Annotated in this window: 45 protein-coding genes and 1 pseudogene (1 of these 46 running past the window's edge); 26 read left to right on the top strand and 20 right to left on the bottom strand. The window is 39.7% G+C overall.

Translation table 11 applies throughout. From position 1 onward, the window contains the following. Positions 1-141: the 3' portion of an adenosine deaminase gene (locus RMY00_RS09415; protein ID WP_322647279.1), read on the top strand. Its footprint begins 1,431 nt before the window's first position; the window shows 141 of its 1,572 coding nt (coding positions 1,432-1,572); its start codon lies beyond the left edge, outside the window; its stop codon occupies positions 139-141. Positions 142-283: 142 nt separating this feature from the next. Here the strand turns inward: RMY00_RS09415 and dpdE are convergent, their stop codons facing one another. Further along, complete coding sequence (dpdE, locus tag RMY00_RS09410) at positions 284-3,592, bottom strand: protein DpdE (protein WP_322647278.1); 3,309 nt, start codon at positions 3,590-3,592, stop codon at positions 284-286. Between the two features lie 702 nt (positions 3,593-4,294). Here dpdE and RMY00_RS09405 point away from each other — a divergent pair. From RMY00_RS09405 to RMY00_RS09395, 3 genes are all read left to right on the top strand, one after another. Next, on the top strand, positions 4,295-4,549 hold the full coding sequence (locus RMY00_RS09405) for an RNA-binding S4 domain-containing protein (protein ID WP_322647277.1): 255 nt from the start codon (positions 4,295-4,297) through the stop codon (positions 4,547-4,549). Between the two features lie 47 nt (positions 4,550-4,596). Beyond that, positions 4,597-5,013, top strand: coding sequence for an alternative ribosome rescue aminoacyl-tRNA hydrolase ArfB (gene arfB / locus RMY00_RS09400; RefSeq protein ID WP_322647276.1), 417 nt, complete (start codon positions 4,597-4,599; stop codon positions 5,011-5,013). Positions 5,014-5,283: 270 nt separating this feature from the next. Then, positions 5,284-5,460 carry a hypothetical protein gene (locus RMY00_RS09395; protein WP_322647275.1) on the top strand — a complete coding sequence of 59 codons (177 nt, stop codon included), beginning with the start codon at positions 5,284-5,286 and terminating at the stop codon, positions 5,458-5,460. A 127-nt stretch (positions 5,461-5,587) separates the two neighbouring features. On the opposite strand, the gene RMY00_RS09390 is transcribed toward RMY00_RS09395, so the two are convergent. The 4 genes from RMY00_RS09390 to RMY00_RS09375 form a co-directional block, all read right to left on the bottom strand. After that, positions 5,588-6,094, bottom strand: a complete 507-nt coding sequence (locus tag RMY00_RS09390; protein WP_322647274.1) for a GNAT family N-acetyltransferase — start codon at positions 6,092-6,094, stop codon at positions 5,588-5,590. Positions 6,095-6,126: 32 nt separating this feature from the next. Next, complete coding sequence (locus RMY00_RS09385; RefSeq protein ID WP_322647273.1) at positions 6,127-6,681, bottom strand: pyridoxamine 5'-phosphate oxidase family protein; 555 nt, start codon at positions 6,679-6,681, stop codon at positions 6,127-6,129. Between the two features lie 125 nt (positions 6,682-6,806). Beyond that, on the bottom strand, positions 6,807-7,331 hold the full coding sequence (locus tag RMY00_RS09380; protein ID WP_322647272.1) for a DUF937 domain-containing protein: 525 nt from the start codon (positions 7,329-7,331) through the stop codon (positions 6,807-6,809). A gap of 129 nt (positions 7,332-7,460) precedes the next feature. Further along, the gene (locus RMY00_RS09375) at positions 7,461-9,164 is read right to left on the bottom strand and encodes an ATP-binding protein (RefSeq protein ID WP_322647271.1); all 1,704 of its coding nucleotides are present in this window, start codon (positions 9,162-9,164) and stop codon (positions 7,461-7,463) included. 427 nt (positions 9,165-9,591) lie between these two features. Here RMY00_RS09375 and RMY00_RS09370 point away from each other — a divergent pair, with 427 nt between their 5' ends. Next, positions 9,592-11,145, top strand: a complete 1,554-nt coding sequence (locus RMY00_RS09370; protein ID WP_322647270.1) for a GTP-binding protein — start codon at positions 9,592-9,594, stop codon at positions 11,143-11,145. 82 nt (positions 11,146-11,227) lie between these two features. Here RMY00_RS09370 and RMY00_RS09365 read toward each other — a convergent pair whose 3' ends face one another. Further along, positions 11,228-11,890: a Uma2 family endonuclease gene (locus RMY00_RS09365; RefSeq protein ID WP_322647269.1), complete on the bottom strand. Its 663-nt coding sequence runs from the start codon at positions 11,888-11,890 to the stop codon at positions 11,228-11,230. A 282-nt stretch (positions 11,891-12,172) separates the two neighbouring features. Between RMY00_RS09365 and RMY00_RS09360 the strand changes: the two genes are divergently transcribed. After that, positions 12,173-13,936: a serine/threonine-protein kinase gene (locus RMY00_RS09360; protein ID WP_322647268.1), complete on the top strand. Its 1,764-nt coding sequence runs from the start codon at positions 12,173-12,175 to the stop codon at positions 13,934-13,936. 183 nt (positions 13,937-14,119) lie between these two features. Here the strand turns inward: RMY00_RS09360 and RMY00_RS09355 are convergent, their stop codons facing one another. The 3 genes from RMY00_RS09355 to RMY00_RS09345 form a co-directional block, all read right to left on the bottom strand. Further along, positions 14,120-15,415, bottom strand: a complete 1,296-nt coding sequence (locus RMY00_RS09355) for a response regulator (protein WP_322647267.1) — start codon at positions 15,413-15,415, stop codon at positions 14,120-14,122. Next, the gene (locus RMY00_RS09350) at positions 15,412-17,862 is read right to left on the bottom strand and encodes an ATP-binding protein (RefSeq protein ID WP_416212059.1); all 2,451 of its coding nucleotides are present in this window, start codon (positions 17,860-17,862) and stop codon (positions 15,412-15,414) included. Before RMY00_RS09350 ends, RMY00_RS09355 begins: the two co-directional genes overlap by 4 nt. Positions 17,863-18,281: 419 nt before the next feature. Continuing rightward, on the bottom strand, positions 18,282-20,426 hold the full coding sequence (locus RMY00_RS09345; protein ID WP_322647265.1) for a tetratricopeptide repeat protein: 2,145 nt from the start codon (positions 20,424-20,426) through the stop codon (positions 18,282-18,284). A gap of 131 nt (positions 20,427-20,557) precedes the next feature. Between RMY00_RS09345 and RMY00_RS09340 the strand changes: the two genes are divergently transcribed. The 5 genes from RMY00_RS09340 to RMY00_RS09320 all read left to right on the top strand — a co-directional run bounded on the left by RMY00_RS09340 (position 20,558) and on the right by RMY00_RS09320 (position 27,161). Next, on the top strand, positions 20,558-21,256 hold the full coding sequence (locus RMY00_RS09340; protein WP_322647264.1) for a rhomboid family intramembrane serine protease: 699 nt from the start codon (positions 20,558-20,560) through the stop codon (positions 21,254-21,256). A 412-nt stretch (positions 21,257-21,668) separates the two neighbouring features. Next, complete coding sequence (locus RMY00_RS09335; protein WP_322647263.1) at positions 21,669-24,320, top strand: PAS domain S-box protein; 2,652 nt, start codon at positions 21,669-21,671, stop codon at positions 24,318-24,320. Between the two features lie 338 nt (positions 24,321-24,658). Beyond that, entirely contained in the window at positions 24,659-25,993 is a 1,335-nt protein-coding gene (locus RMY00_RS09330; protein WP_322647262.1) for a 50S ribosome-binding GTPase, read from the top strand. A 300-nt stretch (positions 25,994-26,293) separates the two neighbouring features. Next, the gene (locus tag RMY00_RS09325; protein WP_322647261.1) at positions 26,294-26,812 is read left to right on the top strand and encodes a Panacea domain-containing protein; all 519 of its coding nucleotides are present in this window, start codon (positions 26,294-26,296) and stop codon (positions 26,810-26,812) included. Further along, positions 26,784-27,161, top strand: coding sequence for a hypothetical protein (locus RMY00_RS09320; RefSeq protein ID WP_322647260.1), 378 nt, complete (start codon positions 26,784-26,786; stop codon positions 27,159-27,161). Before RMY00_RS09325 ends, RMY00_RS09320 begins: the two co-directional genes overlap by 29 nt. Before the next feature lie 82 nt (positions 27,162-27,243). Here RMY00_RS09320 and RMY00_RS09315 read toward each other — a convergent pair whose 3' ends face one another. Next, a complete protein-coding gene (locus RMY00_RS09315) occupies positions 27,244-28,476 on the bottom strand; it encodes a DUF4336 domain-containing protein (RefSeq protein ID WP_322647259.1) in 1,233 nt (410 codons plus the stop codon). 152 nt (positions 28,477-28,628) lie between these two features. Between RMY00_RS09315 and RMY00_RS09310 the strand changes: the two genes are divergently transcribed. The 5 genes from RMY00_RS09310 to RMY00_RS09290 all read left to right on the top strand — a co-directional run bounded on the left by RMY00_RS09310 (position 28,629) and on the right by RMY00_RS09290 (position 37,615). Then, the gene (locus RMY00_RS09310) at positions 28,629-29,249 is read left to right on the top strand and encodes a hypothetical protein (protein ID WP_322647258.1); all 621 of its coding nucleotides are present in this window, start codon (positions 28,629-28,631) and stop codon (positions 29,247-29,249) included. A 98-nt stretch (positions 29,250-29,347) separates the two neighbouring features. Then, on the top strand, positions 29,348-29,602 hold the full coding sequence (locus RMY00_RS09305) for a UPF0175 family protein (protein WP_322647257.1): 255 nt from the start codon (positions 29,348-29,350) through the stop codon (positions 29,600-29,602). Beyond that, positions 29,595-30,092, top strand: a complete 498-nt coding sequence (locus tag RMY00_RS09300; protein WP_322647256.1) for a DUF3368 domain-containing protein — start codon at positions 29,595-29,597, stop codon at positions 30,090-30,092. Before RMY00_RS09305 ends, RMY00_RS09300 begins: the two co-directional genes overlap by 8 nt. A 149-nt stretch (positions 30,093-30,241) precedes the next feature. Continuing rightward, a complete protein-coding gene (locus tag RMY00_RS09295; RefSeq protein ID WP_322647255.1) occupies positions 30,242-31,237 on the top strand; it encodes an acetamidase/formamidase family protein in 996 nt (331 codons plus the stop codon). A 372-nt stretch (positions 31,238-31,609) separates the two neighbouring features. Further along, entirely contained in the window at positions 31,610-37,615 is a 6,006-nt protein-coding gene (locus tag RMY00_RS09290) for an AAA family ATPase (protein WP_322647254.1), read from the top strand. Positions 37,616-37,632: 17 nt separating this feature from the next. Here RMY00_RS09290 and RMY00_RS09285 read toward each other — a convergent pair whose 3' ends face one another. Beyond that, on the bottom strand, positions 37,633-38,211 hold the full coding sequence (locus tag RMY00_RS09285; RefSeq protein ID WP_322647253.1) for an NAD(P)H-dependent oxidoreductase: 579 nt from the start codon (positions 38,209-38,211) through the stop codon (positions 37,633-37,635). A gap of 170 nt (positions 38,212-38,381) precedes the next feature. On the opposite strand from RMY00_RS09285, the gene RMY00_RS09280 reads away from it, so the two are divergent. From RMY00_RS09280 to RMY00_RS09270, 3 genes are read left to right on the top strand one after another with little or no spacing between them, the layout of a single operon-like run. Continuing rightward, entirely contained in the window at positions 38,382-38,624 is a 243-nt protein-coding gene (locus tag RMY00_RS09280; protein ID WP_322647252.1) for a hypothetical protein, read from the top strand. Next, positions 38,621-39,010 carry a type II toxin-antitoxin system VapC family toxin gene (locus RMY00_RS09275; RefSeq protein ID WP_322647251.1) on the top strand — a complete coding sequence of 130 codons (390 nt, stop codon included), beginning with the start codon at positions 38,621-38,623 and terminating at the stop codon, positions 39,008-39,010. The genes RMY00_RS09280 and RMY00_RS09275 overlap by 4 nt, the downstream gene beginning before the upstream one ends. A 55-nt stretch (positions 39,011-39,065) precedes the next feature. Continuing rightward, complete coding sequence (locus RMY00_RS09270) at positions 39,066-39,554, top strand: NUDIX hydrolase (RefSeq protein WP_322647250.1); 489 nt, start codon at positions 39,066-39,068, stop codon at positions 39,552-39,554. Here RMY00_RS09270 and RMY00_RS09265 read toward each other — a convergent pair. The 3 genes from RMY00_RS09265 to RMY00_RS09255 all read right to left on the bottom strand — a co-directional run bounded on the left by RMY00_RS09265 (position 39,551) and on the right by RMY00_RS09255 (position 42,472). Beyond that, a complete protein-coding gene (locus RMY00_RS09265; protein WP_322647249.1) occupies positions 39,551-40,285 on the bottom strand; it encodes an amino acid ABC transporter ATP-binding protein in 735 nt (244 codons plus the stop codon). The genes RMY00_RS09270 and RMY00_RS09265 overlap by 4 nt on opposite strands. Continuing rightward, positions 40,278-41,762, bottom strand: a complete 1,485-nt coding sequence (locus RMY00_RS09260) for an ABC transporter permease subunit (RefSeq protein WP_322647248.1) — start codon at positions 41,760-41,762, stop codon at positions 40,278-40,280. Before RMY00_RS09260 ends, RMY00_RS09265 begins: the two co-directional genes overlap by 8 nt. A gap of 119 nt (positions 41,763-41,881) precedes the next feature. Continuing rightward, positions 41,882-42,472 carry a TetR/AcrR family transcriptional regulator gene (locus RMY00_RS09255; RefSeq protein WP_322647247.1) on the bottom strand — a complete coding sequence of 197 codons (591 nt, stop codon included), beginning with the start codon at positions 42,470-42,472 and terminating at the stop codon, positions 41,882-41,884. A 54-nt stretch (positions 42,473-42,526) separates the two neighbouring features. Here RMY00_RS09255 and RMY00_RS09250 point away from each other — a divergent pair, with 54 nt between their 5' ends. Continuing rightward, positions 42,527-43,081 carry a hypothetical protein gene (locus RMY00_RS09250; RefSeq protein WP_322647246.1) on the top strand — a complete coding sequence of 185 codons (555 nt, stop codon included), beginning with the start codon at positions 42,527-42,529 and terminating at the stop codon, positions 43,079-43,081. Here RMY00_RS09250 and RMY00_RS09245 read toward each other — a convergent pair. Both RMY00_RS09245 and RMY00_RS09240 read right to left on the bottom strand, forming a co-directional pair. After that, positions 43,064-44,059 carry a 2-dehydropantoate 2-reductase gene (locus RMY00_RS09245; protein WP_322647245.1) on the bottom strand — a complete coding sequence of 332 codons (996 nt, stop codon included), beginning with the start codon at positions 44,057-44,059 and terminating at the stop codon, positions 43,064-43,066. The genes RMY00_RS09250 and RMY00_RS09245 overlap by 18 nt on opposite strands. Before the next feature lie 23 nt (positions 44,060-44,082). Further along, positions 44,083-44,958: an inositol monophosphatase family protein gene (locus tag RMY00_RS09240; protein ID WP_322647244.1), complete on the bottom strand. Its 876-nt coding sequence runs from the start codon at positions 44,956-44,958 to the stop codon at positions 44,083-44,085. Between the two features lie 855 nt (positions 44,959-45,813). On the opposite strand from RMY00_RS09240, the gene RMY00_RS09235 reads away from it, so the two are divergent. Next, positions 45,814-48,540 carry a calcium-binding protein gene (locus RMY00_RS09235; RefSeq protein ID WP_322647243.1) on the top strand — a complete coding sequence of 909 codons (2,727 nt, stop codon included), beginning with the start codon at positions 45,814-45,816 and terminating at the stop codon, positions 48,538-48,540. A gap of 241 nt (positions 48,541-48,781) precedes the next feature. Here RMY00_RS09235 and RMY00_RS09230 read toward each other — a convergent pair whose 3' ends face one another. After that, the gene (locus RMY00_RS09230) at positions 48,782-49,762 is read right to left on the bottom strand and encodes an aldo/keto reductase (protein ID WP_322647242.1); all 981 of its coding nucleotides are present in this window, start codon (positions 49,760-49,762) and stop codon (positions 48,782-48,784) included. 343 nt (positions 49,763-50,105) lie between these two features. Here RMY00_RS09230 and RMY00_RS09225 point away from each other — a divergent pair, with 343 nt between their 5' ends. Together RMY00_RS09225 and RMY00_RS09220 are read left to right on the top strand one after the other, a co-directional pair. Further along, positions 50,106-50,672 carry an SDR family NAD(P)-dependent oxidoreductase gene (locus tag RMY00_RS09225; RefSeq protein ID WP_322647241.1) on the top strand — a complete coding sequence of 189 codons (567 nt, stop codon included), beginning with the start codon at positions 50,106-50,108 and terminating at the stop codon, positions 50,670-50,672. Between the two features lie 112 nt (positions 50,673-50,784). Further along, positions 50,785-51,570, top strand: coding sequence for a hypothetical protein (locus tag RMY00_RS09220; RefSeq protein ID WP_322647240.1), 786 nt, complete (start codon positions 50,785-50,787; stop codon positions 51,568-51,570). Positions 51,571-51,763: 193 nt separating this feature from the next. Here the strand turns inward: RMY00_RS09220 and RMY00_RS09215 are convergent, their stop codons facing one another. Next, entirely contained in the window at positions 51,764-52,168 is a 405-nt protein-coding gene (locus RMY00_RS09215) for a response regulator (protein WP_322647239.1), read from the bottom strand. A gap of 1,010 nt (positions 52,169-53,178) precedes the next feature. Further along, on the bottom strand, positions 53,179-53,331 hold the full coding sequence (locus RMY00_RS09210; RefSeq protein ID WP_322647238.1) for a CopG family transcriptional regulator: 153 nt from the start codon (positions 53,329-53,331) through the stop codon (positions 53,179-53,181). Between the two features lie 1,266 nt (positions 53,332-54,597). Between RMY00_RS09210 and RMY00_RS09205 the strand changes: the two genes are divergently transcribed. From RMY00_RS09205 to RMY00_RS09195, 3 genes are all read left to right on the top strand, one after another. After that, positions 54,598-54,867 carry a hypothetical protein gene (locus tag RMY00_RS09205; RefSeq protein ID WP_322647237.1) on the top strand — a complete coding sequence of 90 codons (270 nt, stop codon included), beginning with the start codon at positions 54,598-54,600 and terminating at the stop codon, positions 54,865-54,867. A gap of 698 nt (positions 54,868-55,565) precedes the next feature. After that, a complete protein-coding gene (locus RMY00_RS09200; protein ID WP_322647236.1) occupies positions 55,566-56,366 on the top strand; it encodes an RMD1 family protein in 801 nt (266 codons plus the stop codon). Between the two features lie 181 nt (positions 56,367-56,547). After that, a complete protein-coding gene (locus RMY00_RS09195; RefSeq protein WP_322647235.1) occupies positions 56,548-56,886 on the top strand; it encodes a hypothetical protein in 339 nt (112 codons plus the stop codon). Positions 56,887-57,474: 588 nt separating this feature from the next. On the opposite strand, the pseudogene RMY00_RS09190 reads toward RMY00_RS09195, so the two are convergent. Further along, positions 57,475-57,671 (bottom strand): annotated as a pseudogene (locus tag RMY00_RS09190) (hypothetical protein); the annotation flags it as partial.

Below are 57,671 nucleotides of genomic sequence, written 5' to 3'. Positions count from 1 at the left end.
GCTTGTGCAAGCGATACCCCTGGTGAAACCTCTGTTTCTCAAGGGTGCAGTGCTTTTTTGCAAAAGAGCGATCGCGCCCGGATTCAATGGCAGCTAGAGTCGGAATTTGCTCGGTTTGAGTCATTGCAGAACTGGCTTTGATTGACTTTCAGCAAAAATGTAAAGCAATCGATTATATCCCGATTCATCGCGTTTTTACCCAAGGATGTGTTGCTAAAAAACCCCACCCCTAAGATAGGGCGGGGTTGTTACAATGACTAAAGCTATTTAACCGTAGATAATATCACTCAAATTGCACAAGCGATCGCCCCGATACAACAATAAAACCGACAGAATCAAGTCTAATTTGAGGCTGACGAATTCCCTCTAAAATGGCTGCATTTAAAGCAGTTTCTATCTGCAATTCTTCAGCTAATGCATTATCCCAACTTTGCTGATTCAGACGCAGCCGTAATTGTTCTACTCTATTAGCTAATTTCTTTTCGGCGACCTTAGCACAACTTTGGCATAAGTCAATAAAATCGGGACGATTAGAGAGTAATTCTGAAGAAGTATTACGCACTTGATAGCAAAAATTTTGCCATTTACTAGGGTCAACAAAATCGTCAATAATTCCTAAGCGTTCTTTTGCCAGATTGTAGTCTCGTCCTTGATTATTGTTTTTATCTTTATATGGACGTTGCAGAATACTTAAGAGTGCTTTATCTTCAACAGTGCGTATTGGCTCCTTGCGACCATCAACATAGATAGTTTCTATAATTGGCGGAAATAGAGCATCAACACGTCGCTGCAAGTTTTTGAATTGAGAATTATCTAGTTTGTTATCTAGTAAAACTTGTTTGGCAAGTTTTAAATTTGCCTCGACTACATAATTGCATTGGAAACCGAACCATTCCTTCCCTTCTTTAGAGTCCCAAGATGCATCAGTGCGCCACATAGCAAAGGCTTCACCTCGGTCATCCCAGTTTATATAGTTCCAGAGTGCTTCAATAAATCCTTCCCCAACTCGAAAGAGTTTAATACCAGGATTCTGGTTTGCTACCCTGCGATTATAAGTACCAAATTGGTCTAGAGAACTCTCAGCAAAACGGTTTTTTAAGTCATTTATGGGAACCAATGTCCGTGTTGTCGGTTGATAACGTCGCATCTCTGATGAATCTGGATTATTGAGTCCTCTAAATCCCAATGCATCACAAATCCAGCCTTCAATTGCTCGTTTAATTTCTAAATGACAAGCATCGTAATTATCTAGCTCTTGAAAATACTCGGTAGCAATTTCATCGTTAGCATCAATTTCATCTAGAGCATTTTGTTCGCTAATTTTTGCTATTTCAGCTTCAATTTGCTCTTGAATTGCCGGAATCATCTCTAACAGTCCAGCAGCACCTGATTGAAACAAAACTGTTTCTAATTCTGCAAGTTTTTCATCTACATAAAACTGGAGGCTGGCAATTGATTGTTGGAATATACCAAACCCATCTTTTAATACTTTATACCAAGCATTGTGAGGGCTGTCTTCCAAATAGGGGCCAATTAAGGCACTAGATTGGATGCCAATTTTGCTGCCAATGCGGTCAAGTCTGCCAATTCTCTGTTCTAATTGATTAGGCGACCAAGGAAGGTCAAAATGAATTAACCAATCGGCAAACTGGAGGTTACGCCCTTCTTCTCCAGAGCGATCGCATACTAAAATAAAGCAGTTTGGGTTATTCTTGAACCTATTTAAGCCTTCCTCAACTTTATCTGGTGGTTCTCCCAATTGATGGCTGGCTACTGTCTCTGCACCAAAGCTATCAGATAAATACCGGACGATTTCGCCACAAGTTTGCACAAAACTGGTAAATACAATAAATTTGGGCAGAATATCGCCAGTAATTGGTCTTTTAATTCTCTGCTGTATCCTGGTGATGAATTCCTTTTGATTTTTCCGAACGTTTGCAGGAATTTTGAAGTATGTACCTAACTGATTCAGTAGCAATGTTTTCAAACTTTCCGTCCGTTGTCCGTCCTCTTGAGGTTGACGAACAATTTTTAGCAAGGATTGCAGAATCTCTTCTTCGCCTGAAAATTTGGGGGTTGTAGTTAATAGGCGAATATCATCTTCTTTAAACTCGTGGATTAGTTTAGCATGAGGTTTACCAGTTAACCGGGCGGTAATTACCTGCTCTAAAATGCCCAACCAAGTACCAGCAGCTAGGAATAATAACAGAAAAATTCGCTGATACTGCTTTTCACTAGGAGCAACATTACGCCATTGATTGAGTAGTTCGTGGATATCAAGCGATCGCTCGTCTAAATCATACTCTTCTTTCGGCGTAAAATTGCGGTCAAATATCACATCTTCCACCGCAGCGCGACGGTTGCGAAGCATTCGGCGGTGTAGTCGATAGATATCGCTGACATGGACGCGAATCGCTTGCAGGATTTGCTCTTGCTCGGTAGAATTTGCTGGTGAATTTTCTAAATCATCCGCCAGCTTCAGTAAATACTCATCCTCAGCAAAGAGGTTTCGTAGTTGCTGCAAATTGCTTTTGAGGACAGCAGGCTCCGCACCTTCTTTAAAAGAGAGCAGAACTTTACCAATTTGCTGACGGCTGGCAACTTTGGCGCGAAAACCTGCTAAATCACCAATTTTATAGGTTGTTGGGTCGAGCAAGTGCAACATAGCCAGAAAATCTTGCTCGTGATTGAGAACAGGAGTGGCAGATAATAAAAGTAAGCGATCGCTTTTATGAGCAAGTTCTTTGCAAGTCTGAAAACGTTCGCGTACTGCTGCATCCTTAGAGGTTGCCATTGCTGCAATATGATGGGCTTCATCTAAAATTAAGCAGCCTATCTTCGCTTTCAGGTTGATTTTATGAATATCTTCAACCGCCAACACCGCTACCCGTTTGCCAAAATGGGAAATGTAAAACTTATTTTCTAACTCAAGCCGCCATTGTTTGAGCAAATATTGCGGAACTAATACCACCGCATTTTTTTTTGGTTCATCCAGAAGGAATTGACGCAGAATCGCACCTGCTTCGATGGTTTTTCCCAGTCCCACCTCGTCTGCTAGCAAGTAGCGTTGAATTGGGTCTTCCAGTACCCGCCGCACAACTTCAACTTGATGAGGATAAAGATTGATATTTGCCGAAATCAGTCCCGTCATCCCGCGACTGACAGCGCGTTGCTTAATCAAGGATTTGACGAAAGCCAATCTTTTGTCGTGGAAGTAGGGCGTTTCGTGACCCTTCATCGCCAGAGTTTCGATGGGGTCAGTGTTTGGGAGATTACAACGAACGTAAATGTCTTCTTCAGTAGCGATCGCAGTTTTCTTATCTGGTAAATCAATTTGATACATTTCTGTATCTTCATCCCAGATGAAAACTCTGCCAACTATCCATTTATCCTGGGTTTGGGACTTAATATAGCATCTAGCTTGTGGTTCAAGCCTGACTTCAGAGAGAGAACTTAAAGGTAAAGTTTTTTGCAGACGTTGCCCTACAGAGCAGAAATACTCAACGTTCGCATTGGTATCAAATATTTCCGTAACTTTTCCTATACCCAAAGAGTTATTCTGGGACTGTACCAATAAACCGAGCTTAATCATAGATCCAGTCCCCTGAACACACTAAAAGAACCTTCCAGACTTGTTTGTTCGCCTATATCTGGCAGTTTTGTCGATCAACATTATAGATAATAAACTGGCATCACAGTTTTTGTTATAGCGATCGCCATAGCCCAAGGGTAAGGGTTTAAATTCCTCTTTACCCCCTTGCTCTTTAACCTTTTTCCAGACCAAAAGGAAGATTGTTAGGCTTATCCGAAAACTATTACACAACCTCCAATTAGTAAAATCAGCCCAAACGTTGATTTTCGTTCTAAAAGTTTACCTAAGCAGTAGCATTTTTAAATACATCGGGACGCATTGGCATTGCATTACAAGGTATTGCTAAATTCGCTACAAATTAATGAAATACTCTACTTAGGTAATTATGTGGTGCAATATAGGGCAATACGGTTCAGTTAACGCTAAAATCCTTTGTCAAAGTCAGTTTTTTTGAACGTAGACGCTTCTCTACGAGACGCTACGCGAACGGCTTGCCGCAGCCTACCGCCAAGGACGCAAAGAAAAAAAGAAATGTTTAACTGAACTGCATTGCAATATAGAACTCATATTTGATTGCGTGAAAAAGTTCAGTAGAACTCAAACAGGTTTCTTTACTGTTGCCTATTGCCTGACTATGCAAATAATTCACGTTTTGGCTTGATAACGCCACGATACAATTAAGATGAAGTAGTTTTATTTAGTATGAAGAAAATCAGAGACAACACAATTAAGTTAAATCAATATTTAAAGTTGATGGGTATAGTGCCAAGTGGAGGCCAAGCCAAGCTGATGATTCAAGGTGGTGATGTCCAAGTCAACGGTATGCTAGAAACCCGACGAGGGCGGCGACTAGTGCCAGGTGATAAAGTGACAATAGCAGGAAATACTTTAGAGGTGAATTTGGACAACAATGAAGACCAAGACGTAGTAATAGATTCTACCGAAGAAATCGAGTAAATAATTGTTATCTTAAATTTACAAGTTCCTCTTTTCCCTTGTGATTAATGCTGCAAATTTCCAACAAAGTTATTATCCCACAGAGTGAGATTGAAATTAGTGCGATTCGTTCGCAAGGAGCGGGAGGTCAAAATGTGAATAAGGTTTCCACAGCGATTCACTTGCGCTTTGATATTGCGGCTTCATCATTACCCAATTATTATAAAGAACAGCTTTTAAAGCTAAACGATCGCCGCATCACTCAGGACGGAGTTGTTGTAATCAAAGCGCAAGAACACCGAAGCCAAGAAAACAATCGAGAGTCAGCTTTGAAACGACTTCAAGAACTCATTCAAAGCGCAGTTGTAGTGACGATAAAACGCAAACCCACGAAACCAACTCGCAGTTCTCAAAGAAAGCGCCTTGACTACAAAACTAAGCGCGGACAGATTAAGTCTAACAGGGCAGAAGTCACCGATTATTGATTTATAAAATATACCAATTCTCCAAAAAGAGGTAACAGATATAAATCACGAAAGCCTTACTGCATCTAAGTTTCTTAATTGCGTTAGCGTAGCGGGGCGTAGCCCATTATGAATTGCGAATTGCGAATTGCGAATTGACATTAGACTTTGGCAATCAATTTTGTTGCAAAATCTTCCCATAGAACTAAGACTAATTCCTTCTATTGACTGTAGTCAATATCATTACTTAGCTGGTTAGCTTGAGAGTAGTAACTATTAAAGGTGAAAAAGATGAATAAGACATTACTAACAATTTTGATGCTTGCACTCTTACTCTTATTCATCATCTCTCCCTTTGCTGCCCTTGCTAGTTTAATGATAATAGTGTTCGTTTCGGCGTTTTTCTCTATATTAGGAAACTTATTTCAAGTAATAATTGGTGGTGACACCGATCCTAAAGGGTCATAAAAGCAAAATTTCCAATTGAAGATAGAAATTTCACAACTATTGTGATATTACATGAAAAAGCCGCTTGCAAGCTGCGATCGCTTTGGCGGCTTTCTTAGTTTACACTCCCTACAAGCGGCATTTGAGCTTAAAAATCAATTTTCATCTTAAAAGAGATACTACCAACTCGATTGATTATCTCACTGTTAGCAAGAACTTCCCAGCCAAATCGTTTATATAAACCCACGGCTGGATTTGTTGCTCTTGTACTAAGTGATATTGATGGATAAGATGTTTTAGCTGCTGCTAACAAATGTGTGAGTAACTGCGTTCCTATACCTTTATTTCTATGTTGAGGAAGAATAGCAATAGCTAGTTCAGGAATTTCGTCATCAACATAGCCATATCCTTTATTTTCACCTGTCAATAAACGCAGCCATGCCGTTCCTACTGGTTGATTACTACTTTTCAAAATAGCGACAAAGCCGCTATCATCTTTACGTCCCCAATCTTTAACATATTTTGCCAAATCAGGATTATTCATTGCATCCTGCACTGTCAAATTACCTTCTTCTTCCAGATGGGCTGCTTCGTAAAGCATTTGCCAAAGAAAAGGCTCATCTTGCTGTGTGAGTGGACGAATAGAATAATCCATAACTCATCCCCCAAAGTTCGCTTTTGTAAAATTTAAGATAATTTACTCAGTGGTGTGGCTAAACCGTCAATGCTAACGAGATTTTTCTGCTGTTGATATTCTCGAACTCCCTCTTCACCTTTTTTACTAGCCCAGTTTACTAAAGTCTCGCGCTCACCTTGATATTCATAAAGTGGTACGCCAAAACCACAGGAAGTCTGTATTTTTTCAATGTCAGCGACGATAATTTGACGAGTTCCAGGCATCGGTACAAACAAAGAATACAGAGAGTCCCAATCTGGAGAACTCGGTAAAATAGTCTTTCCTTGACCGTAAAGACGTAATATACAGGCGGGTTCCTCAAAGGCGCAAAACATGAAGGTTATTCGCCCATTTTCTTGCAAGTGTGCCGATGTTTCGTTACCACTGCCTGTAAGGTCTAAATAAGCTACTCGGTTGGGAGAGAGGACGCGAAAGCAGCCTAAACCTTTAGGAGACAGGTTAACATGACCTGTAGGACTCAAGGGTGCAGAGCCAACAAAGAATAGGTGTTGGGCTGCAATAAAGCCTTGCTGTTCCTCAGTAATACAGTCAAAAACTTTAGCCATAGACTGTCTGATATATATTTACTAATTTTCTATCTTCTCAGCCTATGCCTTAGCTAAAAATCTAGCAAGGGCTAACTGTTGGTGTTTAAGGGAGTGGGGAGTTAGGAGTGAGGAGTTAAGAAGTGTTACCTTTGCATATACCGACTAGCCATTTGGATGGCGTCAGCGATATCGACATCACCATCGCCATCAGCATCCAAGAAGGAATTCAGTACAGAGTTACCGCCAGCTTGGGGATTTTGAGCATTTGCACCTGATTGCAAAAAATTCAGTACTAAAGGTACTGCTAAAGGCAGCAATTGTTGAACTATACCAGCATCCAATCCAGTGCGCCCGGCAGCAACTTGAGCTACCTGTTGTTGTATCTGAGGAGAAAACAACGAATTGACGGCTTGGGGGTTAGGTGAAGTCCCAGCATATTGATTAACTAGACTTTGTGCAGCTTCATTACCATCTGTGGCTTGCTTTTGTTGTAAAGCAGAACGCACTTGACTACCGACAATTGACAAAACTGATTGGATGGTAGAAGGGTCTGTGCCAGTGCGATCGCTCATCTGTTGTACACTGTTAACGATACTTCCCAATTGACCTAAGCTGCCTTGTTGATTGGGATTAGCAACGGCACCAAGAATTTGATCGAAAAGTCCCATAAGTTTTCTCTCTTTGTTCTGAAAAAGCTTGCCAAAACTGGCGTAAGTCCACTAATAAATTAGAACACGCGAGCTTCATAGTGAACGAATAAAATTTTAAAAGCTACTAGCTTAAGGATGATAAATCGATTAAGCGATACCTGCTCTAGGCAGAGCCAACACAAACTCTGTACCTTGATTTAACTCAGATTGGCAAGTAATTTTACCCTGATGTTTTTCTACCACAATCTGATGTGCGATCGCTAGCCCCAAACCAGTACCAATACCTCGTGGTTTGGTTGTGAAAAATGTATCAAATATCTTTTTCTGATTTTCTGGCGAAATACCAGAGCCGTTGTCTGCAATTCGCACTATCACCAAATCATTCTGCCAACATTCTGTAATAATGGTAATTTCAGGCATAAATTCGAGATTATCAGCCGATTTTTGCTCCAAAGCATCAATGGCATTGCTAAGAATATTCATAAATACCTGATAAAGTAAGCCTGTGTAGCCTGGAATCGGTGGAATTTCTCCATAGCTGCGAACAAGGTTAATACGATTTTTCAGGCGATTGTTCAGAATCAATAGTGTACTATCTATACAAGCATGTAGCTCTACTAACTGCGCTTCCCCGTCATCTAAACGAGAGAAATCTTTTAAACTTCGGACAATTTCTCGTGTGCGGTCAGTACCAATTGTCATAGAGTTGAAGAGTTTCGGCAAATCTACTTCCAGAAACTCCAAATCAATTTCTTCTGTTAAAGTTTGCAAAGCAGTGGAAGGATCAGGAACTTCAGCTTTGTATGTTTGTAGTAGCGATAATAAATCGTCAGTATAGGTTTTCGCGTGTATGAGGTTGCCAGAAATGAAATTTATCGGATTATTAATTTCGTGAGCTACACCAGCCAGCATCCGTCCTAAACTAGACATTTTCTCACTTTGAATTAGTCGGACTTGGGCCTCGGCTTGTTGTTCTTCTAAAAGGTGCTTCACCTGTTGAATTAGCTGGTTAAGGGAGCTAGTTAAGGCCCCTACTTCATCTTCTGTGGTGACAGGCGCTTGCAAGTCAAAATTGGCTTCTTGGGTAACTCTTTGGGCAATCTTTGTCACCGTGTTAATGGGATGGGCGATGATTTTACTTGTGTAGAAAGCCAGAATAGCAGCGATCGCCACTGACAGCAGCATACTACCAATAATAATCTCAGCTTGCATGAGTGCAGCCTTTTCTTTGGCTACATCAGATTCCTCTTGGCGTTCTTGAAGTGTTTTGGTAAAGTTGGTTAACTCATAGGCAAATTGATAATACTTGAGAGCATCCTGACTTTGACTGAATTTCGAGATTAATTGCTCTGCTTTTATAGCCGCCTCTGGCTGTGAACTTAATGGCAAAATTTGTTGAATCAGCGACCTGAGTTGTTTAAAATATACGGCTGTCCGGCTGTGATATTTTTTGAGCAGAGCTTGTAAATCTCCTTGCGAATTAGTTTGACTAAATTCTTGTGCCTGAGAAAGTAATATTTCCGCATTCGCTAGATCGCTTTTAAAATTAGAAATTCCCCTTTGCAACGCTTGCGGTTGTTGTAAAAAAGGCACTATTTGTTGCTGGTGGATCTGTATTTGCAACAGTTCTCCTTGCAAACTACTTAACAAGCTTCCCTCTTCATCTATCAACAGATGATGTTGTCTGGCTTGTTGGAAATAGCGATCGCCTATTATCAACCCCGCCGTTGTTCCCAATACTGCAACTCCCAAAGCCAATCCGTACCCACAAAAAATTTTTTGCCGAATACTAAGCTGGTGGAATTTTTGTTGAACCCAGTTAAAGTATCTAAATTTAGGTGTCGCAGTCATGGCATAACTCGCTGTTGAATGTTTTTAGTAGGCGGTTTTTTATCAAAAACAAGAAATCCAGCCGCAAGTGGAACACAATTTGATACAAAATGCGCTCTCAGTTTATCAAAAAGGACTTTTTCTACCCTGGTCAAAAATACTGAAAGTATGAAGATTAGCAGTATCTCTCTTCTGAACAATATCCCGCTCAGAACTGAAGTTCCAGGCTGATAGCGAAAGTCCACGCTTAGTGGACTTGGGCTATAAGACTCGGAATTCATTCCGAGGCGGGATAGAAACGCAGTGCGAGGTTTAAAATTTTGTTAGTCAAGCAGATGAGCGTTCTTGGTTGAATCAAAAGCTGCTTCTTACTACTCTGGTAAAAAATAGTGAAACTATTAAGATTAAAAGCATCTGCCTACTGAATACCCACTAATCTTTCCCAGCCATGCCCCTGTCACGCATAGTAACGCTGATTGTTGGTCTGATCGTCATTTTGGGGCTAGCCCTATGGCTAATTGATTCCCTATCGCGCCTCTATTGGCAATTGTCTTATTCGCCGTTACTAGGCAATTTGCTGCTGTTGCTGCTGATTGTCCTCATTGGAGCGTTGGTTGCCGCTTTTGTCTATTATGTATTGGTGATTCAAGCTGGAGAAAAGCGATCGCGCCGTAACCCAAAGCGAGTAACTGCGGCGCAAATTCCTGCTGGCAAATCTGATGCTGCTTCTACAACTCTCCAAGCTGTGCGCCAACAGGTAGGGCAAATTCAAGATGAAGTAGCACGCCAAGCTTTATTAAGTAAATCGCGGGAGATTGAAGCAAACTTAGCACGGGGTGAAATTCAAGTAGTGGTATTTGGTACGGGGAGTGCTGGCAAAACTTCCCTAGTTAATGCGATTATGGGACGCATGGTCGGTCAAGTAGATGCACCGATGGGTACAACTCAGGTTGGAGAAACCTATTGTCTACGGTTGAAGGGATTAGAACGCAAGATTTTAATTACCGATACCCCAGGAATTTTAGAAGCAGGGGTGGCGGGAACGGAACGGGAACAAATGGCCCGAGAACTGGCCACAGAAGCCGATTTACTCTTGTTTGTGGTAGATAATGACTTACGGCGCTCAGAATATGAACCACTGCGGGGATTAGCAGAAATTGGCAAGCGATCGCTTTTAGTTCTCAACAAAACTGATTTATATACAGATGAAGATAAAGAATCCATCCTTGCAAGGTTGCGTCAACGGGTACGGGGATTTATTGCTACTAATGATGTGGTAGCGATCGCTGCTAATCCCCAACCTGCACAATTAGAAACTGGCGAAACCTTCCAACCGGAACCCGATATTGTCCCTTTGCTGCGGCGCACGGCTGCTGTTTTACGCGCTGAGGGTGAAGATTTGGTAGCAGATAACATTCTTTTACAATCTCTGCGATTGGGAGACGAAGCCCGAAAACTCATCGATGGCCAGCGTCGCCGTCAAGCTGACAAAATCGTAGAACGCTTTCAGTGGATTGGTGCTGGTGTGGTATCAGTTACGCCGATACCAGTGGTAGATTTGCTGGCGACGGCTGCTGTCAATGCTCAAATGGTTGTGGAAATTGGCAGAGTTTACGGCTGTGAATTAAATATGGAACGGGGACGAGAGTTAGCCCTTTCTTTAGCGAAAACCATCGCTAGTTTGGGCATTGTTAAAGGAGCAATTCAATTATTATCTACAGCTTTGCAACTCAATGTTGCTACCTTTATTATTGGGAGAGCAATTCAAGGCGTGACAGCAGCTTATTTAACGCGAATTGCTGGTAAAAGTTTTATTGAATATTTTCGTCATGACCAAGATTGGGGTGATGGTGGAATGACAGAAGTTGTGCAGCGACAGTTTCAAATTAATCGCAGAGATGAGTTTATTAAGGCTTTTATTCAAGAAGCGATCGCACGGGTAGTGAAGCCATTACAAGATAAAGCTGAATTAGTCGAACATGATGAAGAAATTAATAATTAAACAATTCAAAATTCAAATATTATGCGGGTAAAATTCAAAATTAAAAGATATGAATCAAACAGCAACTATTGAAAACACATATTTAAAGTGTGTTAGGGTCAATTTTTTGCTGTTGTAATTTAGCTAAAATGTTTTGCAATTGTTCTTCTGGCGTTAAATATCTACTATTATTTTCGTCATACCAATATAGCCATTCCCGTGTTTTTTCTTGATAGGTTCCTCTTTCAATTCCAATACCTAAACCAATTTCAGGCATCCAGAGTTTATCTCCTGGTTGTAAAATGTATTTACCCTCAACTAAACGGTAAACTTCTAAACGTTGTCGCTTTCGTCGCAAACGTGTTGGAGCATAAATTACATAATACAAAATACCTAAGTTGGCATCATCTATTTTCTTTTGTTCGTATTCACCGTTGTAAGTTTGAGAAACAACCTCTAAAGCTAAAATTGGCACAATTCCATCTTCTTCCCAAAGAACATAACTAGAACGTCCATTTTCTCCAACAAACCGTTCTACACCCAAGCTGAGAAATCCATCTGGAACAATGGCAGGGTTACTGGGTGTATAATAAATTCCCATGTTAATGCCGAAAAACCAATCATCACGGTTTTGCCAGATTAAAGCTAAAGTAGCTAATAACAAATTAGGAACTAATATTTGCAGTTCGTTATCCACAGGTGTATCATCAGAATCTGGTAATTCTACCGATGAAGGTAGGCAGTCTAGCGGATTGTAGTTGAACATAAGTAGTCCTCAATCCCAAAATCAAAATTTAAACTTATTTGCTCATAACTCAAGGGTAACTCAGGTTGCACATCAGACATTTTTGCTTGAATTTCATCGAAAATAATCAATGAAATAAAAGATACGAATTTTAATAAAAAATTATATTTCATTACGCAAAAATACTTAAAAATTAAACTTATATTCCAGTATCAAAAATTTAGTCATTTATTTCTAAAGTATTCCGGAAACAGGTGGGAATGGCAGGAAAAGTAAATAAAAGAACTACTGAGTAACCAGGCCATGACCTACCACATAATCGGTAAATTACTACAAGGGCGTTACCAAATTATCCAAAGCCTGGGTGCAGGTGTATTTGGACAAACATACATAGCTGTAGACGTAGATTATCCAGAGAATCCCAAATGCGTTGTTAAGCAGATTAAAGTTAATAGTTCCGAATCTGGCTACTTGGAGATGCTGAGGTTACTGTTTCAGGCTGAAACCCAAACCCTCAAGCTTTTGGGAAGCCATCATCAAATTCCTGAATTTATCGCCTGCTTTGAAGAAAACGAGCGATTTTATTTAGTCCAAGAGTGGATTGAAGGACATGCGTTGGCTGCGGAATTGCCCATAGATCAAGAATGGGGGTGTCTGTGGAGTGAAAGAGAAGTTGTAGAATTCCTGATAGATGTCTTAGGTATTCTGGAATTTGTTCACTCTCAAGGGGTGATCCATTGCGACATCAAACCGGAAAACTTGATTAGACGTAATAGTGATGCCGAACGCAAGTTAGTTTTGATTGACTTTGGCTCAATCCAGTCTATCGATTTTGGCATAGGTGCAGAATTGCCCATTCATAGAATTCCTGTCACTTCATTGGGGTATATACCACCAGAGCAATTTATTGGAGAAACACAGCCCAACAGTGATATTTATGCTTTGGGTATGATTGCCATCCAGGCTTTAACTGGCTTAGAACCACTCAAATTAAAAGCTGATCCTTATACTAATGAAATTGCTTGGCGTTCAGAAAACACGCCAGTTAACGATTATCTAGCTGCTGTTCTCAGCCAAATGATCCGCTACAATTACCAAGACCGCTTTCAGTCTGCCAGTGAGGTGCTGCGGGTACTCAAACAAATAATATGGGAACAGCCACTAGAAATATTAGAAGCAGATGATGAATTCCCTATAGAAGCGGCGATTGAAAATAATAATTCTACATCTGGAAATTCATCTCCGTTATTAACAGGAATGAAAGTAGGACTGGCGGCTAATTCTTTAGTAATGGGATTTGGTGTATATTCTTTAATTAATGCTGCACCTGCATACTCAGAAACAGAAACTTTATCTAAAGCTACACAAGAATATCAAGCAGGAGATTTAGAAGAAGCGATCGCACTTGCTAAATCAATTCCCTCCCACAGCAATGTTTATCCAGAAGCGCAAGCCACAATTGAAGAATGGCAAGAGCAATGGCAAGTAGCTGCACAGCAATACCAAATAGCTCAAACAGCTTTCCATGAGAGCAAATGGTCAGATGTTATTCATGCAGTTGCGAAAATTCCAAATATTTCATATTGGCAATCTAAAACAGATAAATTAGTTCAGCAAGCATACATCAACATTGAAGCACAGACGCAAGATTTATTAACAAAAGCTTACGATAGTGCCGATACAAAAGATTTTTCTGCTGCTTTACAATATCTGCGGCAAATTCCTAAAGAAAGTCGTGCGGGTGCTTTAGTTCAAGACAAGTTAGCTGAGTACAATCGAAAGCGCCAAATTAGAGCAGCTTACTTTTTACAGAAAGCCTATAAACAAGCATTTGTTGGTGATTTTGATCAAGCTGTAAAATTTCTCCGAAAAATTCCCAACGATACTCTAGTTTATGCTCAAGCTCAAGTCAAATTGAATGAATATACTCAAAAACAACAACTACTGACTAATTATCAAAGTGTTGCTTCTGTAAAAAGGAAAGATTCATTTTTCTCTAAAAACTCAGCCACTAATATTGAATATATTCAAGGAGGAAATTATTTGCAAGAGGTTAATATTCGCTAGTTACAGCAATTTGTTGATTCATAGACTAGTTAGATATAACATAATACACTTGGGTTAAGGATTTTTGGTATTGATTTTAGGTATGTAGAGATGTTGCTTTTCTTCGTCTCTACAAAACAATTTAAGGCTTAACTGAACTGTTTTAAAATGCGAATAGGGTAACAATATATTGCGCCCCTATGATTATCGGATGGGTAATTCAATGATAAATTCTATGCCTTCACCTGGTTTGGAATCGTATGTGAGCTTCCCGTGATGATTATTCACCACAATTTGGTAAGCAATAGATAGACCAAGCCCTGTTCCTTTTCCGATAGGTTTTGTTGTGTAAAAAGCATCGAATATTTTTGTTTTATTTTTATTATTTATACCTAAGCCATTGTCAGCAACTCTTAAAATAACTTGCTCTCCAATTGCCTCAGTTTTAATTTTAATAACTCCCGGATTTTGATAAGTTTTCTCAATATCTTGATTGTTATATTTTTCTTCAATTGCATCGATCGCATTACAAATTAAATTCATAAAAACCTGATTAATTTCCCCAGGAAAACACTCAACAAGTGGCAAGCTTCCATACTCTTTGACTAATTTGATGCTTGGTTGATGAGCATTATATTTAAACCGATGTCCGAGAATGAGTAATGTACTATCTAACCCTTCATGCAAGTTAGTTAGTTTTTTACCCGTTTCTCTGTGTCGTGAAAAATTGTTTAAATATGACACAATTTCTGTAACACGATCTGTACCAACTTGCATGGATTGAATAATTTTAGATAAATCATTCAACAAAAATTCGAGATCGCTTTTTTGAATCGCGGTTTTAATTTCTTCTGGTGGATTGGGTAGATATTTCTGATAGAGATAGAGTAAACTAACTACCTCCTGTACATACTGTTGAACAAAATTTAAGTTGCCAGCTATAAAATTGATAGGATTATTAACTTCATGAGCAATTCCGGCTGTAATTTGGCCTAAAGCTGCTACCTTTTCTGCTTGAATCAGTTGAGTTTGAGTCTGTTCTAATTCGGTGTTTTTCGCGATTAAGGTTTTCGTCAAGTTTCTCAGCTTTAGATGATTTTCAATCCGTACTAAGACTTCTTCTTGTTGAAAAGGTTTGGTAATGTAGTCTACGGCTCCCAATTGCAAACCTTTGATTTTATCAGCAGTTTCTGAGAGTGCTGTCATAAAAATGACCGGAATATCTTGGACACGAGGATTGCTTTTTAGCTGTTTACAAGTTTCAAAACCATCTATACCGGGCATCATTATATCCAGCAAGATTAAATCAGGTAAATCATCATTTTCTAATCGCTGAATGGCTCTCTCACCGCTCCGTGCTGCCCAAACTTCAAAACTAGACTGATCTAGAAAGCTGGATAAAACTTGTAAATTAGCAGGGTTATCGTCAACGATTAAAATAATTCCCTTAGAAAAAGCGTAATTGATAGATTTTTTTTGGTCTTCAATAGTATTTTTCATACTGTTTCTATTACATATTGATTCAAGAAATTGAGGATTAAATCTTCATCAAATTGTCTTGCTAGTTGCCTTAGTTGATTAGCAAATGGCGCAAAAGTTATGTCTGTTTCCTCCAGTTGATCGGCCCACTTGAGAATAGCATTGAAGTTACCTTTACTGGCTAAAGTAACTAGTTCCTGCAATACTTGGGAAGAAGGAGAGATTAATCGAGCAGATTGGCTATTTGCTGTTACTTCTTTGGCTTTTTCTTCATCAGGCTGAGATTGCTTATAAATCCATACCAAATTTAAATATTGTTCTAATTGATCCAATAATTCATCTACATGTACAGGTTTGCTTAAGAAGGCGTTACCTCCAGCTTGCAGACTGCGATGTTTGTCGGCTTCAAAGACACTAGCGGAAGAAACAATAATCTTGACATTATGAATTTCTGGAGTGTGACGTAGGTGTTCAATTAACTCAAACCCGTCCATTTCTGGCATCAGCAAATCTGTGATGATTAAGTCTGGTTTGAGGGCGATCGCTATTTCTAAACTTTCTTTACCATTGCTGGCTTCAACTACATTAAAACCCAGTGGTTGCAGTAAGTTTGTAATCACTGTGCGATTCTCCCAGCGATCGTCTACCATCAGTATGGTGTAGGGGCTACCCTCAAAGCCAATGATTTGTTTCTCTGATGATGCGTAGGCGTAGCCCGTCGTAGACATCGCAGATTGTACCCAGTCTGTTGCTTCGGGAATCTCCAACTCAAACCAGAAGCAACTCCCCTGACCGATCTGACTCTTAACATAGATATCGCTACCCATCATCTGTACTAACTGTCGAGTAATAGCTAAACCTAGCCCTGTACCTTCAGCTTGGCGCTTTTTATCACCCACTTGTTCAAATGGCAAGAAAATTTTGCTCAATTCTGCGGGAGTTATACCAATTCCTGTATCTTCTACGGTGCAGCGAAGGCGATGTTTTACTATTTGTTGATCGCTGGGAGGTTGATCGATTACTTCAATATTGAAAGTAACCTGACCTTGATCTGTAAATTTGATGGCATTTCCCAACAGATTTAATAGCACCTGACGTAATCTTTTGACATCAACATGAACCCCTGTAGGTAAGTTACTCGCGGGTTTATAAACAAACAAAATGCCTTTTTGTTTTGCCCGAATCTGGCATATTTCCACAATTCCTTGGAGAAAAGATGGTAAATGCACATCAACTGGATGCAGTTCTAGCTTTTTTGCTTCAATTTTGGAGAGATCCAAAATGTCATTAATTAAAGTCAGCAAATGAGAGCCGCATTGTTCAATAATATTGATATGATATTGTTCTTGATTCGGCAAAGCTGGGGAACGCAGTAAAATTTGGGCACAGCCGAGAATGCCATTCAAAGGTGTCCGCAGTTCATGACTCATGTTGGCTAAAAATTCACTTTTAGCATGGTTAGCTGTATCAGCCGCAGCTTTAGATTTTTTCAGTTCAGCTTGTTCAAATGCTTGTACTTGCCACAAGACGGTGATCATGGTGACTGTCAATCCACCAACAATTAAGGCGATTAAATCAAGGAATTGTAATCGAGATTCGATATTTTCGCGGGGAATCACTAAAGCCACAGACCAATTAGCGGCTTGCAACGGCAGATAAGCTACATACTTTTTAGTGCCGTCAATTTCCATTAACTCAATTCCCTGTTGTTTGTTTACCATCTGCTGCGCGATCGCATTTAAATTGCGATCGTTAATTTTCAGCAGGCTGGGTGCAGGTTTTTCTATGGTTGACATTAACGCCGAGTTAGGATGGACGATCGCTTGTCCTTGAGAATTGAGAGCAAAAGCATAGCTGTTCGTGCCGTAGTGCAGGGAATTGATAACCTCTGCAATGCGATCAACTTTCACATTGCCCTGGAAGGCTCCGATCGGTGAACTACTGTTAGCAGAATTTGACCAGATCGGGGTGGCGATCGCAATTAAAGAAATTCCTGTAGAACGGCTAATAAAGGGATCGGAAATGTTAGTATTTCCCGCAATTGCTTTTTGAAAGTAGTCTCGATCCCGAATATTTTTATTTGCTCGACCAACTTTTGTATTGGAATATGAACCATCTGGGGTAGCTATTTGAAAAAAGAAAAATTCATGAATTCGCTTGACTTCTGCCTTTAAATAAGGTTCTGCTACAAACCAGTTTAAAGAACGTACAGTTGAAGTATTCGCTAGGGTTTGTACCTCCACTTGGCGAACGTGTAACCACTCCTCAATTTCAGCACCCCCTCTCTGTACCTCTAAAAAAGCACTATGTCTCAAATCTTTGAGCATCATATTTCTAGCAGCTTGATAGCTAAAGTAAGCAGAAATACTGACTATAAGGGTAGTGCCGCCAAGAATAAATCGAATTAGTAAATTTTGTGAGGGATGACTTTCTCTGTTAGTTGCTGATAGGCTGGAGTTTGCTCGTATCAAGGGTTAGCTCCTTAATGGCATAGTTCGACAAGAAGAAATTCTAGGTTATGTTTAGATTGCCCAAGAAACTACCGATGCTCACAGCTTTTGATAAAATAATTAATAAATTTATAGTGACGACGTGTATTATAAGTTTTTAGTTGATATTAAAGAATATCAACTAAAATTCTAATTATTGGCTATAAAAAGTGTTGTTAACAATTCGGAATCTCAAATTGTTAATGTACTATAGAAATTCTAAATGAGTTGTGAAAATCGAGAGACTCAGATCCCCGACTTCTTTAAGAAGTTGGGGATCTTATTGTTCAGATTTAGGACTGCTATAGTAGCGCGAGGTAAAAGTCAAAAGTCAAAAAGCTTTAATTTTGGGCTTTCTGGCTTTAATGAGATGGTAGCTTTATTTATGCCGTGCTGTACTATGGTGTCTTTTGCGGTGAATTAGTAACATTAGGAAATGGGAGAACTGGCACAATTACAGGTTTAGGTTTTGATATTTCGCCTTGTAGTTGAATTTGGGCTTGATTACGCCCGTCTATTGCTTGCTGGTAATTAGGCTTGTATTTTATTGCTTGATCGTAAGACGCGATCGCATCTTTAAACTGTTTCAAATTTAAGAGTGCATTGCCTCTGCTATACCAGCTTTCAGAATGGTCTGGTTTATAACGAACGGCCTTATTATAAGACGCGATCGCATCTTCGTATTTTTGCAAAATGTATTGTGAATTACCCAAATTATACCAGAGCTGATAATCTTTTTGCTTAAGTGTTGCTGCTTTTTTATAAGCTTTTATTGCTTCTTCATAGCGTTGGGTTTGGTGCAGTGACCAACCCATATTATACCATGCTTGATAATTACTGGGATTATATTTTATTACTTGATTAAAAGATTCAATCGCGTCTGGATAACGTTGTAAATTCAGCAGGACATTACCTCTGGATAACCAAGCTTGATAATAATTTGGCTGGTATTGCACAGCTTTATCATAAGCTGTAAATGCGTCTCGGTAGCGTTGCAATTTAACTAGAGCATTTCCCCAATTATACCAGGCTTGCTCGTAGTCTGGTTTTAAATCTACAACTTTTTGGTATGCTGCGATCGCTTCTTCATATCGGTTAGAATTTTGTAAGGCTAATCCTTTTTTGTACCAAGCTTCGTAATTATCTGGTTGAAATTCAATCGCTTTTTCATAAGATTGAATTGCTTGGTCATATTGATTTAAGTTACTAAAAGCTTCACCCTTAGCATTCCAGACTTCCGAGCTTTTATTATTGAATTGTAAGGCTTTATCAAAAGAGGCGATCGCTTCTTGATATCGTTGTAAATTTCCTAATACAAAGCCTCGTCCACTCCATGCTTCAAAATCATCTGGTTGAATTTGAATTGCTTTATCATACGCCGCTAGCGCATCTTTGTATTTTTTTAATTTAGACAGCGTTTTCCCTTGACCATTCCAGGCTTGAGCATAATCTGGTCTAATATTAACGGCTTTTTCATATACTTCTAATGCGTCTTGATAGCGTTGCAAATCAAAAAGGGTATTTCCTTGCTTGGATAATTCTATGGCGTTATTTGAATTAATGTGATTGAAAATTAATATTGATGCTATTGTACCAACCCCAATTAAAAATATTGCTAGTAAAATTTTACTAAAAATACCTTTTTTAGGTTGAGGTTTATTGATATTTTTGGGTGGAGTGGGTGGAGAAATAGGAGTTAATGCAATTGTCTGGGCGGGTGGTTGTGTTAACTCTTTTAGTGCTTGTAATGCCACCGTTGCCGAAGCATAGCGTTGGCGAAAGTCGTAACACACCATTTTATCTAAGAATTGAGCGAATTCTGGTGTTACCGTGGCTTTATTGTGCCAGATAAGTTCATTAGTATCGGCATCTTTTGCTATTTCTTCTGGTGATAATCCAGTGAGAGCTTGAATAGCAATTATTCCGGTAGCATAGATATCACTGCTTAATTTTGGCGTACCATGAGCTTGTTCTCCAGGGATATATCCAGGCGTACCTATCGCAACAGTACCTTTAATTGAGCCTTCGGGAAGAATCACCTGGGTAGTAATTTGTTTAACTGCGCCAAAATCAATTAAGATTAATTTGCCATCTGGGTGGCGTCTGAGAATATTTCGCGGATTAACATCACGGTGAATTACATTCTGTTGATGGACAAATTCTAAGATTGTCAAAATTTCTTGTAAAAGTGAAATGACTTCCTCTTGACTCCAGGTTTTACCGGGGATCAATTCTTGACTCAAGTCATGTCCTTCAATCAATTCCTGTACGAGATAAAATTCGGCGTTATCCTCAAAGTAAGCTAAAAGTTGGGGAATGCGATCATGAGTTCCTAATTTATACAGAACTTGTGCTTCTGTATCAAATAAACGCCTAGCTGTCTCCAAAGTTACAGGATCGCTTGCCTGGGGTTTAAGTTTCTTAACGACACATGGAGGTGAACCGGGTAATTGGGTATCACAAGCCACAAAAGTTTCACCAAAACCCCCACCTCCCAAGTTACTAATAATCTGGTATCTTCCTACAAGTGTGTTTCCCAGCATCTCGTTTGCCTACTTAAGTGCAATGCGATCTGATTTCAATCTTGCCACACGTTAAGGAGAAGTGAGGGAGTAGGGAGTGGGTGGAGGTAGGGGGCAGGGGGAGAATAACTAATGACTAATGACTAATTTATATGATTCCTATTAGTGATAATATTCGTTGTCGGAATAAACCGATTATTAATTACTGGCTGATTGGTATTAATGTTGCCGTATTTTTATGGGAGCTTCAACTAGAATTTAGTGGTGGATTAGGCAATTTTATTAATAGTTGGGGTGTGATTCCAGCCCAGATTAGTGGGGCAATTACGAATGCATTATTTTATAACTCTGCTGCTTGGATAATTTTAATTTGGCGAACATTTGCACTACTTGTTGCTCTCTTCTTACATGGCAGCTTTAGTCAAATATTGGGAAATCTGTTATTCTTATGGGTTTTTGGTAAGACTGTCGAAAATATTCTAGGGCATGGACGCTATCTTGCATTTTATCTGGCGGCTGGTGCGATCGCTTCTTGTGTGCAAATTCTAGCGGAACCGAGTTTGACAATACCACTGATTGGAGCCAATGGTGCGATCGCAGCTATTTTAGGAGCATATATTATAAAGTTTCCTCAAGCTAAAATTGACACAATTTTGCCGCTAATAATCTTGTATATTCCCATCGAACTTCCAGCTTTTTTCTATCTATTTTGGTGGTTTGTGCAACAATTATTCTATGGTATTGGCAGTTTAAATATTCCTCCTGTTGGCGTAAACCAATCGGGTGTTGTCTTCTGGGGACAGGTTGTGGCATTATTGATTGGTGCAGGTTTCATGCGTTTGAAGAGATAATTTATTATTGGATACAAAATGTTTTGTCGTCAGACATCGCTCTTAATCTCAAAAGGTATCTTTTGGCTAAAAGGTAATGCACCTTTTGATAGATTACATTTTTTAGCTTAAAAATCCATACTGTTAAAGCTATAGGACTAATGTTTGATTTCTGACAAAGCTCGGTACAGCTCGAAAAGCCTAATTCCCCACTCCCTCCTCCCCACTCCCTGCCCACGTAGATAATTTCAAAAATTAAATACGATTCTTATAGTACAGTAAGGCATAAATAAACTACCCATTCCAAATCGCTAAAAAGTCTCATCCTATAAGCTTTTTGACTTTTAACTTTTAACTTTTGACTTCCGTCATGCGGTACTAGGGGATGCCTACTCTTCAAATCGGTATTGTTTAGTTATAAGTGGTATGCAAGATGCCAAATGTTGATAAAATGAACTTTCAAGTCACTAATGAATTAATAGCTCTGCGGCAGCGTGTAGCTGAGTTAGAGCAATCAGAAATATCTTATCAACAAAAGCAAGCAGCCCTTGAGGAGCAAGTAATTGAGCTAGAAAAGAAACTGGCACTTGCACTAGAATACCCCTATATTCAAGCTGTTGAACATGATATCAAGCGGCATTTTGAACAGGGGACATCCACAACCCTGATGCCACCAGATGTAGCAATCATTTTAGAGCAATTCCAACAAGAAATTGCAGAGCGACAGCAGGTAGAAGCCTCTTTGAAGGAAAGTGAAGAACGGCTGAGGTTAGTCCTAGAAGTTTCTCAGATGGGCTTGTGGGATTGGAATATTGTTACCAATAAAGTCATCTGGTCTGAAAATTATGAATTGCTTTTTGGTGTGGTTCCAAATAGTTTTGATAGCCCTTACGAAACTTTTAAGAAATGCGTTTATCCTGAAGACAGGCAATCTGTAATGCAGGGGATCGCCCACGCTTTAGAACAAAAATCTGACTACAACGATGAATTTCGTATAAGTAGATCAGACCAAAGTATACATTGGATTTCTGCTAAGGGAAAATTTATCTATGACAATCGCGGACAAGCGGTGCGAATGATCGGCGTTTGTATGGAAACTACTGTTTGCAAGCAAGCAGTAGAAAGTACTCGTGAACTCACAAGCCAAGTGCAAGAACAGGCAAATATTTTAAATGCTATTCTCACCGCCTCAGTCGATCACATTTATATCTTTGATGACAGAGGTTGCTATCAGTATGCCAGTCATGATGCAGCTACGATATTAGGTTTTAAGCCCCAGGATCTTATCGGAAAAACTTTGCAAGACCTGGATGTACCCGCAGACCTTATAGAACAGGTAGATAATCAAAGACAAGCTGTCATGAAAACTGGGCAGCCAATCAAGGATGAGTGTAAATATGTTACTTCTGATGGGCTGCATTATTATGAATACATTCTCACACCATTACGGAATTCTAACCAAACTATTGAAGGCGTAATTACAGTTTGTCGTGATATTACCGAACACAAACGGGCAGAAAAAACATTACGCGAAAGTGAAGCCAGATTTCGGCGTTTGTTTGAATCCAACCTGATCGGGGTCGCTTTTTGGAATGTGGATGGCTTTATTATTGATGCCAATGATGCCTTTCTCCAGCTAGCTGGCTACACTCGTGATGAGTTTGCCACTTTGGGTAAAATTAATTGGAGAGAACTGACTCCTATTGAATATAAAGATTTAGACGATCGCGCCCTTTTGGAAGTGCAAACCACTGGAGTTTCCAGAATTTTTGAGAAAGAATATCTCCAGCGCGATGGAAAACGAGTCCCAATTGTTTTGGGGATAGCCTTGCTGAATGACTCCAAGGATAATGGTGTTGCTTTTGTACTAGATATTACCGATTGCAAATCAGCCGAAAAAGAATGCGATCGCCTCCTCGAACGAGAAATGAAAGCACGCAAAGAAGCAGAAATTGCCAACACACTCAAAGATGAATTTCTGGCGGTTCTCTCTCATGAACTGCGAACCCCACTTAACTCTGTTCTGGGGTGGTCGAAAATGTTGCGAACTCGTAATTTCGATGAAAAAACCACTAAGCACGCCTTAGAAACCATTGAACGCAACGCCAAGTTACAAACCCAGCTAATTGAAGATTTGTTGGATGTGTCTACCATTCTTCAAGGAAAATTCAACTTGAATATCTGTCCAGTGAACTTGGTAATGGTGGTTGAATCAGCACTAGAGACAGTACAACTAGCAGCCCAAGCTAAGTCAATTCAAATTCAGACGATATTTGATCCCACTTTGGGACAAGTCATGGGCGACCCAAATCGGCTTGTGCAAGTTGTGTGGAATCTACTTTCCAATGCGGTAAAATTTACACCAGCAGGTGGACGGGTAGTAATTCGACTCATGGAAGTTGGCAACCAAGCTCAAATTCAGGTCAGCGATACAGGTAAGGGAATTGTGCAAGAGTTTTTGCCTTATGTGTTCGATTACTTTCGCCAAGCTGATAGCACAATTACGCGGGCATTTGGTGGATTAGGTTTAGGATTAGCAATCGTGCGTAAGGTTGTAGAGATGCATGGGGGAAAAGTTCAAGCCGAAAGTCTTGGAGAAGGATCGGGTAGTACTTTCACTGTTGAGCTACCGCTTTTAGTTAGAAGTGAACAGGTGACGCGTCAAGAGAATGAATCCTTAGATTGTGAACCTGAATCTCCGCTTCTTTCCAATACTCAAGTTTTGGTTGTGGACGATGAACCAGATATCCGCGACTTAATTACCTTTATTTTGCAAGACTACGGTGTACAAGTAACTGCTGTATCTTCAGCACAGGAAGCATTAGAAGCGTTGTCTGAGTCAGTACCAGACGTTTTAATTAGCGATATTGGAATGCCAAAAAAAGACGGTTATATGCTGATGCGTGAAGTGCGATCGCGATCGCCAGGGCAAGGAGGAAACGTACCAGCGATCGCTCTAACGGCTTATGCAGGCGAAATGAATCAGCAGCAAGCATTAGCAGCCGGATTTCAAATGCATATTTCTAAACCAGTAGATCCAGATGCATTGGTGAAAGCGATCATTGATTTGATTGAGCCAAAATGATCCAGGACTTACGCACACTCTACGATTCTTGGCGTTCTTCTCTAACGAGACGCTACGCGATGGCGTCTTGGCGGTTCGTTTCTCTTCCTTGTACTTAAATTATGGTTTAGCGCATCTTCATACAGAATTGATATTAGCCGATACAATCGCATTGTCAGCCGAAACAATAATATTTGCCTTGCTACGTTTTTCTACGGCGACGCTTCCTTTAGGAGTGTGAGATACCGCTACCTCCAAAATGCGATCGCCCAAGTTGATACACTACTAACGGTACTGGTTATCCCTTTGATAATCGCTATAAGATGATTGATAAAAGGGTCTTTTACGCTTGAATAGAAATGACTGAGCAACGTGATGCTGACTCACCGTCAACTAATTCTCAGCAATTGAGTCAACCGACCGATGGAGCAACTACTAAATCGATTGATAATTCTTGGACAAACCGCATTGGCGTTGTTTGGAACAAAGCAACAACACATCTAACGCAACTCCTACCCGTAGAACAACTGGCACAGACGGTTGTTGAATGGTTTAGTGTGAGCGAAACTCAGGTTGCCGAAATTTTAGAGAAAGTTCGAGCCGAACTGCCAACCACAGAAGCCCTCCTAATTGGTAAACCCCAAGCTGGAAAAAGTTCAATTGTCCGGGGATTGACGGGAGTTTCTGCTGAGATTGTCGGTCAAGGATTTCGTCCTCACACGCAACATACCCAGCGTTATGCCTATCCTTCCAATGACCTGCCGTTACTGGTTTTTACTGATACAGTAGGGCTTGGTGATGTTAAACAAGATACTCAATTAATCATTCAAGAGTTAATTGGCGATTTAAAAAAGGAGACTCGTTCTGCTAGAATCCTCCTTCTCACCGTCAAAATCAATGATTTTGCAACTGACACGCTACGACAAGTTGCTAAACAACTGCGCCAGCAGTATCCAAATATTCCCTGCTTGCTGGTAGTTACTTGCTTGCACGAGGTTTATCCTGCCGATACCGTCGATCATCCTGCCTATCCACCAGACTATCAGGAAGTCAACCGCGCATTTGTCGCAATCCAACAAGCCTTTGCTGGAATAAGCGATCGCTCTGTACTCATTGACTTTACCCTAGAAGAAGATGGCTATAATCCGGTATTTTATGGCTTAGAAGCACTGCGAGATTCCTTAGCAGAACTACTCCCAGAAGCAGAAGCCCAGGCGATTTATCAACTATTAGATCAAGAAGAAACTGGGAAGCAACTTGGTAATCTTTACCGAGATGCTGCACGCCGTTATATTTTGCCATTTTCGATTATGTCTGCTACTCTTGCGGCTGTACCTCTGCCATTTGCGACAATGCCTGTACTCACTGCCTTGCAAGTATCAATGGTGGGATTGTTGGGTAAATTATATGGGCAGACAGTTACTCCATCTCAAGCGGGAGGCGTTGTAAGTGCGATCGCAGGTGGTTTTTTAGCACAGGCAATTGCACGAGAGTTAATTAAATTTATACCAGGTTTTGGTAGTGCGATCGCCGCCTCTTGGGCAGCCGCCTATACCTGGGCATTAGGCGAAGCTGCCTGCGTTTACTTTGGTGATTTAATGGGAGGTAAAAAACCCGATCCCCAGAAAATTCAGTTGGTGATGCAAGAAGCGTTTCAGGTGGCGCAAGAACGATTTAAAGGAATTAAACATTAAGAAAATGTCATATGTTGGGTTGGCTGCTTCAACTCAACTTACAGCGATAAGCGAGCGTACTGAGTTTAATCTTAGCTACAGTTTTGTTTGTAGGATACTTACAAAAATGATTTTTCATAATATTTAGTAAACATGTACTATATATTTACACGCTCCAATTATAATAGTATGTGTGAGTTACTCTTGAAACTTGTTAAAGTCGGAAGTCTGTTTTAATTTGCGGGTCTGAGTATGATCGATTGTCTCAATGCAGCTCGCTATTTTATCGCGAGAGCTTATGAGGACAGTATAGAAGCAGAAATGACCAATATGAAGGTTCAAAAGCTTCTGTATTACTCACAAAGCTTACATTTAGCCCTGTACGATGAGCCATTGTTTGAAGAAGAAATTCAAGCATGGCGATATGGCCCTGTGTGTCCTCCGGCTTACAAGTTTTATAGTGAATTTGAAGCTAAACAATTACCTATCCCTACTCAAGAGTTCTTGTTACAGATTCCTAATGATAAGAAACAACTTCTAGAAGAAATTTGGGAATATTTTGGTAGCTATCATGCCTATCTACTTAGTGATATGACCCATTTTGAGTTTCCTTGGAAGAAAGCTCGTAAAGGGCTGCCACCTGAAGCTAGATCAACTGAGCCGATTCTTCTTGAGGATTTGAAAGCGTTAGGCTATCAGAAGTTAGACCTGATAGAGCGTGACAACCCTGTGTATAAACATGTAATGTCCGAAACTTTGCAGGACGCTTTTACTTCGGAATCATCAACTCGTATTCGCAAAGGAGAAGTGCGTGACTGGCTCAACTCCCTTCTCGATTGAAGAATGCGAGAATTTCATACGTTCTTTCAAAAAACTTGCAAAAGCTCACAGAGCAGATTTTGTTGCACTTGTGGCAGAAGTCTTGGAAGATTTGATTGAAGACCAGTATCCTATCAATTCTCGTAACGAACCCTTACCTGCAAAAATTAAATTACCTCAAGGATGGTCATTCCACAAGCTCGAGTTAAAGGTTTCCAAAGGAGCTTCTGGACAAATCAGATTGATGTATTTAGTTAATACAATTGACTGCGTAATTAAACTTGTATGGATTTATAGTCACGAGCAGTTTGCAAAACGTCCTGCCGACACAGATATAAAAAGCGTTATCAAGTACATCTTAGACTCTTAGCCCCTGTTGGATATCCTTGTACTTTCACTTTTGCTTCAAATGTAATTGCATTAGGCTGACAAAATCTAATTGGCCCTCTATCCTACACTTTCTCCTTTGCTGCTGGCACAATGCCAAACTTATTTAAACCTGTATCAATTTCTTTAAGTAGTTTAAAATCCTCCTCTGGCAAGAGATAGCTACTACTGCTAAACAAACCCGCACTAACAGCAGGCTGCTTTTCTAAAAAAGAGAAAGCTTGGCGAAACTGATGCGGCCCGGCTTTAATTGGTGAATCAAAGTGGCAGGGAATAATCCACTCGAAGTCCCAACTTGCAACTTTATCAGCCCAGTCGATAGTTTCTTGCGGTGCGCGGTTGAGAATCAGCGTCTGTAAAATTGGCGCGACAAACAAACGCCCATCACCTCGCAAAGCATCAAACGATCGCTGCCAATCTGGATGCCATTTAAAAGGGTACAATCCAAAATAAGCTTTCTTTGAGCGTTCTGGTGCTCTCAAGGCATCTTGCAACACCTGACTCCATTGACGGATATTTAGGGCGCTTGGTTGAAAGTACAAAGCAAACAACGAGATACGCCCCCAACCCTTACGGCGATTTACTTGAGTGTCTGCAACAATATCAGTAGCATGATCCTTGGCATGGAATAGTAAGGGATATGGATCTAAAAGTGTGATCGCAGGTGGATCTTCTGGGATAGAAAGCACAGAATCTGTTACTAAAAGAGTATGCGATCGCTTATGAAAAAAAGCAACTTCTGCAAACCGACCAGGGCCAAGCTCGATGGGGCCTAGCATTGCATAATCAAACTCGTCAGCAAAGGGTGTTTTGCTACTATCTTCTGGGAGTACCTGAGTTCGTTTTGGAGGTAAACCAAGCCAGCTAAGGGGAAGATTTAGCGGGAAACTCCACTGATGGGGAGCTACGAACACCTGTGCAGTCGGAAAGTATCTGGCGAAAGGCCCGACGAATACTTTATGTTCTATGCCGGAGATAGTCGGCAAGATGATGTACTTAACATTACCGTGTTCCGCCACCAACTCATTCACAAGCCGGATACATTCTGGGGTTGGTGCAACAGGCGCATAGATGAGAAGACCCCCGGCTTCGAGCTTAACAACAGTCATGCGAATCGGTACAACAACGTAGAAAATGCCCTGAATTTGGTCAAAATTCCAAATCGTGTGCTTGACCACTTCTTTGCAGATTGTCTGCCGCTTGCCATAAGGGTAGAGTGGCACAACAGGCCATAATCTCCACGAGAAGTCTTTTGGATTTATCTGTTGTGTATTGACTATGCGTTCATCATCAGCCACTCTGCGATCCCCTCCAAATTCCCTGCTCAAATTGTTCTTATTTGCTATCCCCAAAGTTGGAGTTTAGCAAATTGTTGAGATAATAATACCAATTCTTAATTCTTAATTGTAATTCGTAATATCTTTGATGTGGTTACTTCACGATAAAAATCATGAGCAAATATAAAATTTTAAAACCTGAGCAAAGTTACACTTTTAGTCAATACTTTTTGTTACCTAACCCAACAATAGATATAGTAGCTGAGTTTGACTATAGCTATGATCGTACAGAGCTAGAATTACCAAGATATTTTGCTGAAGTTGGCTATTTAGAATTTTTACAAAATTACTTACAGCGCAATATCAAGCTTTTTAACCCAACGGCTGAGATATCAATCAGAGAATTTATGATTGCTCCTATCCTTACTGAAATTTGCGATCAGACAAAAGCTCAACTATATAGTGAGTATCCAATTAATATAGATGAAAAGCTCAAAGGTACTTTGGATTATTATTTACATAAATCTAATTCCTTATTAGTGATTGAAGCAAAACAATCAGATATCAGAAGAGGGTTTACACAGCTAGCAGTAGAATTAATAGCTCTGGATCAGTCTCTAGAAGATCAATCATCAATTTTATTTGGTGCAGTTACTAATGGAGATGACTGGAAATTTGGTACACTCAATAGACAACAAAAGCTAATTACAGAAGATATTAAACTTTATCGTGTTCCTGAAGGTTTAGAAGATTTGGTACGAGTATTAGTAGGTATCCTTTCATGTGAGGCTTGACGAAAGTTGAAAAACTTTCACGCTCCAGAGTATGGTGATTCGCTACTTAACAATGTAGAGTAAGGAAAAAGTAACATTACGAAACAATACTTTTGCTTATGTCATTGCAAATCAAAATCGACTACCCAGAGACATTTCCAGATGCCTTACAACAGACACGGGAACAATTTGAACAAGAAGCTAAATGGGCGATGGCAGTAAAACTGTTTGAAATGAAACGTCTATCTTCTGGAATGGCAGCCGCACTAGTAGATACAGACCGAGTTTCTTTTTTGCTTAATTTGCATCATTATAGAGTGGCTATGATTGATTTAACAGAAGATGAACTTCTTGCTGATCTAGAGAATGCCTAACACTGAGATAATCGTCATTAATACTGCTCCAATAATTAGTCTAGTAGCGGCTCTTGGTGATTTAGACGTATTGCAGCTATACACTCAAGTACTAGTTCCTTTTGAAGTTTGTCAAGAATTACTTGCTGGAGGTGCAAGCGGGTTTGCAGTCGCAGAGTTTGAGGCAGCAACCTGGTTACAAAAATGGCAAACTCCACTCAATATTTCACCTCTTTTGCTCAACTCTTTGGATTTAGGCGAAGCATCTGTAATCCAATTAGCTTTAAATGAAAGTATTCAAACTGTATGCATTGATGAGACTGTTGGTAGGCGGATTGCTAGATTGAGTAGTCTTACGCTCACAGGTTCTATTGGCATTTTATTGCGTGCTAAACAAGAAGGATATCCTGTGTTAATGCAGCAAGCTATTGAGCGCATGAGAAACAGAGGAATTCGACTCAGTGAAACAGTTATTGCTGTTGCTCTCCGGCAAGCAGGGGAGACAGGCTAATTCTATTTTATTTCGGTAATTTTAAGCAATAATGCTGACTACTATAGCGGTTCTTTTTTCGACGTAACACCCAGTGGTGAAATTGCTATACCTCTACGAATGGTACACTGGTTTGCCCAACTGCCCATGCAACTAAAAACACAACAGCGATGACTCATCACATTTTAAAAGCTACCAAAGAAACGGTGCATCTGGGTGGTTTCTCCCATATACTACAACCAGCGCTCACTATTGATTCTGGTGATACGGTTGATGTAGAAACTTACACTGGTTACTACGTTTATGACAAAGCACCACCTGAATTTGTCACACCAGAATTTCTCGACATCTGCCAAAATCTTTTACCAGAACGCAAAATTGCTGGGGGACCGCATTTACTCACAGGGCCGATTTATGTGCGCGATGCCGAACCAGGGGATGTTTTAGAAGTACAATTAGATGCGATCGCACCTAGTTTACCTGTTGGCTTCAATGCCATTCGTACAGGTTGGGGAGCTTTACCACATCAGTTTCCTCAATCTGCTTTGAGATTCATTCCTCTAGATTTAGCAAACAATATCGCGGAATTTCCGGCGGGTACTGGCATAAAAATTCCCCTCAAACCGTTTTTTGGAATTCTTGGTGTCGCTACTCCAGAAACTTCTCGAACTTCTGTTCCACCCGGTTCTTACGGCGGTAATATCGACAACCGAGAATTACAAGCTGGTTCTCGTTTATTTTTGCCGATTTTTGTAGCAGGTGCATTATTTTCTATTGGTGATGGGCATTCCGCACAGGGAGATGGTGAAGTAAATGTCACCGCCATTGAAACTTCCATGAACGGGAGAATTACTCTTAAACTTCGTAAGGATTTACAACTGACAACACCAATTGCTGAAACTCCAACTCATATCATCACAATGGGGTTTGCTGAAACTTTAGATGAAGCTTTAGAATTAGCTTTAAAAAACATGATTGATTTTCTGGAACGCTTCATAAATTTATCGCCAGAAGATGCTTATGTCTTGTGCAGTTTAGCTGTGAATTTTCATATCACTCAAGTTGTAAACAGTCCCCAAAAAGGTGTGCATGGAATGCTACCAAAATCAATATTCTCCGATAATGCGATCGCTACGCCCACCGCAGGCATAGTTACGATTGATTGAGAATTGGCAAAAAAGTCACAAAAAAACGCCGAAACTAAGAATATCTGACAAAAATAAGGTTCAGGGCTATGTCTACAATTGTGTCTTGCCTGGACGTTACACAAATTTTCTGGGACGTAGATGATTTCTGTAAATAATGGGAAAATCTTTGGCAGCAAGTACTACAATTGCCATCGATAACAGGAGAACGGCATAGCACAAGATAGCTAAACTTTATATTTGCTAATCCCTCTTAACTTTTATTGCTAGTTAAAATTTTAGAGCATTCTTTGTTATTTCTTGAGCGGAATATCATTAATTACACCAATGCAGTCAGAGTTTAAATGATTGATAGTAGAGAGGCATGAAAAAATCTAAAAGGATAAACGTAGTATGTTTAGCACTCAAGTCACTATTCTCGATTATAAAGTTAGCGAAGAACTTTACAACGGTTCTCGAACTCTAGTTTATCGGGGATATCGAGAAACTGACTCCTTGCCAGTAGTGATTAAACTGTTGAAAAATCCTTATCCTAGCTTTAGCGAACTCGTACAATTTCGTAATCAGTACACCATTACCAAAAATCTTAACTATCCCGGAATTATCCAAACTTACAGCTTGGAACCCTATCAAAACGGCTATGTGTTGGTAATGGAAGACTTTGGGGGAATATCCCTTTCTGAGTGGAGGGGGAGAGAGGGGAAGATAGGGGGAGAACCACAAAATCTAATTAAGTTTTTACAAATTGCAATATCTCTGTGCGACACCTTAAATCATCTATATCATCATGATATTATTCATAAAGATATTAAACTCGCAAATATTCTAATTCATCCCGAAACAAGACAAGTAAAATTAATCGACTTTAGTATTGCTTCTCTTCTTCCGAGAGAAACTCAAACAATAATTAATCCTAATTTATTAGAAGGAACTCTAGCTTATTTATCTCCCGAACAGACTGGGCGGATGAACCGAGGGGTAGATTATCGCAGTGATTTCTATTCTTTGGGTGTAAGTTTTTACGAATTGCTGACTGGAGAATTACCTTTTCAATCAGATGATCCAATGGAGTTGGTGCATTGTCATATTGCGAAAATGCCGCTCATCTTAGGTAACAGAGAAGATATTCCCCAGGTATTCTCTGATATCGTCATGAAATTAATGGCAAAAAATGCTGAGAATAGATATCAGAGTGCTTTAGGATTAAAGTATGATTTAGAAGAATGTTTATATCAAATCCAAAAAACCGGAACAATTACATATTTTGAAATTGCCAAAAGAGATATTTGTGACAGATTTATTATTCCAGAAAAATTATATGGTCGAGAAACGGAAGTTGAGAAACTACTAAAAGCCTTTGAGAGAGTATCCGCAGGAAACAGCGAAATGATCTTAGTTGCAGGGTTTTCCGGTATTGGTAAAACTGCGGTAGTTAATGAAGTTCATAAACCTATTGTCAAACAACGCGGTTATTTTATTAAGGGCAAATTTGACCAATTTAACCGAAATATTCCCTTTTCGGCGTTTGTACAGGCTTTTCGCGATTTAATAGGGCAATTACTTACTGAAAGCGATCAACAAATCAAACAATGGCAAAATAAAATTACTGGAGCATTAGGTGATAACGCTCAGGTAATTATTGAAGTGATTCCGGAGCTAGAACTAGTTATTGGCAAACAATCTCCTGTGCCAGAAGTATCAGGCATTGCAGCACAAAATCGATTTAATTTACTATTGCAAAAATTTATTGAATTATTTACTGATAAAGAACATCCACTAGTGATATTTTTAGATGATTTACAATGGATTGATTCTGCCTCATTGAAACTATTGCAATCTTTAATGAGTGAGGTAAATTATGCTTATTTACTAGTGATTGGTGCCTATCGAGATAATGAAGTTTCTGCAACCCATCCTTTAATGTTGACATTGGATGACATCAAAAAAAATGGCGCTGAAATTAATACTATTGCTCTCAAACCACTGAATGAATCCAAATTAAATCAGTTAGTGGCTGACAGTTTAGATTGTACAGAAAATCTAGCTTTGCCACTGTCAAAATTAATTTATCAAAAAACTCAAGGTAATCCATTTTTTGCTAGACAATTTATCAAAGCATTACATCAAGATGCATTAATTTATTTTAGTTATGACGGTGGTTATTGGGAATGTGACATAGCAGAAATTAGTCAGCGATCGCTCGTCAATGATGTAGTTGAATTCATAGCATTACAATTACAAAGGTTGCCAAAATCAACTCAAGATGTTTTGAAATTAGCTGCGTGCATAGGTAATCAGTTTGATTTAGAAACCTTAGCAATTGTTTCTCAACAATCAAAAATAGAAACAGCAGCCTGTTTATGGAGTGCCTTACAGGATGGTTTAATTTTACCCCAAAGTGAGATTTATAAATTTTTTGTTGGGTCAGAAAATCAAGATTTTCCTCAACATAATTCTGAAATTATTGTATATAAATTTCTGCACGATCGCATTCAACAAGCAGCCTATTCTTTGATTCCTGAAAGCCAAAAGCAAGCAACTCACTACTACATCGGCAAACTACTGCTAGGAAATCTATCAACCGCAGAACTAGAGGACAGAATCTTTGATGTAGTTAATCAAATCAACATTGGGAAATCTCTAGTTCCAGGTGAAAGCGAAAAAAAACAGCTTGCGGAACTTAATTTAAGTGCGGGTCAAAAAGCGAAAGCTTCCACAGCCTATGAAGCAGCAAAGACTTATTTACAAGTTGGGATAAACTTGCTGACAAAAGATGCTAAAACTGCTGGGTATCGTCTGGCGTTTGATCTCCATTTCAATTTAGCAGAAGCCGCATTGATGAGTGGAGATTTTCAGTTATTAGAGGAAACTGTATTAATCTTACTCGAATTTGCCAACTCAAATATCGATAGAGCCAAAATTTATGTTTTGAAAGTTACTCAGTATTCTTTGCAAGGGCAGTTTTCCGAATCAATCCAGGCGGGTTTGGAAGGTTTACAATGTCTTGGTATCACTGTTGATCGATATAGCTTGAAACAATTAGCTCAAGAAGAGTTTGCTGTTGTTCAAGAACGCTTGAAAAATCGCCCGATCGCCACATTACTGAATTTGCCTGCTGCAATTAATGCAGAAGTTCGAGCCGCGATCGAATTATTGATTATTCTGCAACCACCAGCGTATATTGTCTCTGATTTCGATCTATACAGTTTCGCTACCTTCAGAGCAGTTCGTTTATCGATTGAGCAGGGTAATACTGCTGAATCCATCAAAGCTTATGCCACCTACGGTTTTCTAATTGGACTGATGCACAGTCAGTACCAGCAAGGACTTGAATTCGCTGACCTTTCTCTACAACTGAGCTATAAGCTCAATAGTAAATTTCAGCAATCAGGGGCCTGCTTTATGTTAGGTTGCTGTATTCAGGTGTGGGCGAAGCCGATACAGGGGGCAGCTGAGATTAATTATGAAGGTTTTCTTGCGGGACTGGAGTCTGGAGAAATCCCTCATGCCGGATACAACCTCTACAGTAATATTTGTAATCGACTGTTTCAAGGTGAAAATCTAGCAGATATTGCGATCGACATTGATAAATATTGGCTAATTGGAGAGAAACTAAAGCATGATTTTTTGCTGAGTATCCTTTCAGCCTGCCGTTTCTTTGTCAATCAACTCTCGCAATCTCCAGATGAGCAAGAACAAATCGCAACAGCAGAGCAGGCTTGGGTTGAGCGTTCTGAAGCATTACAGTCTCACACAGCACTTGGTACGTATTACATTTTACAAATGCATCGAGCTTGCCTAATTCAGGGGTTCAAGCCAGACATTCACTATGTTACGGAGGCAGGTAAATTTCTAAATGGTTGTGCAGGATTTACCACCTCTGCTGGTTACTATTACTACACCTCTATCATTTTATGCAACCGCTATTCAAGTTTGACAGAAGCAGAACGTAGCGATGTCTTGCAGCAGATTGAAACCAATCAAGCGCAACTCAAAATCTGGTCAGAAAGCTGTTCAGAAAACTTCTTGCATAAGTATTTGCTGGTCGAAGCAGAACGATCGCGAATTGCTGAAAAATACCTGGAAGCCATGAAACTTTACGATTGCGCCATTGCCGAAGCTAAAGCCAACGGTTATCTGCAAGAAGAAGCGATCGCCAACGAACTCACTGCCAAATTTTACCTGGAACTGGATAAAGAAAAAGCAGCCCAAGGATATATGCAAGAAGCATACTACTGCTATGCTCGGTGGGGAGCAAAAGCTAAAATCGATGATTTAGAAAAATGCTATCCTAAATTACTCCAACCCATCCTACATCAACAACAACTCAGCTTTAATTCCCTAGAAACCATTACTACTATTGCCCATAGTTCGATATCTTTATCCAGTCAAACTTCTATTATTAGTAGGGCTAATATTTCCAATACCTTAGACTTTATGTCTATTTTGAAAGCGGCTCAAGCTATTTCTAGTAGTATTGAATTCGATGAAATTATTGCTAGCCTGACAAAAATTATTCTAGAAAACTCTGGAGCAAAAAAATTTGCCTTAATTCTTTCTGAAAATGGAAACTTGAAAGTCAAGGCAATTACCTTTATTAATCACCAAGACAAATTTTCAACTCCAATTCAAACTATTCTTAAATCACAATCACTAGATAGTTGTGAAGATATTCCTAAAAAAATTATCAATTATGTCAAAAATACTCAAAAGACAGTTGTTATAGATAATTGCCAAACAGATGTAGCTGGGTTACTTGGAGAATATCTACTCGAACTTCAACCCCAGAGTGTACTTTGTATGCCGATTATTAATCAAAGACATTTAGTGGGTATTCTCTATTTAGAAAATAAATTAGTAGCAGGGGTATTTACTAGGGATCGTATCAAAGTTATTCAAATGTTATCTGTGCAAGCTGCCATCTCTCTAGAAAATGCTCGTCTTTATCAAGAATCTCAAGAAAAAGCTCAACAGATCCAACAAACCCTCCAGCAGCAAAAAACCTTATTTAATGTTGTGAATCAGATTCGAGAATCTTTAGATTTAGGTGCTATTTTTCGTGCAGTAACTCAAAATATTCGTTCAATCCTTAATGTCTCGCGCGTCGGAATTTATCAATTTCATCTTGGGGTAAATTACGAATATGGTGAATTGATTGCCGAAGATGTCCTACCCCAATTCCCTTCTGGTTTAGCTATAAAAATTCAAGATAATTGTTTTGGAGAGAACTATGCAACCCTGTACAAACAGGGACGATTTTGTGCAATATCAGATATTGAAACCGCAGAAGTTTTAGATTGTCATCGGGCAATTTTGCAACAGTTTAATGTTAGAGCATCATTGGTTGTACCAATTATGCAAGATGATGAACTGTGGGGCTTACTCTGCATTCACCAATGCGATCGCCCGCGTCACTGGCAACCTTCCGAGATTGAATTTGCCCAACAAATTGCTGCACAAATGGGAGTTGCACTCCAACAAACCGATCTACTGCTGGAAACTCGCCAGCAAGCGACCCAATTAAAAGAAACACTCCAAAATCTTAAAGAAACTCAACTTCAACTAGTACAAAATGAAAAAATGTCTGCGTTGGGAAATCTTGTTGCGGGGGTAGCTCATGAAATGAATAATCCTCTTGGTTTTATTTCTGCTAGTCTTGAACAAAGCAAACCTGTATTTGCAGATATCCTTAAACATCTGAAACTATACCAAGAAAGTCTGCCAAATCCAAATGAGGAAATTATCGAACATGCCGAAGAAATTGACTTAGAATATAGCTTAGAAGATTTGCCCAAGATGATTGATTCGATGACAATAGCGTGTGACAGGCTGAAAAATATCAGTACCAGTCTCCGCACTTTCTCCCGTGCCGATCAAGACTACAAAGTACCTTTTAATATTCATCAAGGCATTGATAGTACCATTCTTATTCTCAAACATCGTCTGAAGACAAATGAACAACGTCCCGCCATTGAAGTTATCACAAACTACGGTAATTTACCTCAAGTAGAATGTTTTCCTGGTCAATTAAATCAGGTATTTATGAACATACTAGCGAATGCTATTGATGCCTTGGATGAATCAAATACAGACCGGAGTTTTGGGGAAATTAAAGCCAATCCTAATCGGATTATCATTACCACCACATTATTACAAAACAAACAGGTTGAGGTGAAGATTGCTGATAATGGTCAAGGCATGAGTGAATCAGTTAAACAAAAAGTATTTGACCACTTGTTTACTACGAAAGGTGTTGGTAAAGGAACAGGATTAGGATTAGCGATCGCTCAGTCTATTATTGTAGAAAAACATTGTGGAACTTTGGATGTGAATTCTACCCCGAACGTTGGAACAGAATTTGTGATTACCTTACCGATTCTGGCTCAGGCTCAAAGTTAGGGAACTCCAAAAAATAATTAATTAAGCTTCAGCAATATTTTTGTTAAGCCCTCGCCTAACTTTTCAATAGATTCTTGCTGTTTAGGATCTACTAACGTGCCATCAGGATTAAAGGCTTCATAAGCTTTGGTTACTGCTATTTGATCGGGTAGTACCAAAACTTTGATGTTTCCCAAAATAGAGCGCAAGTGAACCAAGCCCCGCAAACCACCAAGAGCGCCTGGGGAAGCACTCATAATAGTAGCAACTTTACCTGCAAAGGCAGCCAACGGCGCTTCATTTGGGGCTGGACGGGATGCCCAGTCAATGGCATTCTTCAAAACTGCTGTAAGTGAACTGTTATATTCTGGCGAAGCAATTAGCAATCCTTGATGAGAAATCAGCAAGTCTTTGAGAGTGCGGGCGTTGGCTGGTAGTCCTTCTTGAGCTTCTAAATCTTCATCAAATAGAGGTAAAGGCAAATCACGGAGGTCAATATAAGTTACTTCTGCGCCTGCTGCTTGAGCGCCAGCCGCCGCGATTTTTACCAATTTTTTGTTGTAAGACTCAATTCGGGTGCTGCCTGCAAAGGCGAGGATTTTAGGTGTAGATGCCATAGTTAGAGGTTGAATGGGAAGGATTAACCTGTTCAGCTGCATTATCCTGTTTTCAGGCGATCGCTATTTACTACCTTTAGATTTTCTTTACAAATTTTTTCTAAGTTACAAAGTTACATAATTACACTAATTATAGTGAAGACTAAAAACCCTGCCTTTGGAGTCGAAATATGAACGCTCACAAGATAGAAGTCGTTTTAACTGAAGATGGAACTTTGACGTTACGGGGTTTACCCTTTCACGCCGGGGATGCTGTAGAAGTGATTATTCTGGAAACTAAAACTCCACAGCACCAGACACTACTAAAACCTCAATCAGATATAAATCCTTATCTTTTGCACAACACACAGCCATACTGTTATGACGACCCCACAGAACCCGTAGCCTTAGAAGACTGGGAAGTTTTGCAATGATTGTACTTGATACTCATATTTGGATTTGGTGGGTTCAAAACGATTCACGACTGACTAAACAACAGCGACAATGGTTACAAGATTACGAGTCTGACGGTTTAGGAATTAGCATTCTTTCTTGTTGGGAAGTAGCTAAATTGATAGAGAAAAAGAGACTAATTTTACCTTTAGCTATTGATAAATGGCTAGAAGCGGCTTTGAGTTATCCAGGAGTAGAACTATTAGATATATCTGTGCCAATAGTAATTGATTCAACTCAATTAAGCGGCTTCCATAGCGACCCATTTGACCAACTTATTGTGGCTACAGCTAGATTTTATGATTGTCCTTTGTTAACTTCAGATGCCAAAATTCTTAACTACTCTGGCGTGAAAACACTGAAGTAAACTTAGATCGCTATTTGCTACCTTTAGATTTTCTTTATAAACTTTCTCTAAAATTATGGCGAATTGGTCAGATTCTTATCTCGGTAAGTTACGACAAGTTGTAGGCGATCGCCTACTTCTATTATTTGGAGTACGCGTGATTATCGAGGATAATTTGGGGCGCGTTTTGTTGCAAAAGCGAAGTGATTTTAAACTTTGGGGGCTACCTGGTGGGTGTCCAGAAGTAGGTGACTCTGCCGAAGAATGTTCAGCACGAGAAGTTTTTGAAGAAACTGGTTTAACAGTTAAGCGTTTTGAAGCTGTGGGGTTTTCTTCCAATCCAGCCTTTGAAACTGTAACTTATCCCAACGGCGATCGCGTCCAAAATTTCATTCTAATTTTGCGAGCCGTTGAATGGTCAGGCAGTCTTGCTTGCCTAGATGGAGAATCGCTAGCACTGGAATTTTTTGATTTGGCAGACTTACCTACGCTAATGCCAAACGATCACCCTGTTTTAGAAAAGTTTCAAGAATACAAGAAAAGCGGCAAATTCCTGATGTTCTAAAGCATTTTTTCTAAGAATTGCTTGGCGCGATCGCACTGAGGATTTTGGAAAAACTCACTAGGAGTAGCATCTTCTGCTAAAATTCCCTGATCGAGAAACATAATCCGATTGGCAACTTCTTTTGCAAACCCCATTTCATGGGTAACGATCGCCATTGTCATTCCAGAAAGTGCTAAAGCTTTCATCACTTCCAGCACATCCTTAACCATTTCTGGATCTAATGCAGAGGTGGGTTCATCAAACAAAATCATCTCTGGTTCCATTGCTAATGCACGAGCGATCGCTACTCGCTGTTTTTGTCCCCCCGATAGTTTGGATGGATAGACAGACGCTTTTGGCTCTAAACCTACCTTCTTCAGCAATTCTAAGCCATGTTCTTGTGCTTTTTGTTTGTTAATTCCTTTCACCTTGATGGGCGCGTAGGTGACATTTTGCAGCACATTCATGTGGGGAAACAAATTAAAATGTTGAAATACCATTACCAAATGCTGGCGCACCTTAGCAATGTTTGCTTTGGGCTTGGTGATTTCTTGATCGTGAAAGTAGATTCTGCCTCTGGTAGGTTGTTCTAGCAAGTTTATGCATCGCAGAAAGGTAGACTTACCTGAACCAGAAGGGCCTAGTATAGCAACCACTTCCCCCTGATAAAACTCAGTGGAAATATCTTTGAGTACGTCAAGTTTACCAAAGGATTTACATAAGAATTCCGTGCGAATTACCACATTATTCACTTTCCCGTAACCTCCTTTCTAAAGCGGATGCACCCAAGGTCATACCCATTACTAAAACATAGTAGATTAACCCTGCAAATAGCAGTGGTTCAAAATAAATATACTTATTTGCACCAACGATTTGGGCGCTGCGTAATATTTCCACTACTCCAATGGTTGACACCAGCGCAGAATCTTTGAGCAATCCGATAGTTTCATTTACCAATGCGGGGAGGATATTCTTCAATGCTTGCGGTAAAATCACATCCCACATCATCAACCAATAGGGAACACCCATAGACATCGCCGCTTCACTTTGTCCTTTATCCACCGCCTGAATTCCACCCCTGATGGTTTCTGACATATAAGCGCCAGAATTTAAGGTAAAAGTTAGTACACCAGCCTGCAATGCTGAAATGTCATAGCCTGTAAGCTGGGGTGTTGCATAGTAAACTAATGCTAACTGTAATAATAAAGGTGTGCCTCGAAAAACAGAGGTGTAGGCATTAGCAACCCAGGTAAGCGGCTTGATGCCGATAATTTTTAATAGAGACAATATTGTTCCCCAAATTAACCCCAAGGATACAGATAATAGGGTAAACAACAAAGTTAAAGGAATTCCCCGAAGAATAAAAGGAATGTCTGGAAAAATTCTGGTAAAGTCGAGATTCAATCCGCCTTTGGCAGGAGTTGAAGATTCAGAATTAGCGGTAACATTCTGTGAGAACCATTTGGCGACAAATTTATTTAATGTGCCATCGTCCTTCATTTGTTGAAGAACTTTGTTAAACGGTTCGACAAAAGAAGAACCTTTAGGAAAAGCGATCGCCGATCCACTTGCCTGCTCTGAAGGAATAGTATTAAATTCTAAATCTGGGTTAGCTTGGGCAAATCCCTTAGCAACAGTATCCTCAATAATTGCTGCATCAATTCGTCCAGATTTGATTTCCTGAACTACTTCCGGCACTCTGTTGAGTTGCTTTAGCTGAATACCCGCAAATTTTTTAGCAATTTTCTGGGCATTCTGTTCTTGGATGGTTCCTAGTTGTACGCCAACCTTTTTTCCTAATAAGTCTTGGGGCTGCTTTAGGTTGCTACCTTTAGGAGCGACAATGGTATCTTTGGCTTCGTAATAAATAATTGAAAAGTCAATATTTTTCTGGCGTTCTGGAGTCGGAGTCATCCCAGCCATTACAAAGTCAGCCCGATTTGCTTGGAGTGCAGGAATTAACCCATTAAAATCAGATTCCATTATTTGGAGTTTAAACCCTAGTTTTTCAGCAAGGGTTTTAGCAATATCTATATCAAAGCCAACGATTTGGCGATCGCCTCCTTTCGTATCATAAAACTCATAAGGAGGATAATCTGGGGAAGTAATCATCGTTAGGGTGTCTTTCCCTAAAGATGAGACAGCTTTTAGAGAATTACTATGTCCGATAATGCTGATTACTACTGCTACAACTAGTATAGTTGATAGCCATACTTTTTTTTTCTTCATAAACTTGATATTTTTTTAGAGACAGCCTCTCAGAAAGAAGGGTCATATCAGCAGCTAGCAAAAGATTTTAGTGTATTTAAAAGTTTTTGTGCAGAAGCTTTTAAATTTGCACTTATTTTTTAAACCACTTTATCTCTTAGGAGAAAATCTAGAAGACGGCGAACATAAGCACCCCACGATTCAGCACCATGTGGAAAAACTGATGCATAAAGCATAATACTGCTTATTGTGTCGAAGAATAAATCAGAATCGGCATCGGCTTGAAATTCACCTCGCTCCTTCGCATGTTTTAGCACGATCGCAAAAGCTTCCCGTCGAGGCTGTAGATATTTTTTCCAATACATCTGAGCGAACTGAGGATTGGTTAATGCAGTGCTAACAATCATGGCAACAGTCTGTTTTCCTAAAGGGTTGAGTGTAAGTTGTGCAGCACTCTCAATCAAAGAATCGATGTCACCCCAGAAACTCCCTGTATCAGGTATCACAACTTCTTGTCTAAGACTTTCAATTGCATCTGCAATCAACTCTTCTTTGGAACTATATCGTCGATAAATCGTAGTTTTGCCTACTCCAGCACGGGCAGCGATCGCATCAACATTCATTTGAGTAAAACCAACCTCTATCAGTAAATCAATTGTCGCTTGGAGAATTGCCTGATGAGACTCAACACTGCGAGGTCTTCCAGGGCGCTTTTTAGCAGGTTCACTCATTTAGCAAGAATTTTATATTAATTTTTATCTCTGACACACAAGCTATAAATGTGATTGACATTTGCATTTGATATTATCGATACTACTAGTATCGATAATATTATTTATAAAGCTATGTCTTTGCGAACTCGACCCCAATATACCAACAAAAATAGCACTCAAACTTTACGTCAAGGGCTGAAGGAATACTACACGGTCAATTTCGATCTTACTCATCCCAGTACTCAACCAGAGGATTTTGCCAAAATCTTGTTTGCTCATGATGCTAGTCACGTCATTTATGGCTGTGACACAGATATGTACGATGAACTTAAGATTTTGCCTCTGACATTTTGGACAAGTAACTTCAAATTTAGAGATTGGTTGCGTGAGCGCCAAAATCCATCTGTAAATGTAATGTACGAAGACTTGATCAAACGTCATGGTGTGATTTGGTTGTACACTTCCATCTTTTTTGAATTACTGCGACTAATGCCAGAGCTGATTTCAATGTGGCGAAAAACTCGGAATCATCAAATTTTCGTCCCATTTCTTAACTTTGAATCAATGTTAGACCGTTCACTGTTAGAAATTCGTCAAGAGTTTAACCTTTTACCTTTTATTAAATAGACTTTTTTGTTTTGTTGCCTCCAACAACTTGACGCTGGCATAAATAGCATCAATATAAGGTGTGGGAATTTGAGTAAGTTTTCCCAATTCTGCCACCGCGCCAACGATCGCGTCTATCTCCGTAGCGCGTCCGGCTTCAATATCTTGTAGCATCGAAGTTTTATGAGCGCCAACATTTTCTGCTCCATTAATTCGTTGTTCTAAAGTGATGCCAAACTTGATACCCAAATTTTCTGCGATCGCTTGAGTTTCAGTCATCATAAGCCGCGCTAGTTCACGGGTGAGGGGATAGCGGCAAATATCCTCTAGAGTAGCACCGGTTAAGGCACTGATTGGATTAAATGCCACATTTCCCCACAACTTGATCCAAATTTCCGTGCGAATTTGATTACGGATTGGTGTTTTGAATCCTGCTTGTTTTAAAGTCTGTGCCAATAATTGAATGCGTTCTGTTTTAGTGCCGTCGATTTCACCAAGAGTAAAGCGATCGCCTTCAATATGTTTAATCACACCTGGTTCAATTATCTCAGTTGCCGGGTAAACAACACAACCGATAGCACGGTCAGCACCGATATTAGCTTCAATAATCCCATCTGGATCAACAGATTGAATCCGCGTACCTTCATACTCACCGCCATACTTGCGAAAGTACCACCAAGGAACCCCATTTTGGGCTGTTACCACCATCGTATGAGAATTGTAGAGTGCAGGGATAAAAGGTGCGATCGCAGGTACACTGTGAGCCTTAACAGTTAAAATTACTACATCTTGTGGCCCCGCTTCTTGAATATCACTAGTTGCCAAAGCTGGAGTAGCAATTTGGTCAGAACCGTCTGCTATAAGCAACTTCAGCCCATTTCTTTTAATTGCCTCCAAATGAGAACCACGAGCGATTAGCGTTACCTCTTCACCTGCTAGTGCCAATTTCGCCCCTAAATATCCACCAATCGCACCCGCGCCAACAATACAAATTTTCATTTTGTCAAATCACTCATTATTTCTTACTCAGCACTTTTGAAGCTTTGCATCGCTTTTTGTAAGTCTTGATGAACAGATTTGGAGGCAGCTATTATCAATCCAGGCATAGTATAGTTTTCACAAGTATGCAGTGGTGGTAAAGTCGAACCATCCAAAGTAGTTACAATCCAGCCAGCCTCTTTCGCAATAAAAGCGAGTCCAGCACTATCAAGAAATTTACCTGATTTGATGACTGCTCCACTTAAATCGCCACTGAGAATACCATTGAGACTAGGAATTTCAATATCACTAGAGTAATCAGTCGCTATATCGATGACTTTATATCGATCTTTTAGTAAATCTGCGATCGCATTCATTCCCCATCCCAACAAAATAGCAGGTTTGGCGGATGTTATGTGTAACGGCGCACAGGCTTCTAAACTCATCTCCAGCGTCCCCTTAAAAGCACCTTCACCTTTGAGAGCGTAAAAATAAACATTTTGGGCAGGGGAAATAGCAATTACTGCTTCAAAGTCATCCGAATTTAGAATACCAAGAATAATTTGGTAATTAGAATGTCCATCCATATAAAACTTCGTGCCATCGATTGGGTCGAGTGTGACTAAATAATCACCTTCTGAACCGAGATCGTTAGCGCGAAAATACTTAGTATTGTTAGAACTTTCATATTCTTCACCATAAAAGCGAATATCTGGGAAAGTTCCTAGTAGTACTACTTCAACCAGATTTTGAATAGCCACATCTGCATCAGTAAGTGCAGCACTAAAAAAGTTGTTTCCTTGTTCTTTGGCAGGAAGTGCAGCAATTTTTGGTTGCAGAAAACGGGCATAGGCTGCTGCTACTTTCAGATGGGGAAGTAAAGTCTCCAAAATCAGTCGAGTAGTAGGTGTTGTGGACATTGCAGCAAACTCCTTTTAGAAATCATCTACCGTTGGCTGGGCGATAGAATTCTATATCTAGACAAAATTACGGTATCATTTTGATGCAATGATACCACCGTTGCTATATTACTCTAATATGTGTGTCTGGTTAAGCTGCATAATCATTAAAGGTTTAGTTTTCACATTGAAAGACTTTGGCTGTTGTTGATTTCGGGTTAGCGATCGCCTAAAAAAGCCTAACCCTTCAGCAATACATAACCAAAAGTACTTATACCTACATTGAACGGTGAGTAATGTGAAGAATATGCAAAGATGTGCTTTTAAGTAAAGACATTTAAATAAATCCAGTAGTATGTAGGTAGTATATAGTTAGTACAAAGTGATTTAGATGTTCTCTATTTTCAGGCTAGATAGTCACGGGCAATAGCTCACAACGAGGGTATAAAATTATTTTTGTTTATCAAGAGTGAACTCTTTTCTATTTTCACAGTAGTAGGAATTACCCATTGAAAAAAAACAAATTGTAAAGTGTGAGTTGTAGACATTCATCTTGATTCTTCGAGCTTTTTTCAGCTTTCATGATTGATTAAATATTAGTGAAAAAAGTTTGAAACTATGTGTTTGACTAAATGCACGCGCTCATGAGTTTGTATAGCGATTAAAACTCTTCTTGTCCTTTGATAGTTAGATAAGTGCGATTAAAAAGCCTTTTGACCAGGTGAATCTTTGATGAATATTACTGTTCTTCACTCTTGAGATATAAAATATGCCGAAAACGTCAAAGTGAGACGAATTTTTGTGCCCAAAAACAGTACTAAACTCAAGGTTGAGAACTGAAGTTACTGAAAAAATCAACTTAGGTAGGTAAAAGTTATGGCGAATATAATTGGAACCAATAAGAACGATACCCTAGTAGGTAGTTCTAACGCGGACACAATTAGGGGTCTTGCAGGCAACGATATCATTATAGCTAATGAGGGCAATGATACCATTATAGGTAACGAGGGCAACGACACCCTGACTGGTGGGGGCGGTAAGGATAAATTTATTTACAAGAGCTACTTCAATGGCACTAATATCATCACCGATTTCGGTGGCGTCGGTAAAGGAACAAACCCGACAGCAGCAGTCATTGCCGAAGTGGATACCTTAAAATTTCAAAACAATGACTCGTTCACTGCCCGAAATCTTTTGCTGACCCAGAACGGCAGCAATCTGGAAATCAGCTTTGAAAAAATTAATAGTAAACTCATCCTACAAAACTTCAAATTAGAAAACTTGCAGAACCTGAAAGCAACTGGTGCAAGACCAGCTGTTGGCAATATCCTGTTTAATGGGGAAACTAGCATCACCGACAGTTTTCATATCTTTGATGCCAACTCCACAGATACTAGCCTGAGCATCAAAAATACTGTTACCTTCCTTAATGACCTCGATAACAACATTACGGGTTTAGATGATTCAGATGACGTAATTAATGGTCAGGGCGGTAATGACAAAATCGATGGCTTAAGTGGCAATGACATCCTCAGAGGTGGTACAGGGAATGATACTCTCATTGGTGGTGTGGGCAATGACACGCTCATTGGTGATGCTGGGGATAGCTCCCTCATTGGCGGTACTGGGGATGATAATTTGAATGTTAACAATTTACAAGGCAATAACCTACTCTCTGGTGGCGATGGAAATGATAATCTACTTGCCTCTGGTTACTACTTCATTTTCCGAGGCTCAATTCTACCTGGTGACCTTAACAGTCCAATCATAGGCAATAACACCCTCAACGGTGGCGCTGGTGATGATAACTTAAGTGCTGACTCTTCAACAGGCAATAACACCCTCAACGGTGGCGCTGGTGATGATAGCTTAAGTGCTGACTATTCAATAGGTAATAATCTCCTCTCTGGTGGCGCTGGCAATGACTCTTTAAAGATAGGCATCTCAATAACAGACCCATATACTGACCCCTCTTCTTTAGTGACTCAAACAGTAGATGGAGGTATTGGTGATGATTCGTTGTCTGGCAATTACTATAATGCTACCGCAGGAATCACTTCAACATTCAATACTACTACTAACATTGGATCAATTACCACGCCTACGAATCTAGTTAGTTACAAGAATATCGAACAATTAAATATTACAGGTACACAATACGATGACTTGATTGTGGGCAGCAATGGCAACGATACGCTCTCCACAGGCAATGGTGGCAATGATACGATAGATGGGGGTAAGGGTGACGATTTGTTGTTTGGCCTCGATTACACCTATGCTACCGCAATCACTTCGACATTCAATGCTATTACTAACACTGGCTTAATTACGGTCGGTACTAATCGACTTAGTTACAAGAATATCGAACGATTAGATATCTCAGGTACAGAATACGATGACTTGATTGTGGGGAGTAATGGCAACGATACCTTGAACGGCGGCAGCTATGGTGGCAATGATACGATAGATGGGGGTAAGGGTGACGATTTGGTGTCCGTCCATTACTACAATCCAACTCAAGGAATTACTTCGACATTTAATGCCATTACTAACACTGGCTTAATTACGGACAGTACTAATCGAGTTAGTTACAAGAATATCGAACAATTAGATATCTCAGATACAGAATACGATGACTTGATTGTGGGGAGCAATGGCAACGATACGCTCTCCACAGGTAGTGGCAATGATACGATAGATGGGGGTAAGGGTAACGATTTGTTGTCTGTCAATGACGGCTCCGCAACTCAAGGAATCACAACGAGTTTCAATGCCATTACTAACACTGGCTTAATTACGGACGGTACGAATCGAGTTAGTTACAAGAATATCGAACGATTAAATATCTCAGGTACACAATACGATGACTTGATTGTGGGGAGCAATGGCAACGATACCTTGAACGGCGTCAATAGTGGCAATGATACGATAGATGGAGGTAAGGGTGACGATTTGTTGTTACTCTATTACAGTAGTACCAAAGGAATCACTTCCACATTCAATGCCACTAGTAACATTGGATCAATTACGAGCAGCACGAATCGAGTTAGTTACAAGAATATCGAACGATTAGATATCTCAGGTACAAACTACGATGACTTGATTGTGGGGAACAATGGCAACGATACCTTGTCGGGCGAGGGTGGTAATGATACGATTATTGGCGGTGCAGGTAACGATACCTTGATTGCTAGTAGTTATTCAGGTAATAGCATCCTTTACGGTGGCGAAGGTAATGATAGCCTCAGCTTCAATAATTATACGTTCATCTTCGATACACCATCTAGTACTACTACTAGCATCTTTGGTTTCAATAGTTACAACGAAGGTATTGATAGTATTGATGGCTTCAACACGACTAATCAACTGATTCAGGTATCGGCTGTTGGTTTTGGTGGGGGGTTATCATCAGGTTCACTCAAAGCAAATCAGTTTACCATCGGAACATCTGCAACCACTAACACTCAGCGATTTATCTATAACAGCGCTACAGGTGGACTGTTCTTTGATCAAGATGGCAGTGCTTGTGGGTTTACTCAGGTAAAATTTGCACAATTATCTACTGGATTGTCATTAACCGAAAACAATTTTGTGGTTGTTTAATCGGAATTAGCGCTCTTTTATCAGCAAGCGATACGGTTTGCGAGGTACTATTTTTAGTATCTCGCAAACGATACTACTCAATGCAAATCATTTTAGTGAGCGATCGCAATTCTTGTACAGATCAGTTTGACGGAACAACTAAGCTGTTCTACATTTAAATTGCATAAGCTGGGCGGGCTTTTCGACCCACCCCACAAGAGTTATATTTAATTACGCCTACTACTTATTTTTTGGAGCTTCCTTAGCGATTAACAGTACTCATATCAGGATAGCGATCGCCTGCGGTAATCCCCTTTGGTGCTATCGCTTCAATCCGACTGAGGTCATCTGTAGTTAGAACAATCTCAGTTGCTGCAATGTTTTCTTCTAAATAAGTACGCCGCTTTGTACCAGGAATGGGCACAATATCTTCACCTTGAGCCAGTAGCCATGCCAAAGCAAGTTGGCTAGGTGTGACTTGCTTTTCATCAGCAATTTCCTTGACTTTTTCAACTAATTGCAGGTTTTTAGAGAAATTATCGCCTTGAAAACGGGGATTATTTCTCCGGTAATCATCTGCTGCAAGGTCTTCAGGACGGGTGATGGCTCCCGATAAAAACCCACGACCAAGAGGACTGTAAGGAACAAAACCAATTCCTAGTTCTCGTATAGTAGGTAAAATTTCATCTTCTGGATCGCGGCTCCATAAAGAATACTCTGTTTGTAGCGCGGTAATTGGATGAACTGCCGCAGCTCGTCTAATTGTTGCCGGGGCAGCTTCCGACAGCCCTAAATAGCGCACTTTACCAGCCTGTACCAATTGAGCCATTGCCCCTACGGTATCTTCAATTGGCACGTTTGGATCAACTCGATGTTGATAGTATAGGTCAATAACTTCTACTCCCAAACGTTTAAGTGAAGCATCACAAGCTGTTTGGACATATTCAGGAGTGCCATTAACTCCTTTCCAACCACCTTCTTCGGTACGAACATTGCCAAATTTGGTTGCTAATACTACTTGCTCTCGACGATCTTTAATTGCTCTACCGACTAATTGCTCATTAGTGAAGGGCCCATACATATCAGCAGTATCGAGAAAATTCACTCCAAGATCCAGAGCATGATGGATAGTGGCGATCGCTTCAGATTCATCACGACCACTGTAAAACTCAGACATTCCCATACAACCAAGTCCCAGTTGAGAAACTTCCAGTCCTTGTTTGCCTAACTTTCTAGTTTTCATTGAAAATTTACCAGCTATTAAGTCTTATGTGAACATCAGTATTAAAATAAACAAGGATATGTTACCTAAATTACAGGAATTTGTCTTAGCTCTTTAGTGGTATTTTGAGCATTTTAACTACTGTTGGTTTTCTTAATAATTTCATTTGTATCTAAAAATGCAGTATTTGTTCACTGAGCCTTAAACCATTGGATAGAAATAATTGCATAAAGACTACTTCTTTTTCAGTAGGCAGAAATCAGGCTTTTAAGATTGAATCGAATTAAGTAAATTGAGGAAAACAAAAACCCTGTCCCAATTCCTCTTCTCTCTTGCTTCTTTTTCAACTCTATCTATCAAATCTATGAATATAAATTATCAAAATCTACCTATTTTTACACTAGTCATCATTGCTGTATTGTTGACTTCACTGTTATTGGATCGGTGGTGGCGCGAACGCATCTATAACTTGAACGGTAAAACTATACTGATTACAGGTGATTCGCGGGGGCTAGGGCTAGTTATGGCACGCCAGTTGATTCAAGCAGGAGCGCGTTTGGCGATTTGTGCCCGCGATCCACAAGAATTGGAGCGATCGTGTCTTGAACTAGAACAACGAGGTGGAGAGGTTCTGGCTATACCTTGTGATGTGACTGACAAAACTCAGGTCGAGCAGATGATACAACAGGTACGCGATCGCTTTGGAGCGATCGACATCTTAATCAACAATGCTGGTACTGATTTTGTCGGCCCAATGGATGTAATGACTCTGGAGTACATCAAATTGATAAAGAATAATGCTCCTGATGGACAACACCACTGGTTTCCTATTGATTGGGTAAGGGCAGTAGACGAACGAGCCGTTTATCTAAAAAAGACGGTGGATGAAGTGATACAAGAATTGCTCAATGAGCAGCCTGTTGGCGTTTAAAATTGTTAGTTGTTGAGTGGATAGCGCTGCACATCTTTTACCAAGGCAGCGCTTGCCTATCCAGCATCCACAATCAGTATCTTCTGTCCCTTATTCCACCAGCGAAACCCAAATGGCTAATAAAGAGCTAGAAACGCTCAAAAGACTAGCTTTTAAACAATCTGAGCGCAGTTCAGAACAGCCCTTGTCACCATTAGACTCCAACGCTAGCTTACCCAAAGAAAAGCCTAAGCGAAATATGAACTGGTGGTTTCTAAAAATAGCATCGATCACAGGATTATTGTATTTACTCTTTATCGTACTTACTCCTACCCCGCCTCCTCAAGAAAACCGTAGAATTGGAAATACGGAAGTTATTATATTTAGTTTGATCTTGCTGTTTAACTCAGGTTTGCTAGACAACATAGATGATATCTCAATTTCAGGTACGGGAATTGCGCTAAGGAGACTCAAGCAAGAAGTTAGGGATGACATTAATAAGTTGCAAGATGAGCAAATCGCCGAACTGAATACACAACAAAAGCGGATTGACTTGCTTCAGGAGCAACAATCAGCAACATTGCAATTTTTAGTTAGATATCTGATTGATGGCAATGAACTTAAGCATCTAATTAAGCTTAATTCTCAAGAAGAATTTAACTTTAAATTTGACGATGATTTAGCAATGGAACTCAAGCATCTTCGAGCAATGGGATTTATTAATAATTTTGTGGGTAAAGGAATTGAAAAAGTTCAACAAGATGGAGAAGGCGATTTAAAAAATTATTTTCACATTACGGAAGAAGGTAAATCTTATTTAGCTTTGAGAAAAACCTTAGGCATTAACGAAATTCCTGGACTGGGTGAAGACGGACGATGGCATCGAGACATTAGGGATTCAGCAAAAATATTGAACTAGAGAAATTTTAAAAAATAGCAAATTAAATATAACGCTTCATAACGCTTCTCGTTTATGTAAGGATACGCCAGTGCCGTGTTTCTACACCCGGCGATATAATCATGGGAACCGTTATATCTGCCTTAAAATGGCGTTGTTCTATAAATGTGGAAAAATGGGTAAGAAGAAGTAATTGAACAGTAGCGCTTCATTATTACCAATTACAAGAACCAACTAAGCTAGCCACTATCTCAACTAGTTCTTCAGGATCAATGGGTTTAGATACATGAGTGTTAAAGCCACCTTCCAAGGCACGGATACGATCCTCACTATCAGCAAAGGCTGTTAAAGCAATAGCCGGAACTCGTCCACCATTCATTGGTTTGAGCGCACGAATTTGGCGGATGAGAGTGTAGCCATCCTCCCCAGGCAATCCGATATCAGAAATTAAAACATCGGGTTGCAATTCAGATAAAACTTGGCGTGCCGCATCTGCTGATATCACTGCTATAACTTTTGCTCCATCCATTTCCAACACAGTAGTGATGAAGAAGCGAGTATCATCATCATCCTCAACTACCAGAATATTTAAACCAGCAAGAGTTCCAGAAGGTTCCATAAATGTTATTTTATTATAACTTTCTGTGACTTTTACCTGCTAATGATAAAATCAGCGCTTGAGAAACCCTCAAAATGACATTTTTCAGATGCGGTGAAAAGTCAGAAGTATATAATCAACGGTAAAAAGAGGCAAGGGAGCAGGCGGCGAGGGGCAGAGGGAAAAACTGAATATGATTGAGTTACGTAAAAGATTTATTAAGTATATAAATTAAAGCTTTTCCTTGTAAAGCAGTCTCTATCTATGGATTAATTGCCAAAGAAAAAATTGAGATAAAATTCGTTTTATAGTTGTCGATCAAACTATTAGTGATGATTTGAATATAGTAGTTCCCATTCAGATGTTGTACAAGATTATATCATGAGGTGTAGGGTGTATCTCACGTAAACGAGAAACGCTATAAATAAATGCGATCGCAGTGCTTGTGATCTATAAGTCCATAAACACATGGCTTTCGATATTCTTGAGAGGTGCGATGGTTTGGCGATTAACTACGGTGTTGGGCAAGAGGGCACGATCGCTCTCTAACTCCAAAACGCAAATAATGCTTCATCCTCGAAGAAATCTGCAAGTCCTATGTAGTTTTTATGTCATTTCTAGCCAGTTGTAGAGCGGGAACTGAACTCTTTTGAGTACTGTATCACTAATGTAGAGGCGTTCAACAGCACTCATACAACAACTGGCATAGAGCGGGAGAAGTGATGCAGGGTTAAAGCTGTGTTTCAAACCACAACTTTTTCACTGTCTAACGCTGTTGATATCTCTATTGAAGCTCCAACAGCACAACATCAGTTGCCAATTTGCCGAAATTTGTGACCTTTATAGACAATGGAGCCAGGAGCGCAGGGTGAAAAGGGGAAACTTTCTCCTTAGCAAAACGCAACCTGCCCCAATTCCTCTTTTCCTTCCCCCTGGAAAAACTATCTCTTGCTGACAAGTCTTGTCTAGCATCAAGCTCATTGAAACTTTTATTTCCTTTCTTGGTTAGGTTTCGTTTTCTTTAAGGTTTTTTACTCTTCGTTTTCAGTTGGAAGAGAGCGAATTAATTCCCGAATTACATCGGTTGCTGGTCTGCCAGTGTTTGAGCAATATTTTTCTAACTTCTCAGCCTCACCTGATGTAAGGTTTATTGTAAGTCGTTTAACAGCCCATTTCTTATTCATAATATTAGACAAGTTCGATTTCTCAACTACTTCTCTAATATCAATCACTTAATCTGTTACTACATGGGTATTATCAAGGAATTTTAATTCAAGAAATGATGAAGCAAACGAATATGTTTTTCCAAATAATAGTCAAGATGTAAAGTCTATTTTAGAATATAAAGTTTAACTGCCTTAAAAGTAGCAACTATAAAGCCAGTACCAAGGTAGTATAGAATAAATTTACAAAGACTAAGCAATTTACTGAAATATACCCTAGTCCATATCAGAAGCCCAACCTATAGTAGTACATTGGAGATATTAGGGCAATTAAGGCAGCGATGCCTACGGCGGGCTACGCTTACGCAATTAAACTAGACAACTACATTTTGGCTCATTTACTCACCCTTCTGCCTTTGGGTAAAGAACAATAGCATTGTCATAAGGGCTATTTGCTGTGGCATGATGCTCTTTTAACAAACTTTCTGGTAATGACGGACGTAAACACAGATACACTAATGGCCCGAACAAGGGGAAAAGAGCAACTACCCAAAAAACACGTATATCCTTGATTCCTCAGCGTACCATATCATAATCAAATAATGAACTAATTGGAAATATCAAGTACATCAGACAGAAATCGAGACTGATGAGGTGAACAAAAGGTTTATGAAAAAACTGCTGAATATAATCTTGCTATTTTAAGTAAAAAATAAAATTAGATTTTCTGTAATCAATTTTATAATTATTAATTTCTTAACCTTTTTAATTTAGCTGTTTAAATTAAGATACTTTCATGCCTCTTGAGCAAGAATCATTTTAGATTGCTCTTCAACTTCACATATACAGCAGTTTTTTTTCAGATAAAGGATAAAACTATGGATTTTGAGGCAGTTCTTGCTGAAGGTAGGAGGTAAAAGTTATTACAATTGCTCCAAATGGCAAAAAACTCCTGACAGATATTTCGGCAGATATAGTGTGAGTATATAGGACTAATGTTTGATTTCTAAAAAAGCTCGGTACAAATTAAAAGCCTAATTCCCTATTCCCTACTCCCTACTCCCCACTCCCCGCCCACGGAGATAATTTCAAAAATCAAATACGATTCCTATACCTCTTAACATAGTCATATAGGAATATGCTTTACCGCTCTAACATCAGCAATTAGATAGTTTAAAAGACCGTTTTAAATGATTTAATATTATTACAGGATTTGGATTTAATTGCAAATCTATTCTCACGAGAGTACTTAGTCGTTTTTGTAAGTCTAACTAGTAATTAAAAATCATGCAAAATACATTAGTTGATAAAACCTTCCGCGATGACGAAGGTAACATTGTTATAGCTCAGATGCCAAATCTACCGCTTATTGTTTGGATAGTAACTAGTTTACTAACTCTAGTTTTTACAAGCGGCAAAATCAATACACTGTTAGACCTAGTAGCTTATGGTTCTTTGTTTACTTGGGCGTGGCTGGAATTATTCCAAGGCGTTAATTATTTTCGGAGAGCGCTAGGTCTTGTCGTACTTGTCGGTCTTATCGTTTTCAAACTTTAGTATTAATTAAGACTAAACAATTAAGGAAAATTACTTAGAGATTTTTGACGATAAGTTTCATGCTTGATTCGCATTGAGCAAAAGCGGTAGATAACATTGAAACGCAGCTAAAGTGTGTCGATTCTTCTGGTGTCTAGGTTTGCTAGGTAGCTACCCTGAAGGTTTCTAGCTAACAGAATCAATTTTATCTAAAATAAGCTTGACGTAGAAATGTAAACAAGATCTACCTATGTCAACATTATTTATAATTCATAATTTAAAGAGCGTCTGATATGCTGAATCCTCTTTCTTTAAGACTACGTTCATTAAAAATGAGCTTATGATTTGCTGTACCAATTATTTAGTCATACAGCTTACCAAGCGGTGATTTTAGCTCTTATGGCCAGCAGGCGATCGCCTGATAAATAATTGATTGTAGTAACTGGCAAAAAAATTATGATTACAAGCTAGATCATTACATCCTTTTATCATAAAAAGGCAGCTAATAATTGAGGAATTAAAGTTATTTAAATGATAGGCATAGCTAAAAAACCGGATTTTTAAGAGTACTGTAACCCTTACTAAGGTTGTGCTGGATAGATTTATTGGTAAGCTGAGATGGTAGCGAACTCCAATAACAGGCATGAATTACGTAGGCGTAGCCCGTCGTAGACATCGCTACTTGAGCAGTTCAGCAGGCAGAATCTCATAGGGCGACAATGCAAAAACTCCTTTTTAATGATAGAGATAGATTTAGAGCGCAGGCCCTATTTCTTGGTAAAAAGATTAACTTACAGAACTTGGAGAATTACGTTTGCTTGGCGACTATGCCAGTAATAATTTCAGTCGGTGAACACGGCTGTGCGGTACTGCTGAACTATGGTGCAGTTGTCCTGTTTAACCTTGAGCCAGTGGAAAAGGCAGCCTTCTTGACCAAACTATCCTCTCAAGTTAGTGGCTCTTTTGCCAACCCAGAAACAGAAGAGGTAGAAATTCATCTCAACGTAGCAGAGAGTGAGCGAGTTAAAGAGGGAAAAATTTCGCTGCATGAATTTAGTGTAGAACGCTTGCAGATAGTGGCTGATATTCTCGCCAAGAGTGTTGTGCTGTCTCACTATGAAACTAGCCTAGCGGGTGTATTTGATCAAATTGAACCCTTTGCAGCTAGTCTTCAGCGTGAAAACAGGAGTAGACGCCAGAGCCGGGAATTACTGCGTCAACTTGGGACTACTTTATTAGTTCAACATAAGATTGTTGGTCAAGTAGAAATTATTGATAAGCCTGAATTACTCTGGGAATCCCCACAGCTAGAAAACTTATATCTGCGCTTGGAGGATGAATACGAAATCCGTGAACGTCACCATGCTCTAGAACGCAAACTAGATTTAATTTCCCAAACTGCACAAACGGTGCTGGAATTCATGCAGCATAGCAGTAGCCAGCGAGTAGAGTGGTATGTGGTGATTCTAATTGTAGTAGAGATTCTTTTGTCACTATACGACATCATTTTCAAAGGCTAACGCTAAATTTGGAAAGCGTAAACCTATTGGACTAACTGAAAACTGCTATATTCTATCAGACGATTTATAATCATCTGGGCTAGGTGCAAAATGTTAATTAAAAACATTCTTCCCTACGAACGTGATAGAAAATACTTGTATGATTTATGATTTTTGACTCATAGTGTAAGGATTACAGATAATGCACGTTCTCAAAAAACCCATCAAACCAGCCACCTATATATCGTTCCTCCATATTTACCAAACTACTTGGGGAACTGCTGGTGATATTTGTTTAATCCGTGAATCTGTAGCTAATGAAAGTACAGCAAAGTTTATCGGTCACAAAATCCAACTAGCAATTCCAAGAGGTTTGGAGCGCGATCGCATCGCCAACTGTCCGATAATCAAAGTTGCAGGTAATGTCGGTGACGGACATCCTAAAGAGCATCCGTTGGAATGGGAGACTTATGAAGGTGTAGATCCTGAAATAGCTCTAGCGGCTCTCAAACCTTGGGGCTTCAAGTTAATTGAACTTTAGCGAGTTGAGCTTGTCAACTCTCTTTCATTCTTCTGCTAAAGTTACTTTTTTCCAAAATCGCCCAATTTTCTCACCCAGCATTATCAGACATTGGCTCAAATGGGAAAATTTATCTCAAGCAAAATTTCCCATTTTTGCCGTAATATCAAGCCAATTGTTTTACTCTAACCGGATATTTTTAAATTATTGTAGTATTTAAGACTTACGCACTGTATAAATGCATCTTGATGTAAATTAACGGTCTTGAGGAAGTTTTCAGGCTTTTCTTAATTATCTTGCGATGCCTACGGCGGTAAACTACAGAAATAGGCAATGCTGTGCCCCTACAAAAGATATAGTTCTTAACTTCCGCATATTTGCGGGATTTATTATCAACGCAAAAGTCCTAAGCCCAATCAAACCTCACCTTGTTTTTGCTATGCAAAACCTGTCCTTCTCCTTATCAAGCACAGGGATGTCCGTCAGGACAGGGTGAGGTTTTAAAGGACTATGACTTAAGGCGAAACGCTCTGAAGTACGAGATACGGAGATGTCGCACCTGTCACTCAAAGGTTTGCAGTTAGCCACTCGTATAAATAGGTAAAAGGATTAACCACGACCCCAATCGCGATCGCGTTCTTGATAGCGACGGTTATTATCACGAATGTTACGAAGGTTATTATCGCGCTCATAGCGGTGATTACGATCGCGCTCATAGCGATAGTTATTGTCGCGTTCATAGCGGTGATTGCGATCGCGCTCATAGCGATAGTTATTGTCGCGTTCATAGCGGTGATTGCGATCGC

Source organism: Nostoc sp. ChiVER01 (assembly GCF_034531155.1).
In the GTDB taxonomy this organism is placed as follows: Bacteria; Cyanobacteriota; Cyanobacteriia; order Cyanobacteriales; family Nostocaceae; genus Nostoc.
This window is presented reverse-complemented; position numbering and strand designations above follow the sequence as displayed.

Coding starts and splice junctions, on each gene's coding strand:
- dpdE (WP_322647278.1), bottom strand. CDS start 3,592: ATGATTAAGCTCGGTTTATTGGTACAGTCCCAGAATAACTCTTTGGGT.
- RMY00_RS09405 (WP_322647277.1), top strand. CDS start 4,295: ATGAAGAAAATCAGAGACAACACAATTAAGTTAAATCAATATTTAAAG.
- arfB (WP_322647276.1), top strand. CDS start 4,597: ATGCTGCAAATTTCCAACAAAGTTATTATCCCACAGAGTGAGATTGAA.
- RMY00_RS09395 (WP_322647275.1), top strand. CDS start 5,284: ATGAATAAGACATTACTAACAATTTTGATGCTTGCACTCTTACTCTTA.
- RMY00_RS09390 (WP_322647274.1), bottom strand. CDS start 6,094: ATGGATTATTCTATTCGTCCACTCACACAGCAAGATGAGCCTTTTCTT.
- RMY00_RS09385 (WP_322647273.1), bottom strand. CDS start 6,681: ATGGCTAAAGTTTTTGACTGTATTACTGAGGAACAGCAAGGCTTTATT.
- RMY00_RS09380 (WP_322647272.1), bottom strand. CDS start 7,331: ATGGGACTTTTCGATCAAATTCTTGGTGCCGTTGCTAATCCCAATCAA.
- RMY00_RS09375 (WP_322647271.1), bottom strand. CDS start 9,164: ATGACTGCGACACCTAAATTTAGATACTTTAACTGGGTTCAACAAAAA.
- RMY00_RS09370 (WP_322647270.1), top strand. CDS start 9,592: ATGCCCCTGTCACGCATAGTAACGCTGATTGTTGGTCTGATCGTCATT.
- RMY00_RS09365 (WP_322647269.1), bottom strand. CDS start 11,890: ATGTTCAACTACAATCCGCTAGACTGCCTACCTTCATCGGTAGAATTA.
- RMY00_RS09360 (WP_322647268.1), top strand. CDS start 12,173: ATGACCTACCACATAATCGGTAAATTACTACAAGGGCGTTACCAAATT.
- RMY00_RS09355 (WP_322647267.1), bottom strand. CDS start 15,415: ATGAAAAATACTATTGAAGACCAAAAAAAATCTATCAATTACGCTTTT.
- RMY00_RS09345 (WP_322647265.1), bottom strand. CDS start 20,426: ATGCTGGGAAACACACTTGTAGGAAGATACCAGATTATTAGTAACTTG.
- RMY00_RS09340 (WP_322647264.1), top strand. CDS start 20,558: ATGATTCCTATTAGTGATAATATTCGTTGTCGGAATAAACCGATTATT.
- RMY00_RS09335 (WP_322647263.1), top strand. CDS start 21,669: ATGCCAAATGTTGATAAAATGAACTTTCAAGTCACTAATGAATTAATA.
- RMY00_RS09330 (WP_322647262.1), top strand. CDS start 24,659: ATGACTGAGCAACGTGATGCTGACTCACCGTCAACTAATTCTCAGCAA.
- RMY00_RS09325 (WP_322647261.1), top strand. CDS start 26,294: ATGACCAATATGAAGGTTCAAAAGCTTCTGTATTACTCACAAAGCTTA.
- RMY00_RS09310 (WP_322647258.1), top strand. CDS start 28,629: ATGAGCAAATATAAAATTTTAAAACCTGAGCAAAGTTACACTTTTAGT.
- RMY00_RS09305 (WP_322647257.1), top strand. CDS start 29,348: ATGTCATTGCAAATCAAAATCGACTACCCAGAGACATTTCCAGATGCC.
- RMY00_RS09300 (WP_322647256.1), top strand. CDS start 29,595: ATGCCTAACACTGAGATAATCGTCATTAATACTGCTCCAATAATTAGT.
- RMY00_RS09295 (WP_322647255.1), top strand. CDS start 30,242: ATGACTCATCACATTTTAAAAGCTACCAAAGAAACGGTGCATCTGGGT.
- RMY00_RS09290 (WP_322647254.1), top strand. CDS start 31,610: ATGTTTAGCACTCAAGTCACTATTCTCGATTATAAAGTTAGCGAAGAA.
- RMY00_RS09285 (WP_322647253.1), bottom strand. CDS start 38,211: ATGGCATCTACACCTAAAATCCTCGCCTTTGCAGGCAGCACCCGAATT.
- RMY00_RS09280 (WP_322647252.1), top strand. CDS start 38,382: ATGAACGCTCACAAGATAGAAGTCGTTTTAACTGAAGATGGAACTTTG.
- RMY00_RS09275 (WP_322647251.1), top strand. CDS start 38,621: ATGATTGTACTTGATACTCATATTTGGATTTGGTGGGTTCAAAACGAT.
- RMY00_RS09270 (WP_322647250.1), top strand. CDS start 39,066: ATGGCGAATTGGTCAGATTCTTATCTCGGTAAGTTACGACAAGTTGTA.
- RMY00_RS09260 (WP_322647248.1), bottom strand. CDS start 41,762: ATGAAGAAAAAAAAAGTATGGCTATCAACTATACTAGTTGTAGCAGTA.
- RMY00_RS09255 (WP_322647247.1), bottom strand. CDS start 42,472: ATGAGTGAACCTGCTAAAAAGCGCCCTGGAAGACCTCGCAGTGTTGAG.
- RMY00_RS09245 (WP_322647245.1), bottom strand. CDS start 44,059: ATGAAAATTTGTATTGTTGGCGCGGGTGCGATTGGTGGATATTTAGGG.
- RMY00_RS09240 (WP_322647244.1), bottom strand. CDS start 44,958: ATGTCCACAACACCTACTACTCGACTGATTTTGGAGACTTTACTTCCC.
- RMY00_RS09235 (WP_322647243.1), top strand. CDS start 45,814: ATGGCGAATATAATTGGAACCAATAAGAACGATACCCTAGTAGGTAGT.
- RMY00_RS09230 (WP_322647242.1), bottom strand. CDS start 49,762: ATGAAAACTAGAAAGTTAGGCAAACAAGGACTGGAAGTTTCTCAACTG.
- RMY00_RS09225 (WP_322647241.1), top strand. CDS start 50,106: ATGAATATAAATTATCAAAATCTACCTATTTTTACACTAGTCATCATT.
- RMY00_RS09220 (WP_322647240.1), top strand. CDS start 50,785: ATGGCTAATAAAGAGCTAGAAACGCTCAAAAGACTAGCTTTTAAACAA.
- RMY00_RS09215 (WP_322647239.1), bottom strand. CDS start 52,168: ATGGAACCTTCTGGAACTCTTGCTGGTTTAAATATTCTGGTAGTTGAG.
- RMY00_RS09210 (WP_322647238.1), bottom strand. CDS start 53,331: ATGAATAAGAAATGGGCTGTTAAACGACTTACAATAAACCTTACATCA.
- RMY00_RS09205 (WP_322647237.1), top strand. CDS start 54,598: ATGCAAAATACATTAGTTGATAAAACCTTCCGCGATGACGAAGGTAAC.
- RMY00_RS09200 (WP_322647236.1), top strand. CDS start 55,566: ATGCAAAAACTCCTTTTTAATGATAGAGATAGATTTAGAGCGCAGGCC.
- RMY00_RS09195 (WP_322647235.1), top strand. CDS start 56,548: ATGCACGTTCTCAAAAAACCCATCAAACCAGCCACCTATATATCGTTC.